The 51381-nt window shown below is 68.6% G+C and carries 48 protein-coding genes and 2 pseudogenes; 32 read left to right on the top strand and 18 right to left on the bottom strand.

The window, feature by feature from the left end; translation table 11 throughout:
• Window positions 1-329: 329 nt before the first annotated feature.
• Window positions 330-1193: a DMT family transporter gene (locus tag FOZ70_RS34840; protein WP_219707727.1), complete on the top strand. Its 864-nt coding sequence runs from the start codon at window positions 330-332 to the stop codon at window positions 1191-1193.
• Window positions 1194-1219: 26 nt separating this feature from the next.
• Here the strand turns inward: FOZ70_RS34840 and FOZ70_RS34845 are convergent, their stop codons facing one another.
• Window positions 1220-1693: an Lrp/AsnC family transcriptional regulator gene (locus FOZ70_RS34845; RefSeq protein ID WP_021159174.1), complete on the bottom strand. Its 474-nt coding sequence runs from the start codon at window positions 1691-1693 to the stop codon at window positions 1220-1222.
• Between the two features lie 319 nt (window positions 1694-2012).
• Here FOZ70_RS34845 and FOZ70_RS34850 point away from each other — a divergent pair, with 319 nt between their 5' ends.
• The 6 genes from FOZ70_RS34850 (at window position 2013) to FOZ70_RS34875 (ending at window position 6420) form a co-directional block, all read left to right on the top strand.
• Entirely contained in the window at window positions 2013-3398 is a 1386-nt protein-coding gene (locus FOZ70_RS34850; RefSeq protein ID WP_021159173.1) for an amino acid permease, read from the top strand.
• A gap of 45 nt (window positions 3399-3443) precedes the next feature.
• Window positions 3444-4646, top strand: coding sequence for an amino acid aminotransferase (locus tag FOZ70_RS34855; protein ID WP_021159172.1), 1203 nt, complete (start codon window positions 3444-3446; stop codon window positions 4644-4646).
• A 164-nt stretch (window positions 4647-4810) separates the two neighbouring features.
• Window positions 4811-5209, top strand: a complete 399-nt coding sequence (locus FOZ70_RS34860) for a DUF488 family protein (RefSeq protein WP_021159171.1) — start codon at window positions 4811-4813, stop codon at window positions 5207-5209.
• A 158-nt stretch (window positions 5210-5367) separates the two neighbouring features.
• On the top strand, window positions 5368-5652 hold the full coding sequence (locus tag FOZ70_RS34865) for a DUF1488 domain-containing protein (RefSeq protein ID WP_042974849.1): 285 nt from the start codon (window positions 5368-5370) through the stop codon (window positions 5650-5652).
• Between the two features lie 22 nt (window positions 5653-5674).
• Entirely contained in the window at window positions 5675-5914 is a 240-nt protein-coding gene (locus FOZ70_RS34870; protein ID WP_059484949.1) for a hypothetical protein, read from the top strand.
• Window positions 5915-6069: 155 nt separating this feature from the next.
• Window positions 6070-6420, top strand: a complete 351-nt coding sequence (locus tag FOZ70_RS34875; RefSeq protein ID WP_021159168.1) for a hypothetical protein — start codon at window positions 6070-6072, stop codon at window positions 6418-6420.
• A 48-nt stretch (window positions 6421-6468) separates the two neighbouring features.
• Here FOZ70_RS34875 and FOZ70_RS34880 read toward each other — a convergent pair whose 3' ends face one another.
• The 3 genes from FOZ70_RS34880 to lhpI all read right to left on the bottom strand — a co-directional run bounded on the left by FOZ70_RS34880 (window position 6469) and on the right by lhpI (window position 8772).
• Window positions 6469-7248, bottom strand: coding sequence for a helix-turn-helix domain-containing protein (locus tag FOZ70_RS34880; RefSeq protein WP_021159167.1), 780 nt, complete (start codon window positions 7246-7248; stop codon window positions 6469-6471).
• 16 nt (window positions 7249-7264) lie between these two features.
• Complete coding sequence (locus FOZ70_RS34885; RefSeq protein ID WP_021159166.1) at window positions 7265-7669, bottom strand: response regulator transcription factor; 405 nt, start codon at window positions 7667-7669, stop codon at window positions 7265-7267.
• A 167-nt stretch (window positions 7670-7836) separates the two neighbouring features.
• Window positions 7837-8772 carry a bifunctional Delta(1)-pyrroline-2-carboxylate/Delta(1)-piperideine-2-carboxylate reductase gene (lhpI, locus tag FOZ70_RS34890; protein WP_219707728.1) on the bottom strand — a complete coding sequence of 312 codons (936 nt, stop codon included), beginning with the start codon at window positions 8770-8772 and terminating at the stop codon, window positions 7837-7839.
• Window positions 8773-9035: 263 nt separating this feature from the next.
• Here lhpI and FOZ70_RS34895 point away from each other — a divergent pair, with 263 nt between their 5' ends.
• The 6 genes from FOZ70_RS34895 to FOZ70_RS34920 all read left to right on the top strand — a co-directional run bounded on the left by FOZ70_RS34895 (window position 9036) and on the right by FOZ70_RS34920 (window position 16374).
• Window positions 9036-9773, top strand: a complete 738-nt coding sequence (locus tag FOZ70_RS34895; protein WP_021159164.1) for a GntR family transcriptional regulator — start codon at window positions 9036-9038, stop codon at window positions 9771-9773.
• Window positions 9774-9894: 121 nt separating this feature from the next.
• The gene (locus tag FOZ70_RS34900) at window positions 9895-11016 is read left to right on the top strand and encodes a branched-chain amino acid ABC transporter substrate-binding protein (protein WP_021159163.1); all 1122 of its coding nucleotides are present in this window, start codon (window positions 9895-9897) and stop codon (window positions 11014-11016) included.
• A gap of 89 nt (window positions 11017-11105) precedes the next feature.
• Window positions 11106-12113 (top strand): trans-3-hydroxy-L-proline dehydratase, encoded by a 1008-nt coding sequence (gene lhpH, locus FOZ70_RS34905; RefSeq protein ID WP_059591166.1) that lies wholly within the window; start codon window positions 11106-11108, stop codon window positions 12111-12113.
• Window positions 12114-12286: 173 nt separating this feature from the next.
• Window positions 12287-14875: a transglycosylase domain-containing protein gene (locus tag FOZ70_RS34910; protein ID WP_219707729.1), complete on the top strand. Its 2589-nt coding sequence runs from the start codon at window positions 12287-12289 to the stop codon at window positions 14873-14875.
• Between the two features lie 79 nt (window positions 14876-14954).
• Window positions 14955-15824, top strand: a complete 870-nt coding sequence (locus FOZ70_RS34915) for a PilZ domain-containing protein (RefSeq protein ID WP_219707730.1) — start codon at window positions 14955-14957, stop codon at window positions 15822-15824.
• A 223-nt stretch (window positions 15825-16047) separates the two neighbouring features.
• Window positions 16048-16374, top strand: coding sequence for a DUF4148 domain-containing protein (locus tag FOZ70_RS34920; RefSeq protein ID WP_059666887.1), 327 nt, complete (start codon window positions 16048-16050; stop codon window positions 16372-16374).
• 135 nt (window positions 16375-16509) lie between these two features.
• On the opposite strand, the gene FOZ70_RS34925 is transcribed toward FOZ70_RS34920, so the two are convergent.
• Genes FOZ70_RS34925 through FOZ70_RS34935 form a run of 3 tightly spaced genes read right to left on the bottom strand, consistent with a single transcriptional unit; the run spans window position 16510 to window position 18826 of the window.
• Entirely contained in the window at window positions 16510-17403 is an 894-nt protein-coding gene (locus FOZ70_RS34925; protein ID WP_219707731.1) for a DMT family transporter, read from the bottom strand.
• Window positions 17404-17411: 8 nt separating this feature from the next.
• Window positions 17412-18200, bottom strand: coding sequence for a DUF2182 domain-containing protein (locus FOZ70_RS34930; RefSeq protein ID WP_059623025.1), 789 nt, complete (start codon window positions 18198-18200; stop codon window positions 17412-17414).
• 23 nt (window positions 18201-18223) lie between these two features.
• Window positions 18224-18826: a DUF1326 domain-containing protein gene (locus FOZ70_RS34935; RefSeq protein WP_060226188.1), complete on the bottom strand. Its 603-nt coding sequence runs from the start codon at window positions 18824-18826 to the stop codon at window positions 18224-18226.
• 348 nt (window positions 18827-19174) lie between these two features.
• On the opposite strand from FOZ70_RS34935, the gene FOZ70_RS34940 reads away from it, so the two are divergent.
• Complete coding sequence (locus FOZ70_RS34940; RefSeq protein WP_021159155.1) at window positions 19175-19579, top strand: lysozyme inhibitor LprI family protein; 405 nt, start codon at window positions 19175-19177, stop codon at window positions 19577-19579.
• Between the two features lie 73 nt (window positions 19580-19652).
• Here FOZ70_RS34940 and FOZ70_RS34945 read toward each other — a convergent pair whose 3' ends face one another.
• Both FOZ70_RS34945 and FOZ70_RS34950 read right to left on the bottom strand, forming a co-directional pair.
• Entirely contained in the window at window positions 19653-20300 is a 648-nt protein-coding gene (locus FOZ70_RS34945; RefSeq protein ID WP_219707732.1) for a response regulator transcription factor, read from the bottom strand.
• Window positions 20297-22405: a PAS domain-containing sensor histidine kinase gene (locus tag FOZ70_RS34950; RefSeq protein WP_124474718.1), complete on the bottom strand. Its 2109-nt coding sequence runs from the start codon at window positions 22403-22405 to the stop codon at window positions 20297-20299. The genes FOZ70_RS34945 and FOZ70_RS34950 overlap by 4 nt, the downstream gene beginning before the upstream one ends.
• Window positions 22406-22727: 322 nt before the next feature.
• Between FOZ70_RS34950 and FOZ70_RS34955 the strand changes: the two genes are divergently transcribed.
• The 5 genes from FOZ70_RS34955 to FOZ70_RS34975 all read left to right on the top strand — a co-directional run bounded on the left by FOZ70_RS34955 (window position 22728) and on the right by FOZ70_RS34975 (window position 28257).
• Window positions 22728-23198 carry a universal stress protein gene (locus FOZ70_RS34955; protein WP_021159153.1) on the top strand — a complete coding sequence of 157 codons (471 nt, stop codon included), beginning with the start codon at window positions 22728-22730 and terminating at the stop codon, window positions 23196-23198.
• Between the two features lie 370 nt (window positions 23199-23568).
• Complete coding sequence (locus FOZ70_RS34960) at window positions 23569-24075, top strand: cupin domain-containing protein (RefSeq protein ID WP_021159152.1); 507 nt, start codon at window positions 23569-23571, stop codon at window positions 24073-24075.
• 185 nt (window positions 24076-24260) lie between these two features.
• Window positions 24261-25286 (top strand): DedA family protein/thiosulfate sulfurtransferase GlpE, encoded by a 1026-nt coding sequence (locus FOZ70_RS34965; RefSeq protein WP_021159151.1) that lies wholly within the window; start codon window positions 24261-24263, stop codon window positions 25284-25286.
• A 443-nt stretch (window positions 25287-25729) separates the two neighbouring features.
• Entirely contained in the window at window positions 25730-27112 is a 1383-nt protein-coding gene (locus tag FOZ70_RS34970; RefSeq protein WP_219707733.1) for an amino acid permease, read from the top strand.
• A 209-nt stretch (window positions 27113-27321) separates the two neighbouring features.
• Window positions 27322-28257: a universal stress protein gene (locus FOZ70_RS34975; RefSeq protein ID WP_059484939.1), complete on the top strand. Its 936-nt coding sequence runs from the start codon at window positions 27322-27324 to the stop codon at window positions 28255-28257.
• A 550-nt stretch (window positions 28258-28807) separates the two neighbouring features.
• Here FOZ70_RS34975 and FOZ70_RS34980 read toward each other — a convergent pair.
• Entirely contained in the window at window positions 28808-29296 is a 489-nt protein-coding gene (locus FOZ70_RS34980) for a hypothetical protein (protein ID WP_059623016.1), read from the bottom strand.
• 553 nt (window positions 29297-29849) lie between these two features.
• On the opposite strand from FOZ70_RS34980, the gene FOZ70_RS34985 reads away from it, so the two are divergent.
• Together FOZ70_RS34985 and FOZ70_RS34990 are read left to right on the top strand one after the other, a co-directional pair.
• Window positions 29850-30104 (top strand): DUF3562 domain-containing protein, encoded by a 255-nt coding sequence (locus FOZ70_RS34985; RefSeq protein WP_048023016.1) that lies wholly within the window; start codon window positions 29850-29852, stop codon window positions 30102-30104.
• A 355-nt stretch (window positions 30105-30459) separates the two neighbouring features.
• Window positions 30460-32259, top strand: coding sequence for a methyl-accepting chemotaxis protein (locus FOZ70_RS34990; protein ID WP_021162001.1), 1800 nt, complete (start codon window positions 30460-30462; stop codon window positions 32257-32259).
• Between the two features lie 58 nt (window positions 32260-32317).
• On the opposite strand, the gene FOZ70_RS34995 is transcribed toward FOZ70_RS34990, so the two are convergent.
• A complete protein-coding gene (locus tag FOZ70_RS34995; RefSeq protein WP_048023164.1) occupies window positions 32318-33355 on the bottom strand; it encodes a sigma-54 dependent transcriptional regulator in 1038 nt (345 codons plus the stop codon).
• Window positions 33356-33736: 381 nt separating this feature from the next.
• On the opposite strand from FOZ70_RS34995, the gene FOZ70_RS35000 reads away from it, so the two are divergent.
• The 3 genes and pseudogenes from FOZ70_RS35000 (at window position 33737) to FOZ70_RS35005 (ending at window position 36726) form a co-directional block, all read left to right on the top strand.
• The gene (locus FOZ70_RS35000) at window positions 33737-35728 is read left to right on the top strand and encodes an ATP-binding protein (protein WP_219707734.1); all 1992 of its coding nucleotides are present in this window, start codon (window positions 33737-33739) and stop codon (window positions 35726-35728) included.
• A 15-nt stretch (window positions 35729-35743) separates the two neighbouring features.
• Window positions 35744-35896: pseudogene (locus FOZ70_RS38565) on the top strand (transporter); the annotation flags it as partial.
• A 218-nt stretch (window positions 35897-36114) separates the two neighbouring features.
• Window positions 36115-36726: a DUF4142 domain-containing protein gene (locus FOZ70_RS35005; protein WP_219707735.1), complete on the top strand. Its 612-nt coding sequence runs from the start codon at window positions 36115-36117 to the stop codon at window positions 36724-36726.
• Window positions 36727-36747: 21 nt separating this feature from the next.
• On the opposite strand, the gene FOZ70_RS35010 is transcribed toward FOZ70_RS35005, so the two are convergent.
• The 3 genes from FOZ70_RS35010 to FOZ70_RS35020 all read right to left on the bottom strand — a co-directional run bounded on the left by FOZ70_RS35010 (window position 36748) and on the right by FOZ70_RS35020 (window position 38354).
• Window positions 36748-37254 (bottom strand): PRC-barrel domain-containing protein, encoded by a 507-nt coding sequence (locus tag FOZ70_RS35010; protein ID WP_219707736.1) that lies wholly within the window; start codon window positions 37252-37254, stop codon window positions 36748-36750.
• Between the two features lie 57 nt (window positions 37255-37311).
• Window positions 37312-37743: a CBS domain-containing protein gene (locus FOZ70_RS35015; RefSeq protein ID WP_021162006.1), complete on the bottom strand. Its 432-nt coding sequence runs from the start codon at window positions 37741-37743 to the stop codon at window positions 37312-37314.
• A 362-nt stretch (window positions 37744-38105) separates the two neighbouring features.
• Window positions 38106-38354, bottom strand: a complete 249-nt coding sequence (locus tag FOZ70_RS35020) for a hypothetical protein (RefSeq protein ID WP_060052662.1) — start codon at window positions 38352-38354, stop codon at window positions 38106-38108.
• 141 nt (window positions 38355-38495) lie between these two features.
• Between FOZ70_RS35020 and FOZ70_RS35025 the strand changes: the two genes are divergently transcribed.
• The 5 genes from FOZ70_RS35025 (at window position 38496) to FOZ70_RS35045 (ending at window position 44584) form a co-directional block, all read left to right on the top strand.
• Complete coding sequence (locus tag FOZ70_RS35025) at window positions 38496-38795, top strand: hypothetical protein (RefSeq protein ID WP_059650711.1); 300 nt, start codon at window positions 38496-38498, stop codon at window positions 38793-38795.
• 306 nt (window positions 38796-39101) lie between these two features.
• On the top strand, window positions 39102-39413 hold the full coding sequence (locus tag FOZ70_RS35030; protein WP_042977308.1) for a hypothetical protein: 312 nt from the start codon (window positions 39102-39104) through the stop codon (window positions 39411-39413).
• Window positions 39414-39614: 201 nt separating this feature from the next.
• The gene (locus tag FOZ70_RS35035) at window positions 39615-40496 is read left to right on the top strand and encodes a MipA/OmpV family protein (protein ID WP_060052661.1); all 882 of its coding nucleotides are present in this window, start codon (window positions 39615-39617) and stop codon (window positions 40494-40496) included.
• A gap of 96 nt (window positions 40497-40592) precedes the next feature.
• Complete coding sequence (locus tag FOZ70_RS35040) at window positions 40593-42287, top strand: VRR-NUC domain-containing protein (protein ID WP_060376100.1); 1695 nt, start codon at window positions 40593-40595, stop codon at window positions 42285-42287.
• Window positions 42284-44584 (top strand): ATP-dependent DNA helicase, encoded by a 2301-nt coding sequence (locus FOZ70_RS35045; RefSeq protein WP_219707737.1) that lies wholly within the window; start codon window positions 42284-42286, stop codon window positions 44582-44584. Before FOZ70_RS35040 ends, FOZ70_RS35045 begins: the two co-directional genes overlap by 4 nt.
• 54 nt (window positions 44585-44638) lie before the next feature.
• Here the strand turns inward: FOZ70_RS35045 and FOZ70_RS35050 are convergent, their stop codons facing one another.
• Complete coding sequence (locus FOZ70_RS35050; protein WP_060372116.1) at window positions 44639-45409, bottom strand: IclR family transcriptional regulator C-terminal domain-containing protein; 771 nt, start codon at window positions 45407-45409, stop codon at window positions 44639-44641.
• Between FOZ70_RS35050 and FOZ70_RS35055 the strand changes: the two genes are divergently transcribed.
• Window positions 45323-45679, top strand: a complete 357-nt coding sequence (locus tag FOZ70_RS35055) for a hypothetical protein (RefSeq protein ID WP_219707739.1) — start codon at window positions 45323-45325, stop codon at window positions 45677-45679. The two genes, FOZ70_RS35050 and FOZ70_RS35055, sit on opposite strands and share 87 nt — an antisense overlap.
• Window positions 45680-45795: 116 nt before the next feature.
• Complete coding sequence (locus tag FOZ70_RS35060; protein ID WP_059591136.1) at window positions 45796-46407, top strand: hypothetical protein; 612 nt, start codon at window positions 45796-45798, stop codon at window positions 46405-46407.
• A 110-nt stretch (window positions 46408-46517) separates the two neighbouring features.
• Here FOZ70_RS35060 and FOZ70_RS35065 read toward each other — a convergent pair whose 3' ends face one another.
• Window positions 46518-47819, bottom strand: coding sequence for a UDP-N-acetylglucosamine 1-carboxyvinyltransferase (locus FOZ70_RS35065; RefSeq protein ID WP_059591134.1), 1302 nt, complete (start codon window positions 47817-47819; stop codon window positions 46518-46520).
• 205 nt (window positions 47820-48024) lie between these two features.
• A complete protein-coding gene (gene shiA, locus FOZ70_RS35070) occupies window positions 48025-49332 on the bottom strand; it encodes a shikimate transporter (protein ID WP_219707738.1) in 1308 nt (435 codons plus the stop codon).
• A gap of 355 nt (window positions 49333-49687) precedes the next feature.
• On the opposite strand from shiA, the gene FOZ70_RS35075 reads away from it, so the two are divergent.
• Complete coding sequence (locus FOZ70_RS35075) at window positions 49688-50815, top strand: VOC family protein (protein ID WP_059861260.1); 1128 nt, start codon at window positions 49688-49690, stop codon at window positions 50813-50815.
• A gap of 46 nt (window positions 50816-50861) precedes the next feature.
• Here the strand turns inward: FOZ70_RS35075 and FOZ70_RS38330 are convergent.
• Window positions 50862-51381 (bottom strand): annotated as a pseudogene (locus FOZ70_RS38330) (NADH:flavin oxidoreductase); the annotation flags it as partial.

Raw genomic sequence — 51381 nt, forward strand, 5'->3', positions numbered from 1 at the left:
GTGGAGAGCGGCTTCGTCACCGTGTCGGTTCGGCGCGGAGCTCGTGAGAGAGCACGCGCATTGGAACAGCCGCGTATGAAGATATGGGGACGGAGTGGTTTCGCGCCGATTGCGCTACGGTATCGATTTCATTACGCCGGGACGCAAGGCGAAAGAGAACGGAAAGGGGCAGACCGCCTGCCACCTTTGCGTCACATTCCGCGGCGGGCGGGGCGATTGCCGCGGATGCCCCACGGGGTGGGCGGGACAGGCGAAACGGCATGGCGGCGCGGGGGCACGGGACGCTGCGCAGCGCAGGTTTTTTGACAATCGGATGACGTATTCATACGATGAACGCCCTGCGGCGACGATTTCGCGTGGCCGACCGTCAGCGAGTACTCGTCGTGCCGATCCCCGTCCTGTTTGCCGTTCTGTGTGCCGCATTCCTGCATGCGTCATGGAACGCGCTCGTGCGCAGCAGCGGCGACCGGCTGCGGTCGGCCACCGTGCTGCAGATCGCGATCGGGCTGTTTGCGCTGCTGTTCCTGCCGGCAGCGGCGCCGATCACGCCCGTGAGCTGGCTCTGCGTCGTCGCATCGGCGGTGATCCACGTCGTCTATACGCTGCTGCTGGTGCGTGCGTACGAGCACGGCGACCTGACCGTCGCGTATCCGGTCGCGCGCGGCACCGCGCCGCTGCTCGTCACGCTCGGCGCGGCGGCGTTTGCGGGCGAGCACCTGAATGCCGGCGCGCAATGCGGGCTCGTGCTGATCTGCGCGGGCATCCTGGCGATCGGCCTGGAGCGCGGGCGCGACGCGAAGCACCGGATGATGCAGGTCCTGCCGACCGCGTTCGCGACCGGAGTGTCGATCGCGGCGTACAGCGTGGTCGACGGAATCGGCGTGCGGGAAAGCGGCAACACGGTCGGCTATACCGCGTGGATGTTCGTGCTGACGGGCGCGATGATGGCCGCGTACTACCGGCTGCGGGCGGGGCCGTTACGGCTGACGCAGGATGTCGGCGAGACGGCGAAGGCCGCGTGCGGCGGCGTGTTCGCGGCNNCGGTGTCGGCGCTGCGGGAAACGAGCGTGGTGTTCGCGGCGCTGATCGCGCGCGTGTATCTCGGCGAGCGGCTGACGCCGCGCCGGACGGCCGGCTGCCTGGTGATCGCGGCGGGGGCGTTGCTGATCAGTGCGTTCGAGGCGGTGAGGTAAGCGGGCCGCGCGTGCGGCCCGGTGCGTCAGCCTTCCACCGGCATCGCGCTCGTGCACTTGATCTCGTCGAGGCACACGCTCGAATGCACGCCGCTCACGCCGGGAATGCGCATCAGCGTCTCGAGCAGGAACGTGGACAGCCCCTTCAGGTCGCGCGCGACGACCTTCAGCACGTAGTCGATATCGCCCGTCACCGAAAAACACTCCTGGATCTGCGCGAGATCCGACACCAGTTTCTGGAACTTCGACAGGTCGCGGATATGCCCGCGCTCCATCGTCACGTGCACGAAGGCGGTGACGCCAAAACCGAGCGTGTCGGGGCACAGCCGGGTTTCGTAGCGGCGGATCGCGCCGATTTCCTCCAGCCGCCGGTGGCGGCGCAGTGTCTGCGCGGGCGACAGGCCGACCGCCTTCGCCAGATCGAGGTTCGACGCGCGGCCGTTCTCCTGCAGGATCGCAAGCAAGTGCCGATCGAGGCGATCCAGAACCGGTTCATGCATTTTTATTTCCTCATCCGTCTCCTGGATGCAATCTTATCTCATAATGTAGGGTTTGCATGAACGGGTTACGAAACCCGATTTCGCCGTCGCGACGCTAAACTGACGCCGGATTTTCGTGTGCGATCGCAGCAAGGCGGGCGCGGCGACGGTCGGCGGCCGGTGTGGCGGGGACGCCGACGCAAATCGGGCGCCGCCACGCGAAGATTGCAGTCCCCAACCCGGCGGCTCCACGAACGGCCCCGGCACAGCAAAACAGCGCCCGGCACACCGAGGCGCACCGCACCCCGCTTCAGGCGGAGGCGGACAGAGTGGAGAAGACATGGTTTCTGGAAACGAGAGCGACGGCCTGAAGCGCGGGCTGAAGAACCGGCACATCCAGCTGATTGCGCTCGGCGGCGCGCTCGGCACGGGGCTGTTCCTCGGCATCGCGCAGACGATCAAGATGGCCGGCCCGTCCGTGCTGCTCGGCTACGCGGTGGCCGGCATCGTCGCGTTCTTCATCATGCGCCAGCTCGGCGAGATGGTCGTCGACGAGCCCGTCGCCGGCTCGTTCAGCTACTTCGCCAACAAGTACGTCGGCCACTTCACCGGCTTCCTGTCGGGCTGGAACTACTGGGTGCTGTACATCCTCGTCAGCATGGCCGAGCTGTCGGCCGTCGGGATCTACGTGCAGTACTGGTGGCCCGGTGTGCCGACCTGGGTGTCGGCGCTGGTGTTCTTCGTCGCGATCAACCTGCTCAACCTGGCGAGCGTGAAGTCGTACGGCGAGACGGAATTCTGGTTCTCGATCATCAAGGTCGCCGCGATCGTCGGCATGATCGGCTTCGGCGGCTGGCTGCTCGCGAGCGGGCATGCAGGCCCGGAGGCGAGCGTCCGGAACCTGTGGCAGCACGGCGGCTTCTTCCCGAACGGCGTGTCGGGGCTCGTGATGTCGATGGCCGCGATCATGTTCTCGTTCGGCGGGCTGGAGCTGATCGGCATCACCGCGGCCGAGGCCGACGATCCGAAGCGCAGCATTCCGCGCGCGACCAACCAGGTGATCTACCGGATCCTGATTTTCTACATCGGCGCGCTCGCCGTGCTGCTGTCGCTGTATCCGTGGGAAAAGGTCGTCACCGGCGGCAGCCCGTTCGTGCTGATCTTCCATGCGCTGAGCAGCAACCTGGTGGCCAACGTGCTGAACGTGGTCGTGCTGACGGCCGCGCTGTCGGTCTACAACAGCGGCGTGTACAGCAACAGCCGGATGCTGTTCGGCCTCGCGCAGCAGGGCAATGCGCCGAAGGTGCTGTGCTCGGTGAACAAGCGCGGCATTCCGCTCGCCGCGCTCGGCGCGTCGGCGCTCGCGACCGGCGTGTGCGTGCTGGTCAACTATTTCATGCCGGGCAAGGCGTTCGAGGTGCTGATGGGCCTCGTCGTGTCGGCGCTGATCATCAACTGGGCGATGATCACGCTGATCCACCTGAAGTTCCGCCAGGCGAAGCGTGCGGCCCGGGAGGAGACTTCCTTCCGCAGTCTGGGCTATCCTTTCACGAATTACCTGTGCCTGGCATTCATGGCCGGCATTCTCGTCGTGATGTACCTGACGCCGGATCTCCGCCTGTCGGTGTACCTGATCCCGGTATGGCTCGCGGTGCTCGCGGTCGGGTATCGCTTCCGTCAGAAGAATGCAGGCTATGCGGTGCACGACGGCGCATCCGCACGCTGACGCAGGCCGGCCCGATCATTCTTCCAAACGAGACAGACTCAAGCCATGTTCGAACACATCGACGCGTACCCGGGCGACCCGATCCTGACGCTCAACGAGAACTTCCAGAAAGATCCGCGTGACCAGAAGGTCAACCTGAGCATCGGCATCTACTTCGACGCCGAAGGCCGGATTCCGGTCATGGGCGCCGTGCGCGAAGCCGAAACCGCGCTGCAGCGCGACCTCGGCGCGAAGCCGTACCTGCCGATGGTCGGCCTCGCCGCGTATCGCGACGCCGTGCAGGCGCTCGTGTTCGGCGCCGATCACCCGGCCCGCGCGGCCGGCCGCATCGCGACGCTGCAGACGCTCGGCGGCTCCGGCGCACTGAAGGTGGGCGCCGATTTCCTGAAGCGCTATTTCCCGGATTCGCAGGTGTGGCTCAGCGATCCGAGCTGGGAAAACCACCGCTTCATCTTCGAGCGCGCCGGCTTCACGGTGAACACGTATCCGTACTACGACGAGGCGACGGGCGGCCTGAAGTTCGACGCGATGCTCGCGGCGATCGACGCGCTGCCGGCGCGCAGCATCGTGCTGCTGCACGCGTGCTGCCATAACCCGACCGGCGTCGACCTCGACGAAGGCCAGTGGGAGAAGTTGATCGACGTGATCGAGGCGCGCGGGCTGCTGCCGTTCGTCGACATGGCCTACCAGGGCTTCGGCGCGGGCCTCGACGCGGACGCGTTCGCGGTGCGCGAACTCGCCCGCCGCGGCGTGCCGGCGCTGGTCGCGAACTCGTTCTCGAAGAACTTCTCGCTGTACGGCGAGCGCGTGGGCGGCCTGAGCGTCGTCTGCGAGGATGCCGCGGCGGCCGACCGCGTGCTCGGCCAGCTGGCCGGCGCCGTGCGCTCGAACTACAGCAACCCGCAGACCTACGGTGCGAAGGTCGTGGCCGCCGTGCTCGGCACGCCGGCGCTGCGCAAGCAGTGGGAAGAGGAACTGGCGGCGATGTGCCGCCGCATCGCGCGGATGCGCCAGTCGATCCATGACGGCCTGCGCGACCATGTCAGCGGCGAGGCACTGACGCGCTACGTGAAGCAGCGCGGGATGTTCACGTATACGGGCCTGACCGAATCGCAGGTCGACGCGCTGCGCGAAGTGCACGGCGTGTACATCCTGCGTTCGGGCCGGATGTGCGTCGCGGGCCTGAACGACTCGAACGTCGCCATCGTGGCCGATGCGATCGGCAAGGTGCTGAAGAGCGGCGTCTGATCGCCGCGCGCCCCGGCGCGCCGTGCGGCTGGCCGAACCGGCTGTCTCCCGCAAGGGGGCAGCCGGTTTTTCTTTGTGCGGCCGCAATGTCCGCCACCCGGCTGACGCGGGCGCAGGCGTGGCGGTACGATCACGCAATCGGACGCAACACGAACAGGAGCGACATGGGCATCCGGATCATCCAGCTCGGCACGCCGCGCGCGGCCGGCGAGGGCCTGCGGATCGGCACGGTGCGGCGGCCGCCGCGCGGCGTGCCGAAGGCGGAATTCGCGTCGCGCAACTACTATGATGTATGGCTGCCGACGTTGTCGCCGAGCCCGGAACTCGTCGCGCAGGCGCAGGCCGCCGAAACGGACGCCGAGTGGAACGCGTTCCGGCGTCACTTCCGCGCGGAGATGGCGCATGGCGATGCGCCGAAGGTGCTCGACCTGCTGGCGGCGCTGTCGGCGACCACCGCGTTCTCGATCGGCTGCTATTGCGACGACGAACGCCATTGCCACCGGAGCGTGCTGCGCGAACTGCTCGCGGAACGCGGCGCGACGATCGAGCCCGACGCGGGTTGAGCGTCGGTTGAAGGCGGGTTGAAAGCGAGCGAGCGTGTCGTCGCCAGTCGCGGCGGCACGCTGCCGCCGTCCATCGTGCGGCGCAGCGAACCCGTTGACGTGGGTCAAGCGTGGAGGCGCGCGCGCCACTATGCTCTTGTCATGGAGCGATCACGACGATGACAGGCGGACAGATGCAGATTGCCTTCCCGCCGGAACCGCCCGAATATTGCGCACGCGACCTGGTCGTGGCGTTTTCGGCGCTGGTCGACGGACGTTGCGTGCAGTGCGCGGTCACGGCCGAGGCGCTGGAAGATCATTTCGGCGCGCCGTCGCTGCTCGAACGCGACCTGCTGGCCGCATTCGACGCGCACCGGTCGGCGATCGAGGCGATGGCGCGACGCATGCTCGAGGAAATCGGCGGCCGGCCGGTGCTGCTGCACAGCGGCCACTTCCGGCTCTGAGACGGATACAGCAGGAGGGTGCATGACACTGCAGGGCAATATTCACGAACGCGACTGGTCCGTCGAAGTCGAGACGCGCCCGTGCGAATCGGGCGAATTCCGCTGCCGCGTGTCGGTCGAGCATGGCGCCGGCGCCACGCGCTTTCACCATACGTTCGAGCACAGCCATGCGTATCCGACCGAACGGGAGGCGATGATCGAAGGGCTGCGGGCAGGCATGACGTGGATCGAGATGAAGGCGTCACAGACCTTCAACGTATGAACGATCCCGCGCCGACCAAGGCGCGGGCAGACTATCGGCCGGGCCGCGATCGAAGAAATCGCGCCGTGCCACGGGCAACACCTGCCGCCGCATTTCGATGCGGGCGGCATATGCAAGGCGGTCGACGAGCGGGCGGCCCCGTCAGGAGACAAGACATGGGCGTGGGCATGCAGATCGCCTGCCATGGATTCGCGGGTACCGCCGCGATCGAAGCCGAAGCCGGCGCGCTGCTGGTGCGGCTCGAGCGCTTCCGCGCGCTGATCGGCGGCTGTCACCTCGCCATCGAATCGCGTGCCGCGGCCGATGGCGCGCGCCGGTTCGACGTGCGGCTCGACCTCGTGATGCACGACACGTCGCGCTGGCTGCTGCCGGCGTGTGTCGGCGACGATTTGGACGACACGCTTCGCCGCGCGTTCAAGCAGGCCGAACAGGCGCTGATCGCATGCCAGGCGGGCGGTGCGAGGGTGGGGCTGCGCGATGCGGCGGCAGGCAGCCCGGCGCAATGAGGCATCGCACGCGATGCTGCGCCGGCGGCCGGGCGTCGGCGCGCCCGGTCAGACCCGGGCGAGCGCTTGCGAGTCGATGATGCGCACGCGCTTGCCGCGCGTTTCGACCAGCGCTTCGCGATGGAACCGCGAAAACATCCGGCTGACGGTTTCGAGCTTCATCCCGAGATAGCAGCCGATTTCCTCGCGCGTCATCCGCAGGTTGAATTCCGTCGCCGAATAGCCGCGTGCCTCGAAGCGCGACGACAGGTTCAGCAGGAATTGCGCGACCCGCTGTTCGGCCGACATCGTGCCGAGCAGCAGCATCTGGCTCGATTCGCGGACGATCTCGCTGCTCAGCATCTGATAGAGGAAGTGCTGCATCGGCTTGATCTCGCGGCACGCCGCTTCGAGCGCGCCGAACGGGATGATGCACACGACGCTGTCTTCGAGCGCGATCGCGTCGCAGCAGTGCTGGCCGCTGCCGATGCCGTCCATCCCGAGCGTTTCACCGGCAATCTGGAAGCCCGTCACGTGCTCGCGGCCGTCGCGATGCATCATCACCGTCTTGAACGAACCCGCGCGCACCGCGTAGATGCTCTGGAACGGATCGTCGGTGCGGAACAGCGCGTCGCCCTGGCGCACCTGCCGGGTCGTGCAGATGATCGCGTCGAGGCGGCCGTATTCGGCGGCCGTCAGTTGCGGCGGCAGGCACATCGAGCGCATCGCGCACGCCGAGCAGCGCGCGGCGGGATGCTTGGCGGCGTCGGCACGCGTGACCGCGCGAAGCGGAATCGTCGGCCGAGGCGTGATGGATACGTCGGCGGCGCAGGCGGTGGCTGTGGACATGAGTCACTCCGGCTCGTCAGGGGTGGTGCACGCGAGCGTGCACCAGGGATTCGATGACGCGGCATGCGGCGTCGAATTCGACGGTCTTGTCGAAGAAATAGTCGGCTCCGGCCGACGCGCATGCCTCTCTGAATGCCGGCGCCGAGTGATTCGTCAGCACGATCGTGACAATGCGCGGCGCGGCTTTCGACAGCGTCCCGATCAGGTCGAGGCCGCTGCCGTCCGCCAGCCGCAGGTCGACGATCACGACATCCGCCTGGCTGCTGCGGATGTGCGTCCACGCGTCCTGGCCGTCTTCCGCCTCGCCCACGACGGCGACACCGCGGATCGCGCCGACGAGCAGCGCGATCCGCTGTCGGACGGCGACGGCGTGATCGACGAGAAACACCCGGAGCGCGGCGGGCAACTGGCTGGCATTCATGCCGGCAGTATCGTGTTGCGCCGCCGAAAATGAAATCGGCCGAATTGGAAGTTGATGTAGGCCGCGGCGACGCGTTGTAGGGCGATTCCTACAACGCGTACGGGAAATCGCCGGAGCGGCCCCGGTGTGACGTGCCGCGTGCGGGGCGGGCGGGTCGTGCTGCCGGATCAGCCGGCCCGGCGCGCGTCCAGCGCATCGCGCGCGGTTCGGCACGCGGCCAGATCCCACGCCGCACAGCCGACGCTCTTGAACAGCAGCGGCCCGGTACGGTCGAATGCGCCGCCCAGCACGTCGGCGAGCGACGCGACCTGCTGCCAGTCGACCTGCGCGACGATCAGGTCGCCGGCCTCGTGGCGGGCGCCGGCCGGATCGTCGACGACCAGCCGGCTGGCGCGCACGGTGTTCGCGTCGATTTCCGCGGCGTCCGCGGTGAACGCGCCGACGCCGACCACGAGCCGGCCTTCGCGCGCGGCTTCGCGGTAGACGGGCGTGCGGCTCGTCGTCAGCGTCACGACGACGTCGATCGCATCGGGAACCGCGTCGCCGTCGAGCGGTGTGAGATGCGGCGCGTGCGCGCGGTGCGCGGCGCAGAATGCCGCCGCGCTGTCGGCGCGATTGCCGCGCACGTGCAGGCGCGCGTCGGGAAAGATCGCCGCGAGCGCTTCCGCGTGATTGGCCGCCTGCTTGCCGGTGCCGATCAACAGGATGTCGCGCGGCGCGGCGCCGTGCAGCGCCTGGATGCCGAGTGCGGTGATGGCCGCCGTGCGGCGTCCGGTGACCGTCGGGCCGTCGAGCGCGAAGCGCATCTCGCCGGTGGTCGCGTCGTACGCGGTCACCTGGCCGAGGATCGTCGGCAGCCCGCGCGCGCCGTTGCACGGGCACACGTTCACGAGCTTGTGGGTCGCGAGGTCACGCGCGCTCGACGGCATCGACAGCATCACGCCGCCGGCCTGCAGCGGCACGACCAGGCGCTCGGGGCTGACGATCTCGCCCGCCGCATAATCGGCGACGGCCTGCCTGAGCGTGGCGAGCAGCGCCGGGTAGTCGAGCAGCGCGGCCGTGTCGGCCGCATCGAAAACGGGAATCGGGGAAAGCGCGGTCATCGTGTACGTCGCATGCGTCGGTGAGCGTGGACGACGGGCGCATGCCGCGCCCGCCACAAAGCTGCCGGATACCGTGGCACTGGGCAGTGTGGATCGAATCTATACCACTTTCTGGACTGCCCGCAACCCAGAAAATAAAGCGCCTCGCCGTTTTTGGTTCTAATATCTGTCCAGAAGGGCCGCCTTGGCCTCGATGCCGGCGCGCTCCGGTATAGTGCGAACCCATTCCAGATTCACGCCCGCGACCGGGCAGGAGCTACACGATGATGTCCGCGCGTCCCGACTCACTCGAAGGCGGATTCAAGCCGCTGCAGATCTACGAGCAGGTGGCCGAGAAGATCCGCGACGAGATCCGCGCGGGACGCTACGCCGCCGAGTCGCGGCTGCCCTCCGAGCGCGAGCTCGCGGGGCTGTTCCAGGTCGGCCGGCCGGCCGTGCGCGAAGCGCTCGGCGCGCTGCAGAACGAAGGGCTCGTGTTCACGAAGCGCAATTCGGGCACCTACGTCGTCGCGGCGCCGCTCGACGTGCTCGCGCAGCGCGGCGACACGCACGAGGCGTCCGAAGCCGATTTCAGCCCGACGTCGACGCTCGACGTGCGGTTGATCCTCGAGCCGGCGATCGCGCGCCTCGCGGCCGCGCATGGCCGGGCCGACGCCGGCGCCGAACGCTACCTGGCCCAGATGGAAACCATTACCGACGTCGACGATCCGCATCAGCGGGCGCTGTGGAACGAGAGCGACCGTTTGTTCCACCGGCAACTCGCGTTGATGACCGGCGACCCGCTGATCGTGAAGATCGCGGACGAAGTCGCGAAGACGATGGACCAGCCGCTGTGGAAGCGGCTGAAGGACGACGGCATCTACGACGCGGGCCGGATCCGGCTCTACGTGTCCGAGCATCGGCTGATCTACGAGGCGATCGTGTCGGGCGACGCAGATGCGGCGGCGTTTTATGTCGAACAGCACATCCGCCGCGTGCGGCGCGACATCGCGCCGAAGTGACCGCGTCGAAATCGTTCTGGTCTGAAAAATGACCAGAATCGAACACTTTATTTTGAAATTGCTTGCGCGGTGACCACGCGTGTCCTACATTGGTTTCACACAAAACCAATCAGGAGACATCGTGCGACACCTCGTTACCGCGCTTTCGGTGGCCATCGCCGCCGGCGCGCTGACTTCCGCGCACGCGCAGGAAGTCGTGATGATCGGCCATTCGGCGCCGCTGACCGGCCCGCAGGCCGCGAACGGCAAGGACAATGAAAACGGCGCGCGTCTGGCCGTCGACGAACTCAACAAGGCCGGCATCAAGGTCGCCGGCAAGAGCGTCACGTTCAAACTGGTTTCCGACGACGACCAGGCCGACCCGAAAGCGGGCGTGCAGGTGGCGCAGAACCTCGTCGACAAGGGCGTCGTCGCGGTGCTCGGCCCGTACAACTCGGGCGTCGCGATTCCCGCATCGCGCGTGTACTCGAATGCCGGCGTGCCGATGCTGCCGGTTGCATCGAACCCGGCGCTGACCAAACAGGGCTTCAAGAACATCTTCCGGATCGGCGCGAGCGACGAGCAGCTCGGCGGCACGATGGCCACGTTCGCCGCGAAGACGCTGAACGCGAAAACCGCCGCCGTGATCGACGATCGCACCGCGTACGGGCAGGGCGTCGCCGAACAGTTCATGAACGTCGCGAAGGCGAACGGGATCAGGATCGTCGACCAGGAATACACGAACTCGTCGGCCACCGATTTCCTCGGCATCCTCACCAAGATCAAGGCCAGCAACCCCGACGTGATCTTCCTCGGCGGCTATGCGGCGCAAGGTGCGCCGATGGCCAAGCAGATGAAGCAGCGCGGCCTGCGCGCGAAGCTGCTCGGCGGCGACGGCATCTGCTCGGCCGACATGGGCAAGGTCGCGGGCGACGCGGCATCGATCGTCTACTGCGCGCAGGGCGGCGTCGCGCTCGAGAAGACGGCGGCCGGCCGCGAATTCCTGAAGAAGTACCACGACACGTATCACACCGATACGCAGGTCTACGGCGTGAACTACTACGACGGGATGAAGCTGCTCGCCGACGCGATGGTCAAGGCCGGTACGACCACCGACAAGGCGAAGCTGATCGCGCAGCTCGCGAAGTCGAACTACGCGGGCGTCGCGGGCACCTATTCGTTCGACGCGAACGGCGACCTGAAGGGCGCGCCGACGACCGTCTACGTGATCCGCAACGGCCTGCCGGAGCCGTACGCGAAGTAAGCGACCCAGCGACGCACCAGGCGCCGCACAAGCCTGTCACCGGACGGCGGCGCGACCGCCGTCCTTCGTTTCCACGCATCCGATCGACCATGAAAATATCCCGATCCCTTTCCACCGTCGAAGTGCATACGGGCGGCGAAGCGTTCCGCATCGTCACGAGCGGGCTGCCGAGACTGCCGGGCGACACGATCGTCCAGCGCCGCGCGTGGCTCAAGGAGAACGCCGACGAGATCCGCCGCGCGCTGATGTTCGAACCGCGCGGCCACGCCGACATGTACGGCGGCTACCTCACCGAGCCGGTGTCGCCGAATGCCGATTTCGGCGTGATCTTCGTGCACAACGAAGGCTACAGCGACCATTGCGGGCACGGCGTGATCGCGCTGTCGACCGCCGCCGTCGAGCTCGGCTGGGTGCAGCGCACGGTGCCGGAAACGCGGGTCGGCATCGACGCGCCGTGCGGCTTCATCGAGGCGTTCGTGAAGTGGGACGGCGAGCATGCGGGGCCGGTGCGCTTCGTCAACGTGCCGTCGTTCATCTGGCAACGCGACGTGTCGGTCGAGACGCCGTCGTTCGGCACCGTGACCGGCGACATCGCGTACGGCGGCGCGTTCTATTTCTACGTCGACGGCGCGCCGTTCGACCTGCCGGTGCGCGAAGCGGCAGTGGAAAGGCTGATCCGCTTCGGCGCGGAAGTGAAGGCCGCCGCGAACGCGAAATACCCGGTCGTGCATCCGCAGATTCCGGAAATCAACCACATCTACGGCACGATCATCGCGAACGCGCCGCGCCATCCGGGCTCGACGCAGGCGAACTGCTGCGTGTTCGCGGATCGCGAGGTCGACCGCTCGCCGACGGGCTCCGGCACCGGCGGCCGGGTCGCGCAGCTCTACCAGCGCGGGCTGCTCGCGGCCGGCGACACGCTCGTCAACGAATCGATCGTCGGCACGGTCTTCAAGGGGCGTGTGCTGCGCGAAACGACGGTCGGCGGGATGCCGGCCGTGATTCCGGAAGTGGAAGGCAGCGCGCATATCTGCGGGTTCGCGAACTGGATCGTCGACGAGCGCGATCCGCTGACCTACGGTTTTCTCGTGCGCTGAGTCGCCGCGCCGATCGGCCGCGCGTTGCGCGGCTTCCCGTTTGTCGTACCAGGCTTGGCGCGTCGTTCCCGTCAGGGAGCGCGCGCCTTTTTTGCGTGTGAACCGGCACCCGGCCGCCCGCGCAGGCGGGCGCGACGCCGTCGCGGTTCGGCCGGCCGCGCGAGTTTGGTACGATGCACCCTTTTCAGCCGAGCTCCACCCGCGTGAATCGCCGAAACGTGTCGTCAGTGCGTGACTTCTGTGCCAGATGGGTCGCGCGCGCCCAACCCGTCGCGGCTGCCGCCGTCGCGAGGGTCAAGCCTCTCGCCGCAGTTGCGTGGCACCACCTGCGTCATCCTACGCGCCGCGGCGTGCTGCTCGCGGGCGCCGCCGTGCCGGCGCTGTTCGTGGCGTACGTGGTCGTGCTCATCCCGTTTACGCCGGGCATCGGCGACATCCGCAAGGCGCGTGTCGACCAGCCCGCGCAGGTGCTGTCCGCCGACGGCAAGCTGCTGGCCGAATTCAAGCCGTCGAACCGGGAATGGGTGCCGCTCAGGCAGATCTCGCCGCACATGGTCGATGCGCTGATCGCGACCGAGGATCACCGCTTCTACGAGCACCACGGCCTCGACTGGAAGCGCACGGCATCGGCCGCGCTCCATACGTTCTCGGGCAGCCGCCAGGGCGGCTCGACGATCACGCAGCAGCTCGCGCGCAACCTGTATCCGGACGAAATCGGCCGCGCGCCGACGCTCACGCGCAAGGTGAAGGAGGCGATCACCGCGCTGAAGATCGAGGCCGTCTACAGCAAGGACCAGATCCTCGAGACCTACCTGAACACGGTGCCGTTCCTGTACAACGCGTACGGCGTCGAGATGGCCGCGCGCACCTATTTCGACAAGTCCGCCGACGAGCTGGACGTGCTCGACAGCGCGACGCTCGTCGGGATGCTGAAGGGCAACAGCTACTACAACCCGGTGCTGAACCCCGAGCGCGCGCTGCAGCGGCGCAATACGGTGCTCGGCCAGATGGTGAAGTACGGCAAGCTGTCGCCCGCGCAGTTCGCGCAATTGCAGCGCCGGCCGTTGCGGATCGATTTCGAGCGCCAGAAAGAGCCGCCCGGGCCGGCGCCGCATTTCGCGCAGCAACTCCGCAAATGGCTGATCGCGTGGGCCGACCGCAACGACTACAACATCTACTCGGACGGGCTGATCGTGCGCACGACGATCGACTCGCGGTTGCAGCAGATGGCGACGCAGGCGCTCACGCTGCAGGGCAACCAGTTGCAGGGCATCGCGAACAACGCGTGGAGCGGCCGCGACGGCTGCGGCACCGACAACGAGGTCTTCCGCACCTTCATGCGCGAGTCGCCCGAGTACAAGGCCGCGCAGGACGCCGGCAAGGACGACGCGGCCGCGATGAAGCTGCTCGCGGCTGACCGCGGGTTCATGCGTGCGCTGTGCAAGACCAAGACCGACGTGCAGGCCGGCTTCCTCGCGATCGACCCGCGCAACGGGCAGATCCGCGCGTGGGTCGGCAGCCGCGACTTCACCAGCGAGCCGTTCGACCACGTCGCGCAGGCGCGGCGCCAGCCGGGCTCGACGTTCAAGCCGTTCGTCTATGGCGTCGCGTTCGCGAACGGGATGAAGCCGGACGACACGTTCATCGACCAGCCGGTCGAGATCCCGCTGAAGGGCGGCGAGATCTGGCGGCCGAACGACGACGTGCCGCCGACGGGCAAGCCGATGACGCTGCGCGACGCGGTCGCGCTGTCGCGCAACCGGATCACCGCGCAGGTGATGGAGAAGGTCGGGCCGGCCTCCGTCGCCAGGCTCGCGCGCGACATGGGCGTGCGGGAAAGCCCGCTCGAACGCGTGCCGTCGCTCGCGCTCGGCACGAGCCCGGTCACGCTGAAGGAGATGGTCGCGTCGTACGCGACGGTCGCGAACGGCGGGCTGTATGTCGAGCCGCAGATGGTGACGCGCATCGAGAACCGCCAGGGCGACGTGCTCGCCGAATACGCGCCGGCGCCGCCCGAGCGCGCGCTCGACGCCGAAACCGACAAGACGCTGCTCAGCGTGATGCGCGACGTCGTGACGCGGGGCACGGGCGGCAGCATCCGCACGCGCTTCGGGATTCGCGGCGACGTGGCCGGCAAGACGGGCACGACGCAGGACAACGCGGACGGCTGGTTCATCCTGATGCAGCCCGGCCTCGTTGCCGGCGCGTGGGTCGGTTTCGACGACGGCCGCGTGACGTTGCGCAGCGATTACTGGGGGCAGGGTGCGCATAGCGCGCTGCCGATCGTCGGCGATTTCTTCCAGCGTGCGCAGCGCGCCCGGATCGTCGACACGAAGGCGAAATTCGATACCGAGCCGTCGCCGGGCTGGTTCGCGTCGCTGCGCGAGCGCGTGACGGATCTGTTCGACACATGGTTCCCGCCCAAGCCTGAGAAGGCGCCCGCGCCGGCCAGGACACAGCGGGTGGAGCGCGCGCCCGAGGCTGACACCGGCACGGAATCGACCGCCTCGGCCGCCTCCGCGCCGGAGGCGGCATCGGGTGGCATCGTCGAGGAATGGGTACCGGCGTCGGAAGTGGCCGCGTCGGCTGCCGCGCTGTCGGCCGGCGCGTCGCAACCGCAGCCTGCTCAGCCGCCAGCGGGGGCGAGCACGCCAGGCGGGGGCAGCTCGGGCTTCGGTACCGCACCGGCCGCCGCCCCTTCGGCTGCACCGGCCCAGCCGCCCGTGCCGGCCGCTCCCGACGCGAGCGGCGCTTCGCAGTAACGGAGCCGTTCAGATTTCGCGCGCGGCTGCCGTAATCATGGTGTCACGACAGCTCGCGCGGTCGCTCCGCGCCTCTCAGATGAGGCTATTTTCCGACTACGTCGCGCTCGCGCGCGACGACCTCGCCGCCGGTGTCCCGCTCGCCTTCGATCTCTACAATGCCGACGGCGCCGCGCTGCTGCCGGCGGGCACGACGCTGCGCGATGCCGCTCAGCATGCATTCCTGTTCGACCATTTCCGGCCGGTACGTCGGCGCGACGACACCGAAGCCGAAACCGCGCCGCGCGTGCCTGACGGGGTGCCGCACGCCACGCGAATGGGGTTGTCGGCGGGCGCCGCGATCGGCATCCGCCGCCGGGTCGGCACGACCCGCGGGCTGCAGCGCTACCGGCTGATCGGCATTGCCGCATCGGGTGCGCTGTTCGTCGAGCCGCAGCCGGCGGCCGCGTTCGACTTCACGAGTGGCGACGACATCGAGGCGGTGGCCATCGGCCGTGCCGCGGTGTCGCGTTTCGGTGCGACGGTGGAGTCGGTGCAGGGGGCGGGCGGCGCGCGGTTCCTGGTCCTGTCGCCCCCGGGTTTCGTCGACCGCCTGCGCACACGCGCGGAGCCGCGCGTGCCGGTGCGGATCGCCGCCTGCTGCGCAGGCGGAGCGGAGGGCGCGGAAGGCATCGGGATGGTGCACGACATCAGCGTGAGCGGGCTGTCGATTGCCGTCGACCGGCCGATTGCCGCCATCGGCGAGCCCTTGCGCGTACTGCTGCCGTACGCGACGGGCGGCCGGGTCGAGCTGCTGGCGCTCGACGGCACGGTGCGGGCCGTCCATGCCGACCCGGCGGCGCCCGCGCTGACGCTGCATCATGCGGCGTTCGGCGAGATCGGCGCCGACGACCTGATTCGCCTCAAGGCGCTGCTGTTCGACCGGCTGATGGCGTCGTCGGGGCGCTGATGCCCGGCGGGGCGCGCCGGGCACCGTATCGCAGCATTCGGTGCGCGAACGCCGATAATCGTCTGACGATTCAGTGAATTCCGTGACGATTGTATGTTTTCCGTCAACAGTGAATTCGCGATTTAAGTATTTACCCTGATAGAGCCGCCTCCTAGACTTCTACTCATGCGCAACGACCCCGAGTCCGAAGCGCCTGACAAAACAATCCTGGAGGTAACGCATCATGAAATCGCTGATCAAGGCAGTTGCACTGGCCGCCCTGGTGGCCGCACCGGTCGTTTCGTTCGCCCAGAGCCAGCAGCCGCTGACGCGCGCGCAAGTGCGCGCCGAGCTGGTCCAGCTCGAAAAGGCCGGCTACAACCCGAACGACTGGATCAACTACCCGGAAAACATCCAGGCCGCGCAGGCAAAGATCGCCGCCGCGCAGAACACTGGCGCGCAAGTCGACGCAACGGGCTACGGCTCGAACCCTGTCGGGACGTCGCAGTCGGGTCAGCGCGTGCTCGTGCCGGCCGCCACCGACCGTTCGTCGGTGTTCTTCGGCCACTAAGCCTGGCAGCGCCCGCAAGGGCGCCCGGCGCTTGCCGTCTCTTCCGAAACCCGTGCACGGTGTCCGTGTGCGGGTTTTGCATTTGGGCTGCCTGAATCGTCGGGGCGTGCGCGAGCGCGTTGCGCCCGATGCGCATCAGCGGCGGCTGCCCGCCTGGCGCGCGCGTGTCGCGAGGACGGCCGCGACACCGCCGAGGATCGCGACCGATGCGAGCGCGAGCCGCCAGGTCGGCTGTTCCGACAGGAACAGCACGGCGCCGCACGCGGCGATGGGGGGAACGGAGAGCTGAACTGCCGCGGCGCGCATCGCCGTGAGGTGTCGCAGCGCGGCATACCAGAGCACGTAGCCGAGGCCCGAGGTCAGCGCGCCGGAAAGCACGGCGAGTACGACGCCGGCCGGCGTGACGTGGAAGCGGGCGGCGAGCGCGACGCTCAGCGCGAGCGCCAGCGGCGCGGCGCGCAGGAAATTGCCGGCGGTCGCCGCGACCGGATCGACGGGCCGACGGCCGCGTATCGAATAGATTCCCCATGCGATGCCCGCGGCCGTCATCAGCGCGGCGCCGCGCGGCGTCGGCGCGGCGAGCCCCGGTGACACGAGATACACCAGTCCGCCGAGCGCCGCGCCGAACCCGGCCCAGCCGGTCGCGGCAAACCGTTCGCCGGCGTGCCATCCCGCCGCAAACATCGTCAGCTGCACCGCGCCGAACAGGATCAGCGCGCCGGTGGCCGCGCTGACGGTCAGGTACGCAAACGAGAAGCACGCGACGTACACGAACAGCATCGCCGCGGCGGGCCAGTCCGCGGGCGGGGCGGGCCGCCGCGCACCCGCGCGCGCGACGATCGCGAGAATCAGCGCGCCGGATACGAGACGCAGGCTGCCGAAGCTGGCCGCGTCGATCCGTCCGGCCTGCAGCGCGAGCCGGCACAGCAGCGAATTCGACGCGAACGCGAGCATCGCGATCGACGTCAGCGCGGCGACGCGCATGCCCGGGCGGACATGCAGCGCGAACGTGGAGGCAAGCGGTCGCATCGCGGGCCTCACGCGTGGCTGGCAACGATCAGCACGGCCGCGCCGAACAACGCGGTGCCAAGCGGCGCGGTGAGCGCCTGCCCCCACGCCGCATTCTTCTCGAGTGCCATCAACGCGGCGAGCGCCAGCATCCAGCCGAGACTGCCGGCGCCGACGACGAACATCAGCAGCATCAGCGCCCAGCAGCAGCCGACGCAGAAGAGCCCATGGCTGACGCCGAGCGCAAACGCGTGACGCATCGGCGTGCGGCCACGCCAGCGGCTGATCACGAAACTGAACGGCGTGCGGCAACGATCGAGGCAATGCGTCTTCAGTCCGCTGAACTGGAACGCGCCCGCGAGCGCGAAGACGGCCGCGCCGATCAGCCAGCCGCGCCACGCGAGCGCCGGCACGCGCGCGACACCTGCCAGCACCAGCCCGTGCAGGCCGTGCGCGACGAGGCCGAAACCGCTCCACGTGGCGACGTAGCCGATGCCGACGAGCGCGAGCAGGCGCGTCTGGTCGGGGCGGCTCGCGACGACGCGGGCGAACGCATCGAACAGCGACAACGTCGTCGGCAGCATCATCGCGAGGATCATCAGCGTCCAGCCGGCCGCGTCGAACGCGGCCGGCAGCCACAGCGTCCCGCCCGGCAGCGCGCGGCATAGTGCGCTGAACGGTGCGGACAATGCGCTGTCGCCGTGGTCGAGATACCGCCCGTACGGGCTGCGCGTCCATGCCCACAGCGTGAGCCACGCGAACGCGACGAGACTCGCGAGCACGAGCGGAAACAGGCGCCGATGCAGCGAAGCAGCCATGACCGTGGGCCTGCAATCGCGCTTCACGCGTCGAACAGGAACGTGCTCTGCAGCGCGTTGTGATTCTTCAGATCGACGTCGATGCCGATCGCCGCGTTCTTCGACCGATAGACCGGCGCCTTGCCGACGAACACGGGCGCGCCGGGTACCGTCGAGAACACGGTGTCGGTCAGCGTCGTCTGCGCGCCGCTCGGGCCGAGATACGGCTCGAGTTCCGCGTGGTAGTCGGTGCCGATCGACAGTGTGCCGCGTGCCCCTTCGACGTTGAACGCGATGGGGGCGCGTTCGATCGACACGACCGTGCCGATCAGTTTCGCGAGTTCGGCGATCGGGCCGCCGGCCTGGCCGGTGTAGACCTTCAGCAGCGCCTGCTCCTGCACGTCGGACGCCGTGTCGCTGACGTAGATCGCGGCCGTCCAGTTGCCTTGCAGGATGTTGCCCGGCACACGACACACGGCGGCGATCGTGTTGCCGCTCACGTCGACGCCGTCGACGGTGCCCTGGTCGACATGCCATGCGACGATCGTGTCGCAGACGCCGAAATCCGGGTCCTCGCCGATCCAGCACGGGCAGAGTACGCGACAGTTGCAGACCTCGAGCAGACGGCCTTCCAGGTGATAGCTCATGATTCCCTCCAGGGAGCGACGGCGAAAGCACGTTGGGCCGGGTGGAGGAACCTGACTGACGAGTCGCCACCCCGCTCGGCGATGCGAACGCGAAATGCGCTGAGGAATGCGCGGAAGCGGAGACGGGATGGATGCGATAGCGCGGGCCTGAAGCGGCGTATCGATTTTCCAGTGTAGGTGCGCGGGGACGATATGCAAGCCGTCGCGGGCGCTGCGATGCCGGCTGACAAGCCGGCGCGCGTGCGCTAGCATCGCGATCGGTATCGCCGCCGCACGGCGGCCGATGCGCGACAGCACGACAGGCCCGGCACCGGGTTCCACGACTTCAACGAACAACAAGGAGCATCCATGCGTGTCTTGACCGGCCTGCTGTGCGCACTGGCGCTGGCGGCGAACGTCGCCCATGCACAGGCGAATTGTGCCGACGCGACGGACCAGGCGGCGATGACGGCGTGCGCCGATCGCGCGTACAGGAAATCCGACGGGGAACTGAACCGGATCTACCAGGCCGTCACCGCGCGCCTGCGCGATGCGCGGCCGCTCGCCGACAAGCTCGTGAACGCGCAGCGTGCGTGGATCGCATACCGCGATGCCGAATGCAGCTTCTCCAGCGCGAACGCCGAGGGCGGCAGCGCGTATCCGATGGTCGTGTCGACCTGCCTCGACGATCTGACGAAAGCGCGCACCGAAACGTTGAAGGGTTATCTGTCGTGCGAGGAAGGTGATCTCGCGTGCCCGGTGCCCGCGAAGTAGGCATGGTGAGCCGCCCACGGTCGGGCGCACGGCGCGCGGCCGGGCGGCGCCCGCCATCCGCTGGCAGACGTCGCTAGACGCCGTCCGTTTCGTCGAGCAGCTTGTGCCGCATCGCGTAGCGCACCAGCGCCGCTTCGTGCGGCATCTGCATCTTTTCCAGGATCCGTGTCTTGTACGTGCTGACCGTCTTCGCGCTCACGCACAGCGCGTTGGCGATCTCGGTCAGCGTCTGGCCCGCCGCGATCCGCCGGAACACGTCGAATTCGCGATCGGACAGCCGCTGGTGCGGCAACGTCTCGGCCGGCTCGTTCAGGCTCTGCGCGAACTGCTCGGCCATCGCGAGGCTCACGTAGACGCCGCCCGACGCCACCTTCGTGACCGCGCCGACCAGCTCGGCGCTCGCGCTTTCCTTCGTCAGATACCCCGACGCGCCGGCGCGGAACGCGCGCACCGCGTACTGCTGCTCCGCGTGCATGGTCAGCACGAGCACACGCAGCGCGGGTTTCTCGTCCTTGATCTGCTTGATCAGCTCGACGCCGTTGCGGCCCGGCATCGACAGGTCGAGCACCAGCACCTGGGCGGGCGTGGCGCGCACGAGCGCGATCGTCGACGGGCCGTCGCAGGCTTCGCCGGCCACTTCGAACCCGGTGGCGTTCTGGAGGATGTGCCGCAGACCGTCGCGTACGAGCGTATGGTCGTCGGCGATGAGCACCTTGATCATGTGATGAGCGTTTCCTGTTGTACGGTGCTGAGCGGGAGTGCGACGGTGATCGAGAAACCGCGCGCGAGCGCGGTGTCGATCGTCACGGTGCCGCCCAGCATGTGGGCGCGTTCGCGAATGCCGATCAGGCCGAACGATTTGTCTTCGTGGGCCGGGCCGCCGGGTGCCGAGCCGCGGCCGTTGTCCGCGACGCGCAACACGCAGTAGCCTTCCTCCACGTCGAGCCGCAGCGCGACGCGCGTCGCATCCGCATGGCGCGCGACGTTCGTCAGCGCTTCCTGGACGATCCGGAACAACGTGGTCGCGCCCGTGCTGGTGAACGTGAGGCCGCCCGTTTCGATGTGCCGCTCGACGTCGATCCCGTAGCGGTTCGTGAAATCGTTCGCGAGCCATTCGATTGCCGGCACGAGGCCGAGATCGTCGAGCATCACGGGCCGCAGGTCGGCCGCGATGCGCCGCACCGATGCGACCGTCGCGTCGATCAGCCGCCGCATGCCCTGCAGGTGCGACAGCACGCCCTCGTCGGGCAGCGCGCGGCCGGGCACGCGCAGTTGCTGTTCGACCACCGACAGATCCATCTTCAGCGCGGTGAGCTGCTGGCCGAGGTCGTCATGCAGTTCGCGCGCGATGCGGGTCTTTTCCTCTTCGCGCACGTTCTGCAGGTTCGCCGACAGTTCGCGCAATTCCTCGCGCGACAGCTTCAGCGCATTCTCCGCGCGCTGCCGCTCGGTGATGTCGCGCAGCATCACCGTGTAGAGCTTGCCGGACGCGTCGCGGATCTGCGAGATCGACGCCTCGATCGGGAACTCCTCGCCGTTGGCGCGCAGCCCGAACAGCACCCGCTGGCGGCCCATCTGACGTTCGGACACGCCCGTCACGCCGAACTGGTCGACGTGCTTCGCGTGCGCGGCGCGAAACCGTTCGGGGATAAAACGCGACAGCGGCGCGCCGATCGCTTCCATTGCGGACACGCCGAACACCTGCTCGGCCATCGGATTGAAGATCACGACCGTCTGCTTCTCGTCGATCGTGATGATCGCTTCCATCGACGAACGGATGATGCCCATCATCCGCGCCTCGTTGAGGATGCCGCGGCTGCTCGCACCGGAATCGGCGGCACCGGTGCGGCGCAGCAGCGCATGGACGAGCATCGCGAACGCGATCGACGCGATCAGCCCGGCGGCGAGCACGGTGCCGGCCGCGCGTTGCGCGCCGGTTGCGCTCGGGCGGCCGTCCGCGGAATAGGCGAGCGTCAGCACGGTGCCGCCGAAGCTCAGCTCGTCGGTGCGCCGCATCAGGTCGGGCGATGCCGACGCCTCGTCGGTCGTCGTTTCGACGCTGACGATCGCACGCCGGTCGCCGCCGGCGGTCATCGACACGTCGATTCCGCGTTCCGCGTCGAGCGCGCGCTCGATCAGGCGACGCGGGCTCAACGCCGCGAACAGCACGCCGTCGGCGGCGGTGTCGCGCGTGCCGGACGGCGGGGCGGCCGCGTGCGGCGACGCGGCGACCGGCACGAACAGCGTGAAGGTGCGGGCGTCGCGGGATGTGTCGTCGTCGGCAGGGTGGACGCCGAGCGCGATGTCGCCGGTCTGCAGCGCGCGCGCGAGCGGTGCCGCGTCGGATGCGCCGAAGCGCACGACGGGCGAATTCGACGCGGGCGCGCTGAGCACCGCGGTCGCGAGCGTGCCGGCCGGCATCGGGTTCGTGCCGGCGAGCGCGGTGCGGATCGCGGGCGGCAGCGGCGCATAGCCGATCTGGCGAACCGGCGAGCGGCCGCTGTCGAGGTCGAGCGTGTCCGCGTACCGGCGCCACTGCTCGGGCGTCATGTCCGGGACGAGGCTGAACGCGCCGCGCGCGCCTTCGAGCACGGCGACGCCGGACTGCAGCTCGTGGCGGAGCATGGCCGTCACGTGCGACGTGCGGCGTTCGAAACGCGTATGGACGGCGCCTTGCCACTGCTCGCGCACGAGCAGCGCAACGCCGAGCGACAGCGCCGCGCCGGCGCACAGCGCAACGACGCCGGCCGCGAGCGGCTGGCGTAACATGATCTGGAGGCGCGTGGGCCCTCGGGCGTCACGCGTCGGGGTTCCACTGGCGGTCATTCGATGGCCATTCTGTTGTCGGGGGCCGCCCCGTGGCACGAGGGCAGCGCAGCAAAACCGGGCAAAACTCGCACCGGGTGCACGCAACGTCTATTTTCAAGATGAAATTGTGCGCGATTTACACGTTTTTTGTAATGGGGTCACTAGAATTTGCGGCAACCGGCGTGAAGCAGCGGGCGCGCCGGCCGCACTTGACGCGCATCAACGGGCGCGTCGGCACGTGGGGCAGACTGTTCGGCAGGCCACCCGGCACCGGGCCGGGTGGCGATAACGGGCCGCTGTCGCGCAACGCGCGAGGCGTGCCCGGTCGGAGGGACGGACCATGTACAAGCGGATTTTCGTCGGGCTCGACGGCAGCCCGAGCGCGCGTCTCGCGCTGAACGAGGCGATCCGGATCGCGGCAGCGTCAGGCGGCGAAGTCACCTGCGCGTATGTCGTCGAGCACCGGCCGCAGCTCGTCGACGTCGATGCGGGTTTCGCGGCCGAGCGCGATGGCGATGCGGCCGCGACCGATGCCGCGACGCCGGTGCTCGACGCTGCGAAAGCGGTGCTCGCCCAGGAGCATGTGCCGGGCACCGTGCGCGCGCTCGACGCCTACGGCGAGGATGTCGCCACCGTGCTGATGCGCACGGCGGCCGAAACCGATGCCGACCTGATCGTGATGGGCACGAGCGGGCGGCACGGCCTGCGCAGGCTGCTGCTCGGCAGCGTTGCCGAATCGCTGCTGCGCGCGGCCGACCGGCCCGTGCTGCTGGTGCGGCACAGCGAGCCCGGCGCGCCGTCGGCTGCGTGACGTCCGCGGACGCGCTGACGCATGGGCGGCGGCGGTCGCGCGGATTCGCCGGATGACGGCCTGACGAAACGGAAATGCACGACGCGCCGGCCGACGCTCGGCGTGTGAACGCGGCTGCCGTTTCTGTCGCACCGGCCACCGGCCGGGCGAGGGCGCTACACCCGATGGGCTCCATGGGCGCAATCGCGTGGGCATGGTTGCATCCCGATACGCAGTTCTGGCAGCATCGGCCGGTGTCCGCTTGTTCGCCGCGCGCATGGCCGCGGCGTTCGACCCAGCGGCATCCGGCGGCATGCGGTCGCGTTCGCGACGGGCGAAGCGATCCGGCGCGCCGGGTGTCCGGTTCCTTACCTAACCGACGTCATCCGCCATGCCGATTTCCGCTACCGACCTGATTCGCCAGTTCGACCTGCAGCCGCACCCCGAGGGCGGCTATTTCCGCGAAACCTACCGTGCGACCGATTCGGTCGTGCGACCTGCCGACGGCGCGCCGCGTGCCGCGTCGACGGCGATCTACTACCTGTTGTGCGACGGCGCTTACTCGTCGTGGCATCGGATCCGTTCCGACGAAGTCTGGCATTTCTATGCGGGCGATCCGATCGAGGTATGGGTGCTCGACGAACGCGACGGCTTGACGATCCACCGGCTGGGCAACCCGCTCACGCATCCGGGCACCGTGTTCCAGGCGGTCGTGCGGGCCGGGAGCTGGTTCGGCGCGCGCTGCGCGGCGCCGGAGCACGTCGCGCTCGTCGGCTGCACGGTGGCGCCGGGTTTCGAGTTCGCGGAATTCGAACTGGCCGACGCAGCCGCGCTGGCCGCCGCGTTTCCCGACTACGCGGAACACGTCGCGCAGCTTGCGCAGCGCCCGGACGCGTGAGCGCGACGGCGGTGCCGGCAACCTCCCGAAGCCCGCGCCGAAGGCGCGGGTTCCGCGCGATCGCGGCCAAACCCGTTTAGAATGCCCGTCATGCACTGGTTGGCTGCGGACGTGCCGCGGCGGCCGCTGCCCAGCCGGTCCGACGGCCCTCGTCGCGCGGCCGCATGTCTTCCAGGAGCGCCGCCGTGTGGCACTTTCCCATCGCTATTCCATCGTCGCTCGGCCCGTGGGCCGTGTTTGCGAGCGTGTTGATCACGCAGCTCGGCGTGCCGGTGCCGGCCGTGCCGATGCTGATTCTCGGCGGCACGATGGCGGCAATGGGGCAGGCATCCTGGGTCAGCATGTTCGCGGCGGCGATCGGCGCGACGATGCTGGCCGATTCGCTGTGGTTCTTCATGGGCCGCACGCGCGGCCGGCGCCTGCTGAACGGCCTCGTGCGCTTCTCGCTGTCGCTCGACACCACGCTGCGTTTCGCGCGTAACGTATTCGAAAGATACGGCGCGCCGCTGCTCGTGCTGTCCAAGTTCCTGCCGGGCCTCGGCCTCGTGTCGGCGCCGCTGCTCGGCACGACCGCGATCGGTGTCGGCGTGTTCCTGTTCTGGGATCTGGCCGGCGCGTCGCTGTGGGCCGCGTTCTGGCTGGTCGGCGGGGCGGCCATTCACGACCAGATCGTCCAGTTCGTGCTGTGGGTGCGCGCGAGCGGCGGCACGATCCTCGACGCGTTCCTCGCGATCTTCATCACGTTCCTGCTGTACCGCTGGGTGCGTCGCGTGCAGTTCCGCCGTTATCTCGCGCAGGTGCGCATCTCGCCGCCGCAGCTCGTCGAGATGATGACGTCGGACGAGCCGCCGCTGATTTTCGACGCGCGGCCGAAAGCGATTCGCGAGCGCGAACCGTACCGGATCGCCGGCGCGGTGCCGGTCGATCTCGATTCGCCGGACTTGCTCGACCCCGAATTGCTGAAACGGCCGATCGTCGTCTATTGCGTGTGTCCGAACGAAGCCACCGCGAAGCGCCTGATCGCGAAGATGCAGCGCAAGAAGATGATCCACAACATCCGGGCGCTGAAGGGCGGCCTCGATGCGTGGGAAAAGCACGGCTACCCGGTCGAGCCGATGCCGGCCGATCTCGACGCGTCGCGTTATTTCGTGCGGCCGGAACACGGTGCGCTCGAAGGCGAATATACGGTGCGCGCGACGCTGTCCAAATAAATCCATGCGCGAGATACGCGCGCATTCGAATTCCACCGCCGATTTCACCCGCCACGATTTCCACGAAAATCGACTGGCGTGAAACCACTGATCCTCCATATAATCGCGCCTGCATATTGCGTGCGCATGATCGCGCACATTCGACGCGTATTCGTTCGCGCCAAAAGCGATTGATCCCGGTGCCGTCCGTTACGCGCTCAACCGCGTCACACGGGCCGCACGGGCGTATTCCGTGAAAGGCCCGATCCGTTTTCCGGATTGTTCCGGAAGATACGGATAATCCGCGGCGATTCCCATCGGATTGACGCAGCATTCGTGTCGTTTCTTGTTCGGAAAACGACGGCGGAGATTATTTCGTTTTCGGCATGCCAGGTTCGGCATGAACGGTCGCGCATTGATATCGACAATGACGGCGGCCCGTTCACGGCTGCCAGGAGACGGACTTGAAACAACCAGAAGACCAGTTGCACCGCGGGCTGGAAGAGCGGCACATCAACCTGATGGCGCTCGGCGCGACGATCGGCGTCGGCCTGTTCCTCGGCTCGGCCACCGCGATCCGCGTCGCCGGCCCGGCCATCCTGCTGACCTACCTGCTGGGCGGCATCGCGATTTTCCTGATCATGCGCGCACTCGGCGAGATGGCGATCGCCAATCCCGTCGCCGGCGCGTTCAGCCGCTACGCGCGCGACTACCTCGGGCCGCTGGCCGGCTACCTGACCGGCTGGACCTACTGGTTCGTGTGGATCGTCACCTGCATGGCGGAAATCACCGCGGTCGGCGTCTACATGCACATGTGGTTCCCCTCCGTGCCGAACTGGATCTGGGCGCTCGCGGCGCTCGTGGCGATGGGCTCGGTGAACTTCATCGCGGTCAAGCTGTACGGTGAATTCGAGTTCTGGTTCGCGCTGATCAAGATCGTCACGATCGTGCTGATGATCATCGGCGGCGGGTTGATGATCGCGTTCGGCATCGGCAACGGCGGTGTCGCGATCGGCCTGTCGAACCTGTGGGCGCACGGCGGTTTCATGCCGAACGGCATCAACGGCGTGATCGCCGCGCTGCCGATCGTGATGTTCGCGTATCTGGGCGTCGAGATGCTCGGTCTCACGGCAGGCGAGGCGCGCAACCCGGAGAAGTCGCTGACGAAGGCCGTGAACTCGGTGTTCTGGCGCGTGCTGATTTTCTACATCGGCGCGCTGTTCGTGATCATGTCGCTCTATCCGTGGGACCAGATCGGCACGCAGGGCAGCCCGTTCGTGATGACGTTCTCGCGGCTCGGCATCCCGGCTGCCGCCGGCATCATCAACTTCGTCGTGCTGACCGCGGCGCTGTCGTCGTGCAACAGCGGCCTGTTCAGCACCGCGCGGATGCTCTACAACCTCGCGCAGCAAGGCCAGGCACCGGGCAAGCTCGGCAAGGTCAACCGCAACGGCGTGCCGGTGTACGGCGTGATCGTCTCGGTCGCGCTGCTGCTGATCGGCGTGCTGCTCAACTATCTCGCGCCGCAGCACGTGTTCACGTGGCTCACGTCGGTGTCGACGTTCGGCGCGATCTGGACGTGGTGCGTGATCCTGATCGCACAGATGCGCTTTCGCCGCACGCTGTCGGCCGACAGGATCGCGCGCCTGCCGATCCGCGTGCCGTTCTATCCGCTCGGTTCGTTCGTCGCACTGGGTTTTCTCGTGCTGGTCGTCGTGCTGATGGCGTTCACGCCCGACACGCGCGTCGCGCTCGTGATCGGGCCGGTCTGGATCGTGCTGCTCGGCATCGCGTATGCGCTGTTCTACGCGAAGCGTCCGGTGGCATCGGTGCCGACGAAGTCGTAAGCGGCGCGGGCAGGGGCCCGCGCGACCCTTGATCGCGATCATGCGCGCGCGGGCCGGACGTTCTATGCTGAACGCATCGCTTGTCCGCGCTTCGCGTGGCACCCCGCCGATCCCCGCGACCGTGGCGACCATCCGGCCGCCGCGCGCCGCTTCCGCGCGAAGCTCCCGTCGTCGTTCCGCGACGACGCGCACGCACGGAGGCCTTCGCCATGCAGCCTGCCCAGCCCATCCCGACGCTTGCGCGGATCGCGCTGGCCGTCGATCCGACGCCCGAATCGCTGTCCGCCGCACGCTATGCGCGCACGTTGCTGCGTCCCGGCATGCGATTGCGCATCGTCTGCGCAATCGACAACCCCCGCCTCGTATTGCCCGACATCCCGCGCATCGACGCGCTGCTGACGTCCGCGCGCGAGGACATGATGCGCGAAGCGCAAGCCGTCAACGAGCGGATCGCCGCGCTGTTCGCCGATAGCGGGATCGAGGTCGAGCAGGCCATCGTCGATACGTCGGTGACGGGCGGCTCGGTGGCCGATGCACTGGTGAACGACACATCGGAATGGCGCGCGGACGTGCTGATAGTCGGCGCGAATCCGCATCACGGGCTGCTGCGGCTCGTCGAAGGCGCGATGTCGGACACGCTGACGACACGCGCGCGCTGCGCGCTGCTGATCGTGCCGGCCACCTATGCGCTGCCGTCGAATGGCGGCCTGCAGCGACTGATGTTCGCGGTCGACGGCAGCGAGCCGTCGCTGCACGCGGTGCGCGTCGGGCTCGGCTTCGCGACGCCGACAACGTTGCTGTACGCGGCATACGTGATCGATCGCGCGGTTCGTCTGACGGATATCGTGCCGGTGCGCGCGCTCGAGGATGCCTATCGCGCGGAGGGCGAGGATGCACTCGCGAAGATCGGCCCGCTGTTCCATGCGACCGGGAACCCGACCAAGCGCAGTATCGTCGAAACCCGCCCGACCAGCGACGACGTGGCCCACGCACTGATGCGCGACGCCGTGCACTGGCGTGCCGAACTGCTGGTGGTCGGCACGCACGGCCGGCGCGGCATCGCCGCCTGGCTGATCGGCAGCGTCGCGCGTCGCGTGGCGCATCTCGCCCAGGTGCCCGTGCTGCTCGTGCGCGGTACCGAGTAAATCGCGCGGCGTCGAGACCGAAACCGGCCTGGTTTGATCTGCATCAGAAATGGCGCAAGTATCGCGTGAGACATTGACGGAACAACCGGCCACGCGGCCGGTCTGTCGTGCATGTACCGCGCAGCCGCGCGAGCGGCGAAGGTCGTGATCGACGGTGCGTTCACAGGCGTCACATCATTTTCCGGAGCCGCGACGTGCGATGCACGGCGCGTCATCCGGCCGAGAACTCTCTGGCACGAGGGTAGGCAGCCGTCGGCTGCCTTGGAGGACGGGCGGGGTGCATGTCACCCCGTCCGCTTTCCGCATTGGTGTTGTCGTTGGCCCCGTCTGAAGTGCATTCCCCGCAGGAATCGTTGTCATTGCGACCGTGTGGAACGGCGCGTGGTGATGCGTGACGGCGCGCGGTGGCGCCGATGCGGATCGGCAAGGTCGCGGCAGGCTCACCGGCGCCGCGCCGTCGTCGTAAAGGCACGGCGTGCGGCAGGCGCTGCCGACGTTGCGCGGTGAGCAGCCATTGCACGGCTCCGTGCCGTGCCGGCCGCTTGCCCGCTCAGCCGGTGCGAAGCATCGACCGCAAGTCGTGTCGCCGGCCTGCGCCGCGGCGTACCCGCGGGCGCTGGCGCGCAATGTGCAGCGGCGCGCATATGCCGCATGTACGGTTGCGCAGGCGGTTTGCATGGGGCCAGCCGGGGCGCGCCTTGCGGCGTGCCTCGACCGCGGCCGGCGCGTCGGGTGCGGCCCGTGCGCACAGTGCCGCGGCGAACCGTTGCAGCGCGAGAACCGAGCCCGCGACGCTCTGGTACTTCTCTCGGCCGATCTGCCCGTCGAGCGTGACGAGCAACCCGGCTTCGCGAGCAAGCGCAAGCAAGGTGTCGATATCGTCCGACGGACGGTTGCCGGCCGGCACGGCCTGGGCGGGCAGGGCGCGTGTGTTGCTCGACGGACGGTTGCCGGTCGGCACGGCCCGGGCGGCCTGGGCGCGCGTGTTGCCCGACGCGCGCCGTTGGCCGTCCCGGCCCGGTAAGTTGCGATGTGCCATGGTTGGTCTCCTGCGCCAGGCCCCGCATGCCGGCTCGACGGCCGGCTGAGCGATGACCTGTATGAACGTTTCGTCCATGTCACCAGTATCGTGGGGCGCCAGTACCCTGCCAAGCAGCGTGCGCTGAAGTCGCTGTCAGGGATTGCGCGACGCGTATCGGAATCCGCTGACACGCGGGGCGCCGGATCGGCCGTCCAGGCGACGATCCGGCCCGTTCGTTCCGACGAATGGCAGGTGCGTGGCGGAGCGCGCTTGACGCATGATTTCGGCCGGTCTAAGTTCGCCAATGCATCGGCGTGGAGCAGCGTCCCATCGTTCGCCCGCCGCCGGTGCCGCGCCCCGGGGTGGCGTGGCAGGTTTCCAGTTTCGTTCGCGGGCCGCTTGCGCCGCGAATCTTGCGCGGCCGGTTCGGGGACGAATCGGCACGGCGGCACGCAACGTGCCGTTGATCGCGCGCAAACACGTGCCGGCGCATCGCACGCCGCGCGGCCGTTCAGTCTTTAAGCTTCCAGTACCTTCCTCTTTTCGTTCCTCGACTGTCAGGAGTCCGTCGATGTCCAAGGACAATTTGCTCGATTCACTCAAGGAAGCCGCCAGGCAGCGCGCGATCGGCGCGGATCAGTTGCGTGCGATGCTCGACGACGAAGTGCGCGCATTGTCGTCCGACGCGCGGGTGCACGATTACATCCACGTGTTCGCGATCCGGCACCTGCGCGAACGGATGCGCAGGCAGGACGAACTCGCCAACGACACGCGGGCCGACGGGCCGCCCGCGGAAGCCGACCCACGTCCGGGCCACCGCCTGTAACGGACGCGCGCCGCGACTGGTGGCGCGGGCGCGGCGCGATCCGTCGCCGCGCCACGGCCGGGCTCCAATCGACACGCATGCATCCGTCGACCGAGCACCGGCCTGTCTCGACCTCCTTTTCGACGCCTTCTGCCCGCGCTCGCAGGTGCCGTCGTTGCGTCCCGGCGGCGTGCGCGCGCGGCGCAGGACGGCGCACTCATCCTGACGATTCGCCGACGATCCGCTGACGATCGGCATTGCGTTTCATCAGACGTTTCACGGAATTGTCACAGCAGCCTCAAGTAAGCGGCGCGATTGCCGTTTACCCGGTGAATTCGTCCACCGGGCGTTCGCGCTCCCTTACCGAGTCGTTGCCATGTTCTCGTCCATCCGCGCCCGCATCCTCGCCGCGTGCGTCGCCATCGTCGTATTCGCGCTCGTCGCCACCACGCTCATCAACTACTTCATCGCGCGCTCGTACAACGACGACGCGATCGACCGCAACCTGACCTCCGTCGCAAGCGGACACGTGGTCGGGATCGCCGACTGGGTCGCCACCCGAAGCCGGATGATCGCGTCGCTGCAGGATGCTGCGCTGACGCCCGATCCGCTGCCGGTGTTCAAGCAGATGGCCACGGCCGGCGGCTTCACGAACGTCTATGCGGGCTACGCGGACAAGGCGTTCCACTTCTCCGACCCGACCGGCATCCCGCCCGACTACGATCCGACCGGCCGCCCGTGGTACAAGCAGGCCGCGCAGGCCGGCAAGCCGGTCGTCACGCCGCCTTACGTCGATGCCGGCACGGGCAACCTCGTCGTCACGTTCGCGGTGCCGATCCTGCGCGACGGTACGCTGAAGGGCGTCGTCGCCGCCGACGTCGCGATGGACACCGTGATCGCGAACGTCAAGTCGATCCACCCGACGCCCGCGAGCTTCGGGATGTTGATCGACAGCAGCGGCCACGTGGTCGCGCACCCGGACCCGAAGCTCACGCTGAAGCCGGTCGCCGACGTGTCGCCCGAACTCGGCGCGACGAACGGCGCGACGATCGCGGCCGCGACGGCGCCGGTCGAGGTGAGCGTCGGCGGCGACGCGAAGCTGGTGCGCGCGCGCCCCGTGCCGGGTACCGACTGGTACGCGCTGGTGCTGCTCGACAAGAACGAGGCGACGGCCGGGATGCGCTCGCTGCTGACCGCTTCGCTGATCACGCTGCTCGTGATCGTCGGCGTCGCGTCGCTGATCATCGGCGCGATCACCGCGACCGCGTTCCGCCGCCTGTCGCAAGTGCGCCAGGCGATGGCCGCGATCGGCTCGGGCGCCGGCGACCTGACGCAGCGCCTGCCGGCCGACGGCCGTGACGAAGTAGCCGACATCGCACGCTCGTTCAACAGCTTCGTCGACAAGCTGAACGACGTGATGCGCGAGATCCGCGATGCGAGCGAATCGGTGCGCACGGCCGCGAACGAGATCGCGGCGGGCAACCAGGACCTGTCGTCGCGCACGGAATCGGCGGCGGCGAGCCTCGAGGAAACGGCCGCGTCGATGGAAGAGATCACCGCGACCGTCGGCCAGTCGGCGGCGGCCGCCGGCCAGGCCGACGAACGCGCGGCAGCCGCATCGCGGATCGCGTCGCACGGCGGTGTGGTGGTGTCGGACGTCGTCGCGACGATGGAGAAGATCGAGGAAGCGTCGGGCCGGATCGGCGACATCATCGGCGTGATCGACGGGATCGCGTTCCAGACCAACATCCTCGCGCTGAACGCGGCCGTCGAAGCGGCACGCGCGGGCGAGCAGGGCCGTGGCTTCGCGGTGGTCGCCCAGGAAGTGCGCAGCCTCGCGCAGCGCAGCGCGCAGGCCGCACGCGAAGTGAAGGTGCTGGTCGAATCGACGGTCGCGAGCGTGTCGGCCGGGTCCGGGCAGGTGCGTCAGGCCGGCGATACGATGCGCGAGATCGTCTCCAACGTGGCGAACGTGACGACGATCATCTCCGAGATCACGCACGCGGCGAACGAGCAGACGCGCGGCATCCAGGAAGTGAATCGCGCCGTGACGCAGCTCGACGAAATGGTGCAGCAGAACGCGGCGCTCGTCGAACAGTCGACCGCCGCCGCGACCGCGCTGCAGTCGCAGGCGAACGCGCTCGCGACCACGGTCGGGCGGTTCAAGGTCGCGTAATCATGTTGCGCCACGCGCAGCCGCGGCATGCGGTGCGCGGGCGATACGGCCGCGCCGCTCAGGAGCGGCCGTTGTCGCGCATCAGCGCGAGCCGGTTGTAGAGCGTTTTCAGGCTGATGCCGAGTGCTTTCGCGGCGCGCGGCTTGTTGCCGTCGAAGTGGCGCAGCGTCGCTGCGATGAAGCGCTGCTGCGCATGGTGCAGCGTCGCGCCGAGCGGCAGCGCCATCGTGTCCTCCGACAGACGCTCGGGCGGCACCGCCGGCTTCGGCAGCGTGACGTCGATGCCTTCGTCCGACAGGATGTACGCGCGCTCGATCGTGTTGTGCAGCTCGCGCACGTTGCCGGGCCACGAATACGCGCGCAGTGCCGCGATCGCTGCGTCGGTCAGCCGCTTGTGCGCGTGGTGCCGTGCGTTGAGCGTGTCGACGAACTCCAGCGCGATCGTCTCGACGTCGCTGTCGCGCTGGCGCAGCGGCGGCACGTACAGCGCGAACGCGGCGAGGCGATAGAACAGGTCCTCGCGCAGCCGGCCGTCGCGCACGGCTTCGGCCGGGTTGTGGCGCGTGGCCGACACGATGCGCACGTCGAGCGGAATCGGCTCGGTGCCGCCCACCCGGACGATCGCATTCGATTCGAGCGCCCGCAGCAGCTTCACCTGCAGCGACGCGGGCATTTCCGCGATCTCGTCGAGCAGCAGCGTGCCGCCGCGCGCGGCTTCGAAGAAACCCTCCCGCTGCGCGATCGCGCCGGTAAAGCTGCCCTTTTCGTGCCCGAACAATTGCGATTCCGCGATATCGGGCGGAATCGCGCCGCAGTTCACGGGCACGAACGGGCCGTCCCGCCGGGCACTGAGATCGTGCAGCCGGCGCGCGACGATATCCTTGCCGACCCCGCTTTCGCCGGCAATCATCACGCTGGCGCGGGTCGGCGCAATTTTTTCGATGCGGCCGAGCAGCGTGCGCATCGCGGACGAGCGGCCCGACAAACGGCGGCCGTCTGCACGCTGCTTCGAACGGTTTGCGGTATCTCCCATCGGCATTAGCGGGTCGTTTTGAAAATCGGCATCACCCGTTCCGTTGATTGCAATATTTATCATCGACAGCGAAACGACCACGAAGGTGCCACGGAATAGAAATTTCCAATGTGTGTAGCGGCGGCGGAAGAAACAGGCCATCGATTCGCGGCACGAATCGCGGTACTTCCGGGATCCAGGGGCACATCGGTGCTTTTTTACAGGGCTCCGATGAAAAAGACGGTCGCCACGCCGTGTGTCGATGCGTACCCCGATACCGGCCGGCGCCCGCCCGGCCGCGGCCTTCGGAGCAGCCCGGCCGGCTCGCGCCGGCCGGGCGCCTGAAACACGCATCGGGCATGTCGCTTGCGGGTGCCATCAGGCTCGCCCGGCACGCTCGACGGCAGGTCGGTCGACAAGCGGCATGACGCCGTGCGACGGGAGCCGGCGCGAGGCAAGGATGCAATGAGGACCCTGACCCGTGAGCTGTTACGGCAGGGTGCATGGGTCGTGCTGGCCGTCGGGCTGGCGTCCGCGCTGCAGGCGTGGACGGTTCGCGTCGTCGGCGAGCACGCGCCATTTGCGCCGCTGCCTTTTTATGCAGGCGTTGCGGCCGTCGCATGGCTGGCGTCGTTCGGCGGCGGCCTGGTCGCGGCCGCCGCGAGTGTGGCCGTGATCTGCGCGCTCTGGTGGCGCAATGCGCCGCTGGCCACGCTGCTCGAGCAAGCCGGCGCGTTCGTCGCGATCAGCTTCGTCGAGTGCGTGCTCGTGATGGCCGTGAAGCCGCTGCTCGCGAGCGATCGTCTCCGCGAAATCCATGACGATGGCGACGCCGGTGCCCGCGAGCCGCATGGCGAGCCTTCGCCGGCCGCGCGCGTGCCCGTACCCGACGACGTCCTGCTGCGCCGGGTGGTCGACGCGTCGCCCGACGCGATCGTCGGCGTCGATACCGCACACCGGATCACGAGCTGGAACCCGGCCGCGCGACAGATCTTCGGCATCGATGCGGCGCAGGCCATCGGGCTCGACGTCGCCGAACTGATCGCGCCGCGCTGGTTGCGGCGGCATCCGCTGCCCGGATCGTTCGCGACGCTGCGTGCGCCGGTCGGTCCGCTCGACGTGCTGTGCGTGCGACGCGACGGCGGCCGCTTTCGCGCGACTTTCGCCGCGTCGCCGATCGTCGATGCGCGGGGCGACTGCACGGGGCTGTCGATGACGCTGCGCGACGCGCACGAACGGCGTCGCGGCGAGCGACGCAACATGCGCTCGCTGCGCGGCGCACGCGACGCACGCGCACAGGCGGACGCGTCGAACCGGCTGAAGGACGAACTGCTCGCCACGGTGTCGCACGAACTGCGCACGCCGCTGAACGTGATCTACGGCTGGGTCGAGGTCCTGCGCAACGTCGACGGCGAAGGGCTCGCGCAACAGGCGGTCGACGCGATCGACCGCAGCGCGCGATCGCTGTCGCACATGGTGGCCGACCTGCTCGACGCGTCGTCGCTGGCGACGGGCCGATTGCGCCTCGAGCGCGTGCCGGTCGATCTCGTGCTGATCGTGCGCGATGCCATGCGGGAACTCGACGCGACGGCGCAGGCGAACGGGCTCGACCTGTCGACGAAATACGAAATGGCGACCTGCGTGATTCCGGCGGATCGCGAGCGCGTGCGCCAGATCCTGTCGAACCTGCTGTCGAACGCGATCAAGTTCACGCCGTCCGGCGGCCGCGTCGTCGTGTCGCTGACCCGGGCCGGCGAGCGCGTGCGGCTGTCGGTCGCCGACACGGGCCAGGGCATTGCGCCGGAATACCTGCCACACCTGTTCGAGACGTTCAGCCGGCCCGAACGCGCATTCGCATCGCCGAGGCGCGGCCTCGGGCTCGGCCTGTCGATCGTGCGCAACATCGCGCAACTGCACGGCGGCGAGGTCGTCGCGACGAGTGCGGGCACCGGGCGCGGGACGACCGTCACGGTCACGCTGCCGGCCCGGTGGGATGCCGACGATCCTGCCGAGGACCTGCTGCACGCGGCCGGCACGCCGGATACGGTGGCGCTCGACGGCCGGCGCGTGCTCGTCGTCGACGACGACGCGACCTCGCGCGCGAGCCTCGCCGCGGCACTCGAAACGATGGGCGCGCAGGTGTCGACCGCGCAATCGGGGCACGACGCACTCGAAGTGGTGGAACAGGATGCGCCGAACGTCGTGCTGTCGGATCTCGCGATGGCGGACGGCGACGGTTTCTGGCTGCTCGACCGCATCCGTCATTTGCCGGGTGGCAGCGGGCGTCTGCCCGTCGTCGCGGTCACGGCGCACGCCGGCAATGCCGACCGGCACCGCGTGATGGCCGCCGGTTTCGACGCGTATCTGTGCAAGCCGGTGGACATGCCGACGCTGGCGAGCGTGATCGCCGATGTCGCGCCGGATGCCGGGCACGATCGGAACCCGCGTGACCGGTAGCGGCAGGTAGCCGGGGCATCCGGCGCTATCGACGTGCAGGTTCGCCATCGTGTGGCCGAACTGACGGGCAGCGTATCCGACGAACGGCGGCGCGCGATCGCGGTCTGCGTCGTGCACGACGTCGGCGGCGTGAGCGGCGTACTCGACAGGCGGCAGATCCGCCGGAAGCAACGTGACGCACCGGCAAAGCACCGGGCCGGTCGCGCGCCGCGTGCGCGCGGCCCGACCCGACCCGGTACTTTGCCGGGCAGGAGGGATCGACATGGACACCATCATTGCCGGCCGTTTTTCGACGCTCGGGTTGGCGCAACACTGCGCGGAGCGGCGCCCGGCGTGACGGGAACCCGCGTGACCGGCGCGTTCCGTCGAGACACACGGAGGTCGCGATGAAAGCGAACCGAACCCGCCGGCCGGCGGCGACCGTGCTGGCCGCGGCCGCCGGCCTGCTGGCCGCCGCGTTCCCGCCGGCCCAGGCGTCGCCCGCTTCGTCGGCGCAGGTCGGGCCCGGCGTGATCCGCCCTGGCACGACGGCCGACGAGGTCGGCATGACGCAGCGGCCGACCGGTATCGATGCCGAGTTCGTCGACAAGGCCGGCATGATCGGCAAGGTGGAGCGGCAGGCCAGCCAGCTCGCGCTCGACCGCTCGTCGAACCCGGACGTGAAGGCGTTCGCGCGCCGGATGGTCGACGATCACCGACGCATCGCCGGCGAATTGCAGCAACTCGGGGCGGCCAAGGGCCTGCCGGTGCAGTCGCGGATGCTCGTCGATCCGGCCGTCACGGCATTGAGAACCAGGGAAGGGCGCGCGTTCGACACGGCCTATGTCGCGCTGGCGGGCCCGCGCGCGCATGAAGCGGCGATCCGTCTCTACGAAGCGGAGGCACGGAACGGCCGCGATCCGCAGCTTCGCGCGTTCGCGGCCAACACGCTGCCGATGCTCAACGCGCATCTGGCGGCCGCCCGGCAACTCGAACGGACGGTGGCGGCCGCGCACTGACCGGCGTGACCGACGATCGCGTTACCGCTTGCCGCCTTTCGTACCTTCCGGACCTTCCGGCGACGCCTCGTACGGCGGCGAGTCGAGCGCCGTTTCGCCTTCCTCGAGGAGCCAGTACGGCGAACTGCCGTAGTATGCGTGCAGCGCCTCGGCCCAGTCCGGATCGGCCATTGCCGGCCAGCGATTCCTGTCGAAGCCGGGGGCTTCGCGCACCCGTTCGGTGGCCACGGGCAGCACGAAGCATTGGCGCTCGACGTCGAGCACGAGTACGTTCCACGGCACCGCGAGCAGCTTGTCGCCGATTCCCGGCTGGCTGCGTGACGAAACGACCGCATACGCGATGCGGCCGGAACGCACGTCGAGCATGATGTCGTCGATCTGGCCGATGTCGTCGCCGTCCATCGTCAGCACGCGATCGCCTTCGAGCGTGCGGGCGGCCATCACGTCGGGCCCCGGCCCGCCGCCGGCCGTGCGGCGGTCGTTGCCGACGATGCGCGTGTCGTCGCGCGACGGTCTGTCGGTTGTCATCGAACACCTCCTGGTCGAAGCGGCACCCGGGCGGGTCGCCGATATGAACGGCGCCGGTCAGCGCCGGCGCGGCAGCGACACGTCCTCGAGCGTATTGGCCAGTTCGTCGCGCTCGGGGCCGCCCGCGCGCGTCGCGATGTCGCCGAGCGACACCATGCCGACCAGCCGCCGGTGACGGTCGAGTACCGGCAATCGATGCAGCTGCACGTCGGCCATCCGCTGCTGGACGTCGCCGACACCGTCGTCCTCGACGCACCATTGCACGGGCATGGACGCAACCGCCTGCACCGGCGTATCGAACGAATGGCCGTGCGACAGCCCGCGCACCGCAAGGTCGCGGTCGGTCACGATCGCGACGAGTTCGTCGCCGTCGCAAACGGGCAGTACGCCGATATCGAAGCGCCGCATCAGCTCGGCCGCGTGGCGAATCGTGTCGGTCGGCGCGACGCACACCACGTCGCGCGACATGATCTCGGTGACGCGATACATGAAGCCTCCTTCGTGAGCGGGACGATGTGCAAGCAGATGGCGTGCCGCGCGCGTAACTCACATGCCGGGGCACACGCCGGGACACACTCCGGGCCTCGACGGCCCTGCGACGGAGAAATTTGCCAGCCCGCTTGTACATCTTCCACGGCGCAAGCCGCGAACGGGCCGTACAGGTGTCAGTGGCCGATGCCCGTCATCGCGACGATCGCGAGCACCACTGCGCTTTCGATTGCCGCCAGCGCCGCGACGCCGGCGGCGCCGCTGATTTCATGCCATCTGCGTTCAAGGCGTTTCATCAGATCAACTCCGGATTGCTCCGGCGCGCCGCTGCGCCGCCGCGCAGTGCGAGCCGGGTGCCGCCGTCAGCCGTGATCGCGGGGCGGGGAAGGAACGTGCGGCGCGCGGCGTTCGTGCTCGCCGGACGGCCTGGCAGGATCGATACGGGTCGCGCCGCCAACGGCGGGCGGGTCGCTGGCCGGAAACGTCTCCTCGAGTCCCTCGTCGATGCGCTCCTCCGTCTTGTCTTTCGACGGCGGGCGCGACGTGGCGAGCCAGAGCAGTCCGGCAGCCAGTGGCACGGCGTGGTGGCGGCCGGGGGCGTGAACGGTCATGGTCGAACCTCCTTGATGACGATTGAAGGCGCAAGCGCCGTGCCCGTCGTGCATCGGCGGTACGGCGCTTGCGCGCCGGGGGCGGCGGACGGGGTGCGGCCACGCGGCACGCGCCGTCGGCAGGAACGAGAGGACAACGTGATGGATGCATCCAGGGAAAGGATACGTTACGACGCGAACGTATGCGGCGGCGATTTCGGTCACGTGCGCGAGCGCTTCGACACGTGGAAACGCGAATCGCTGGTCTACCGGCCCGAGCGGCGCATGTTCGACGGCAAGGACGAGGTGCGCGAACTGAACCGTACCGTCTACGACGGCCCGGCGCGCGCGCAGCGGGCGCTCGTCGGGCAATGCGCGCCGTCCGACCCGTACGCGCTCGCGGTGCGGCTGACCGCGGAAGGACGCACGATGTGGCTGGTGATGGCGGCCTACGACGACTGAGCGAAGCCGCCGACGGGCGCGGCGCGACAGCAGGCATGCTGCTTGCGCGCTCGCCGCGCCATCGAAATGCGCACGCCGCCGCGCAGGAGCGACATGAAGACACCATCCATTCTGCACCGCCCCGAGCCGACGACTCCCGACGTCGACCCGGACCCGCCGCCGCCCGGACACGACGATCCGGTCGACCCGCCGGTGCCTGACGGGCTGCCGCAGGGCGACCCGCCGTCGAACCCGCCGCCGATGCGGATGCCGGGCGGAAGCGGTGCGCCGCGACCGGCCGCGCGAACCTTGAAAAGGAGGACCGTCATGGACATTCACGTGCAATCGCCAGACAAGCGCGCGATCGCTCAGGTGCTGGGCCGCTATTTCGAATCGCGTTCGCTGCGCTATCACATCGAGGAACTGCCGGGCGGCGTGCTGCAGATCGGCTTTCGCGCCAGCGGGCGCCCGGTTGCCGTCACCGTGTCGTTCGACGATGCCGCGTACGACACCTATACGCACTGGGATGCGAGCCAGAAGCAGCTGGCGCTCGGTCGGCTCGCCGACGGCTTCTCGCGGATGATGTCGTCACGCAGCCCGGCCGCGCTGGCGGGCGACTATCACGTCGAACGATTCTGATCCATCCCTGCTTCGCCGCTATCCCCGCGCGGGGCAAAGTGCCCGCGTGCAGCGGGCGCTTTGCGTCTGCGTGCGCGTCGCGTAGGATGTCCGTTAATTCAGCACACGCTACGTTCGCGCCGCAGCCTGGCAGCCGCTGCGGCCGAAGAGGCGCGATGCGCTTTCCCTCAGGTTCGTTTCACGCAACCGACGGAGACCACCTTGGCCACAGTTGCTCGCCTGTTGCTGTCACCCGGCGCACGCCGGTTCGTTTCCGGCCTGTCGGCATGTGCGGCGCTTGCCGCGGCCGGCACCCGCGATGCGTCGGCCCAGACGCCTTCGCCGCTCGGCGAGTGGCAATACTCGGCGGGTGTGCCGCTCGAAAAACTGTTCGAGCCGAACATTTCCACGTGGAATATCAGCGTGGGCGCCGCGATGACGCTGCAGCCGCGCTATGCGGGCTCCGACCGCTATCGCGTGATGGGCGGCCCGAACCTCGACATCCGCTATCGCGACCTGTTCTTCCTGTCGACGGGCGAGGGGCTCGGCGCGAACGTGCTGCGCGGGCCGAACTGGCGCGTGAGCCTGTCCGTCGGTTACGACCTCGGGCGCCGTTCGGCCGACGATATCCAGCACCTGAACGGCCTCGACAACATCAACGCGGCGCCGGTGATGAAACTGGCGGCCGATTACGTGATCTCGAAGGAGTTTCCGCTCGTGCTGCGCGCGGATATCCGGCGCAGCATCGGCGGCTCGAACGGCTGGGTCGGCGATTTCTCCGCGTACATGCCGCTGCCGGGCAGCAACGAGCATTTCTTCTGGTTCGCGGGGCCGACCGTGTCGTTCGCCGATTCGCGCTACATGAACAGCTGGTTCGGCGTGAACCAGGGAGCCGCCGCGCGTTCGGGGCTGCCGGCGTATTCGTCGGGGGCCGGGATCAAGTCGTACGGTGCGGGCGTGACCATGGCCTGGTTCGTGAACAAGCACTGGTTCATCACGATCGACGGCGCGATCGAGCAGCTCGTCGGCCGCGCCGCGCGCAGCCCGATCACGCAGCAGTCGACCAACGGCGTGTTCGACATGTCGGTGAACTACCAGTTCTGAGCACGGCCGGGCAGCAGAGAGGCGATCGGGGCAGCGGCATTTCCCGTCACATTTGATATGATTCCGACCTGTACAAATGTACAGTGATCGATCCCCGTGACGCCTGCTTCGCCGACGCCCCCGGCGTTTTACTACCTGACCAATTTCGAACGCGCGCTGGCCTGGCTCGGCGCGCGTTACGACGACCTGTTCGATGCGCACGAGCACGCGTTCGTCCGGCAGTTCGCCGCGCTGCCGCAGGCGTCGCGCGCGCTGCTCGTCCGGATGCTGATGCGCAACGGGTCCGATTTCCGCGCGAGCAAGCTCGTGTACGACGAAATCGGCTGCGCGCTCGACGCGGCCGCACCGCTCGTCGAACTCGGCTGGGTCGATCCGGCCCCCGCGCTGACGCTCGACGAACTGTTCGCGCTGTCGACCAAGGCCGATCTGCTGCGTATCTTCCCGGCACTCGCCACGCATGCGGGCGAGCGCAAGCCCGAGTGGCTCGAACGGCTGCGGCCCGCGCACGACGTTGCGCAACCGCTCGAAGCGTGGTGCGCGCAGGCCGATGACCGCGTGCTGCGCGTGACGGTCGGCGCGCTGTGCGACCGGCTGCGCCTGATGTTCTTCGGCAATCTCCACCAGGACTGGAGCGAATTCGTGCTCGCCGATCTCGGCGTGTTCCAGTACGAAAGCGTACCGATCGCGCCGTCGTCGCGCGCGTTCCAGCAGCGCGGCGACGTCGACGCGTATCTCGCGCTGCAGACGTGCCGCGATGCGCTCGACGCTTGGCCCGACGATCTGCCGTTCGACGACCTGGTGCGCGCGATCGATGCGGTCGGCTGCGCGCAGCCCTGGCTCGCGACGCGTCGCGCGAAGCTGCTGTTCGCCCTCGGGCAGACGTGCGAGCGCCGGGCGGACTGGGCCGGCGCGCTCGACGCGTATGTGCGCAGCGCCTGGCCGGGCAGCCGCCATCGGCGCATCCGCGTGCTCGAACGCTGCGGGCGTGACGACGATGCGCTCGCGCTGGCGCTCGAGGCGCGCGGCGGTTTCGAGAGCGACGAGGAGCGCCAGCGTGTCGAGCGCATGCTGCCGCGCCTGCAGCGCCGGCTCGGCCAGCGCGTCGAACGGGCGGCCCCGGCGGCGGACGTGCCGCGCGAAACGCTCGTGCTCGCGCGCCCCGATGCGTTCGTCAGTGTCGAATTCGCGGTGCGCGACCATCTGGCGCTACCGGCTTCGCCGGTTCATTACGTCGAAAACACGCTGATCAATTCGCTGTTCGGGCTGCTTTGCTGGGAACCCGTGTTCGCCGCGGTACCCGGCGCGTTCTTCCATCCGTTCCAGCGCGGCCCGGCCGACCTGCACGCGCCCGATTTCGCCGCGCGCCGCGCGGATGCATTCGCCGCGTGCTTCGCGCAACTCGATTCGGGCGCTTATCGAGAGACGATTCGCCGGCACTTCGTGACGAAGGCGGGGCTGCAATCCCCGTTCGTGTTCTGGGGCGTGCTGAGCGACGCACTGCTCGACGAGGCGCTTGCGTGCCTGCCGCCGGAACACCTGCGATTGTGGTTCACGCGCCTGCTCGCGGATATCCGCAGCAACCGTTCGGGGCTGCCCGATCTCGTCCGCTTCTGGCCCGGCGAGCGCCGCTACGAACTCGTCGAGGTGAAGGGCCCCGGCGACCGCCTGCAGGACAACCAGACGCGCTGGCTCGCATACTGCGTCGCGCACGGCATTCCGGTGCGCGTGATCGATGTCGAATGGGCCGGCGCGGACGTCGCGCCCGTCGAGGCGGCGGGCCTGTCCGCATGAGCTACGTCGTCGCGGTGCGGGCGATGTGCGAGTTCACCGCGCGGCGCGGCGATCTCGACCTGCGCTTCACGCCAGCGCCCACCGCGCTCGAAGGCATCGCCGGCCACGGCGCGGTCACGTCGAACCGCGGCGCGCGCTACGAAACCGAGATCGCGCTGACGGGCACGTGGGGCACGCTCACCGTGCGCGGCCGCGCGGACGGTTACGATCCGGTGGCGAACCGCCTCGAGGAAATCAAGACCTTCCGCGGCAGCCTCGACGCGATGCCGGCCAACCACCGCGCACTGCACTGGGCGCAGGCGAAGGTCTACGCGCACCTGATGTGCGACGCGCGCGACCTCCCGGAAATCGACGTCGCGCTCGTCTATTTCGACATCGTGTCCGAGCGCGAGACGGTGCTGACGCAAACGCTGGGGGCGGCAGAGCTCGCGGCGTTCTTCGCCGAGCAGTGCGCCTGCTTCGTCGGCTGGGCCGAACGCGAGACGGCGCACCGCGCGGCGCGTGACGCGGCGCTGCGCTCGCTCGCGTTTCCGCACGGGCAGTTCCGCAGCGGCCAGCGCGAGCTGGCAGTGGCCGTCTATCGCGCGGCCCGCGACGATCGTTGCCTGATGGCGCAGGCGCCGACCGGCATCGGCAAGACGCTCGGCACCGTGTTTCCGCTGCTGAAGGCCTGCGGCGAGGGCGAGCTCGACCACGTGTACTTCCTGACCGCGAAAACGCCCGGCCGCGCGCTCGCGCTCGAAGCGGCGGCGACGCTCGGCGCCGGCACGCCCGCGCTGCCGCTGCGCGTGCTGGAACTCGTTGCGCGCGACAAGGCGTGCGAGCATCCCGACAGTGCGTGCCACGGCGAGTCGTGCCCGCTCGCGAAGGGTTTCTACGACCGGCTGCCGGCCGCGCGCGACGCGGCGATCGAGGCCGGGCTGCTCGACCGCGACACCGTGCGCGCGGCCGCGCTCGCGCACGACGTCTGCCCGTATTACCTGTCGCAGGAACTCGCGCGCTGGTCCGACATGGTGATCGGCGACTACAACTACTACTACGACGGCAGCGCGATGCTGCACACGCTCGCGCAGCAGAACCAGTGGCGCGTCGGCGTGCTCGTCGACGAAGCGCACAACCTGCTCGATCGTGCGCGCAAGATGTACAGCGCATCGCTCGATCCGTTCGCATTCGCGGCCGCGCGCGAGGCCGCACCCGCCGCGCTGCGCAAGGCCTTCGACCGGCTTGCCCGCGCGTGGGGCACGGTCAATCGCGCGCAGGCCGAGCGTTATGCCGCGTATCCGGAGATACCGGGCCCGATCGTGTCGGCGTTGCAGAACCTCGTCGCGGCGGTCGGCGAGCACCTGGCCGACGCGCCGCGCGCGAACGGCGACGCGCTGCTGCGGTTTCATTTCGAGGCGATCCAGTTCGGCGTGCTTGCCGAAGCGTTCGACAGCGCGTCGATCTTCGACGCGACGCTGCACGGCGAACCGATGCCGCGCCAGCCGGCGCTCGACGGCGTTGCGTCGGCCGGCCGCCGGCGCCGCGTCCAGTCGACGCTCTGCGTGCGCAACGTGATTCCGGCCGGCTTTCTCGCGCCGCGCTACGAAGCCGCGTGCGCGACCGTCCTTTTCTCGGGCACGCTGAGTCCGTTTCATTTCTACCGCGACACGCTCGGGTTGCCCGGCGACACGGGCTGGCTCGACGTCGACGGGCCGTTCCGCGCCGAGCAGCTGACGGTGCGCGTCGCGAGCCACGTGTCGACCCGCTGGCGCGACCGCGACCGGTCGCTCGAACCGATCGTGGACCTGATCGCCGCGCAATACGCGACGCGGCCCGGCAACTACCTCGGGTTCCTGAGCAGCTTCGACTATCTGGGGCGCGTGGTCGCGCTGATGCAGGCACGGCACCCGGACGTGCCCGTCTGGGCGCAGGCGCCCGGCATGACGGAAGGCGAGCGCGACGCGTTTCTCGCGCGCTTCGACGCGGGCGGGCGCGGCGTCGGCTTCGCGGTGCTGGGCGGGGCGTTCTCGGAAGGCGTGGACCTGGTCGGTGAGCGGCTGATCGGCGCGTTCATCGCGACGCTCGGGCTGCCGCAGGTCAACGACGTCAACGAGCAGATGCGGCGTGCGATGGACGCGCGCTTCGGCAACGGCTACGACTACATGTACCTGTATCCGGGCTTGCAGAAGGTCGTGCAGGCGGCCGGGCGCGTGATCCGCACCGAGCACGACGAAGGCGTCGTGCATCTGATCGACGACCGCTACCGGCGGCGGGAGGTGCGCGATCTGCTGCCGCGGTGGTGGCGGATCAAGTGACGGGGGCGCGACGTTGCGTGCGCCGGCGCGCGGCTTTTCCGTGCCGGCACGTCGCTACAGCACGTTGAGCATCGCGAGCGCGGTTTCCTGCAGATGCGGCAGCACGCGCCGCACGGCCGCGTCGGTCGTCTCCGCGCCGATCGGCATGTTCGTGCTCAGCGCGGCGACCACTTCGCCGTGACGGTTCTTCAGCGGCACCGCGATCCCGCGCACGCCGACCTGCAATTGCTGTTCGATCGCCGCGAAACCGGCGTCGCGTGCCTGGTCGACCTGTTCGAGCAGGCGCGCCTTGTTGGTGACCGTGTGCGGCGTGAACGGCGGCAGTTCGGTGTCGTCGAGCCATGCGCGCACGGCTTCGCGATCGGGATGGTGGGCGAGCAGCACGACGCCCGGCGACGTGAGCGGTGCCGGCACGCGCGCGCCGAGCACGAAGCCGGTCGTCATCACGCGCGACACGCCGTTGCGCGCGATGAACACGAGTTCCCATCCGTCGAGCACGCTCACATACGCCGATTCGTTCAGCGACGCGCTCAGTTGCTGCAGATAGGGCTGGACGGTGCGCGGCAGGCGCGCCGAATCGAAGTACGACCAGCCGACCCGCAGCACGCGCGGGGTGAGGCCGTACAGCTTGCCGTCGGTGTACACGTAGCCGAGCGATTCGAGCGTCAGCAGATAGCGCCGCGCGGCCGTGCGCGTGAGACCGGTGCGCGCGGCGGCCTGGGTGGGCGTCATGCGCGCGTGCTGGCTGTCGAAAGCCTCGAGGATCGCCAGGCCTTTTTCGAGGCCGGCAATCCAGTCGCGTCGGTCGAGTTCGGGCTTTTTCATCGTCGGAAGGTGGCGTCTCGGTGCGCGGTAATCGCGCGTGAGTGGGCGATTATCGCGCGAAATTCACCGGAGGCGATCGCCAACCTGAAGGCGTCGATCGAGTCGACGATTTCGATTTTGGCCGTGATCGAGCGCGTGACGCCGATCGACCTCGGCGGTGGCGTGAAGGGGCAGGAAACCGCGTATTCGCCGAAGATCGGCCCCGATCATGAGCGCGTACAGGCTGTACATGGCGCTCGGCGATACGCAGAGCTACCGGATCGGCGCTGACATGCGCGACCTGTGTGGAAGACATGCCGCGGGCCTTGCCGCTGCTCCGCGGCATTGCCGGGACGATCTCGCTGGCGAAGGCGCGCTAGAATCGCCGGCTCAACTGGACCACAACAATGAAAATTCGCGAATCCGTGTTGGCCGTGCTCGTCGCGGCCGTGCCGCTGCTTGCCGCGGCGAATCCCTCGTCCGGCACGCTCCTCCCGAAGCCGTCCGTCGACGTGCGTGCGTGGCCGCGCATGACGTCGCCGAAATTCGGCTGTTACGTCGAAACAACCTTCGGCTACCGTGACAAGCGCTTCAATTGCGCGCTGAAGAAGTACCGGAATACCGGCGATGCGTGCGGAAACACGAAGGCCTACTACGAAGGCCCGGTGTTCCCCGACCGGCTCGCGGCCAGCGTGCATCCGCTCGCGACGAAGGTCGAACTGGACTGGGAGCACGGCGATCTGCAGATGGTCACCGTCACGCTCAAGGGAACCTGGAACGAAGCGGACGTGCGCAAGGCGTTCGGGCTGCCGCGCGCGGAAGCGCGCCAGCTGACCGACGCGGAGTTGCGCTCGGCGCCGGGCAACCTGATGGACACGAGTGTCCAGTATCCGTCGTCCCCGCTCGACGAAAGCCTGGCGAAGCGCCCGAGCAACCCGGCGCGCGGGACGACGGCCGTGATGCTCTACGGGTTCGACCACATGGGCGCCGGCGATGCCGATTGCGGGGGCGGCGAGTAACGGGGGAGCGGGCGGCGGGAGAGAGACGGGAGAAGGCGGCTGACACAGCCGCCAACCGGGTGCGGGTGGCGGTACGGCGCTCGTGTGGCGTACGCCGTACCTTCAGCGTCTTACTCGCTGCTCGTCCATTCGACGTTCGCGCCGACCGAGCGCAGGTTCTCGACGAAATGCGGATGCGCGCGGCGAATCGGCAGCGCATTCATGATTTCCGAGCGGCCTTCGATGCTCGCGGCCACCATCAGCAGCGCGATCGCGACGCGGATGATGTACGGGCTCTCGACGCGGGCCGGCGTCAGTTGCAACCCGCCGAACGTGATCAGCCGGTGCGGATCGGACAGCAGCACGTGCGCGCCGAACTTCGACAGTTCGCCGGACCAGCCGAGCGCACCGTCGTAGACCTTGTTCCAGAACATCGCGCTGCCTTCCGCGCGCACGCCGAGTGCGATGAAGATCGGCAGCAGGTCGACCGGCAGGTACGGCCACGGCGCGGCTTCGACCTTGGTGAGGATGTTCTGCGTGAACGGCCGGCGCACGCGCAGCGGGCCGTCGCGTTCCGCGCGGGACCAGCCGTCGCGGTGCGTGACGTTGACGCCGAACTTCGCGAACGTGCGGTCGATCAGCGGGAAGTGTTCGGGCGACGAGTTGCGTACCGTGATGTCGCCGCCGGTGATCGCGCCGAGCGCGAGGAACGTCGCGATTTCGTGGAAATCCTCGGCGAAGCGGAACTCGCCGCCGCCGAGCTTGCCGCCGCCCGTCACGCAGAGCCGCGATGTGCCGATCCCCTCGATCGCGACGCCGATCATCGCGAGGAACTGGCAGAACTCCTGCACGTGCGGCTCGGACGCGGCGTTCATCAGCGTGGACGTGCCGTTCGCGGTCGTCGCGCACAGCGCGAAGTTTTCGGTGGTCGTCACCGACGCGTAGTCGAGCCAGTGATCGTTGGCCGTCAGCGGGCCATCGGTACGGACGATCAGCGAATCGGGCGTGCGCTCGATGTGCGCGCCGAAACGTTCGAACACCTCGACGTGCGGATCGATCTCGCGCACGCCGAGCGTGCAGCCCTTCACGTCGTTCTCGAGGCGCGCGACGCCGAAGCGCGCGAGCAGCGGCGGAATCAGCATGATCGACGAACGCATCGCTTCCGGCAGCCGATGGACGGCCGGATCGAATTTCGTGTCGCGATGGTGGAGTTCGAGCAGGCCCGTCGTGAAGTCGACCGACACGTCGCTGCCGAGCGTGCGGAAGATGTCGAGGATCTTGCGCACGTCGGTGATGTCCGGCACGCCGACGAGGCGCAACGGCTGGTCGGTCAACAGGGTGGCGCACAGAATCGGCAGGACGGCGTTCTTGTTCGCGGACGGCTTGATGTCCCCGCGCAGCGGAGTGCCGCCGTGGACGATGAGATTCGACATGATATGGGGGCGTATCGGTGACTGACGTAGGCCCATATGATGCCATTGGTCGGCGGGCGGCGTGGAATGTTCAGAGGGGAAAAGGGGGAATCAGGGCGTATAACTGACAGTGTTTGACGTCGCGCGCACGACGAGCGACGCCGTTGGCGGCCGCCATCGAGCGATGCGTGATGGCCGGCCACGTTGGGGGCCGGCCATCGGGTCGTTACTGCGCTGCCCGCATCCGCGCGGCGACGATCAGCGAAATCAGGCAGCCCACCGCGAGATAACCGGCGACGAGGTGCCACGAGCCGCCTGCCACGCTGACGAGGCCGACCGCGATGAACGGCGTGAACCCGCCGCCGACCACGCTCGCGAACTGGTAGCCGACGCCCGCGCCGCTATAGCGGTATTCGGCGCCGAACAGCTCGGTGAACAGCGGCTGCTGGACGCTCACGACCATGTCGTGCGCGGCGTTCGCGAGCAGGATCGAGAAGATCACGATCCACGCGATCGACCGCGCCTCCAGCGCGAGGAAGAACGGCACCGCGGACGCGACACCGATCAGCGCGCCGATCAGGTAGATGCGGCGCAGGCCGTAGCGGTCGGCCAACCACGCGAAACACGGGATCGTCACGCAGCTCACCGCCCCCACCAGCAGGCCGATGTTCAGGAACAGGTCGCGCGACATGCCGAGGTTCGTCGTCGAATAGCTGAGCGCGAACGCGGTGACGATGTACATCGTGAACAGCTCGGCGAGCCGCAGCGCAATGATCAGCAGGAACGCCTTCGGATGGCGCGTCAGCGCCTCCAGCACCGGCAGGCGCAGCTTGCGGTTGCCGTGTTCGACCTTCTCGACGAACTCCTGCGATTCGTCCATGTTCTTGCGCACCCACAGCCCGATCAGCACGAGCACGATGCTGAACACGAACGGCAGGCGCCAGCCCCACGACTTGAACGCGGCCTCGCCGAGCGTATGGCTCAGGATCGACACGATGCCCGTGGCCAGCACGAGGCCGACGCCGTAGCCGACCTGCACGCCGCTGCTGTAGAACGCCTTCTTTTGCTTCGGCGCGCTTTCGACGGCCATCAGCGCCGCGCCGCCCCATTCGCCGCCGACCGCGAAACCCTGGATCGCGCGCATCAGCACCAGCAGCACGGGTGCCCACCAGCCGATCGTCGAGAATGCCGGCAGCAGGCCGATCGCGACCGTCGACAGCCCCATCAGCATCACCGTCAGGACCAGCATCCGCTTGCGGCCGAGCCGGTCGCCGTAGTGGCCGAACACGACACCGCCGAGCGGCCGGAACAGGAAACCGACGCCGAAGGTTGCGAACGCCGCGAGCGTGCCCATCGTCGGGCTGACTTTCGGGAAGAACTCGGAATTGAATACCAGCGCGGCGACGATCCCGTACAGCAGGAAGTCGTACCAGTCGACAACGGCGCCGACGAAGCTGCCGATCGCGGCCTTGCGGGCCTGGCTGCGGACGCGGGCGCCGGCGGCGGCGTCGAGGGTGTCGAAGGTTGGGGTCATGGCGGTGTCTCCTGGCACGGCGCATCGTGGAATCGTGGCGGCGCCGCGTCCGATGCTGCATTGAAGTCGATGAGTGAACGGAGAATAGGGCGCGCGCCGTACGGCGGCAATTGGCCAATCGGACAAGATGCGCGATTATCGTACAAGTCCGTCCGATTATCGAACGCTTTTCGGGTTTGCACTAGGCGGTGCGACGATATCCCGTTTGGCCAGGGTGTGCCGCCGTGAACGATCTGGTTAAAATCTGCAGCATTGAGAACTTGCCCGTTCGGAGCGGATGCGGTCGCCACGTTGGCCGCGCTTGCCGCCAGCGACGGGCGCCATCCCCATCGAACGCATGCCCCCGGAGACTGGAATGCCCGGCAATTCCCACCCCCTGTCCAGCGATACGCCGCCCGTTGCCGATCCGGCTGCCAATCCGCTCGGGATGGCCGGCCTCGAATTCGTCGAATTCGCGGCGCCCGTGCCCGAGGCGCTCGCTCAGCGCTTCGAGCAGCTCGGGTTCAAGGCGATCGCGCGGCATGTCAGCAAGAACGTCACGCTCTACCGGCAAGGTCAGATGCATTTCCTGATCAACGCCGAGCCCGATTCGTTCGCCGCGCGCTACGCGGAGGAATACGGGATGGGTGTCTGCGCGATCGGGCTGCGCGTGGCCAGTGCCCGGCGCGCGTTCGAGCGGGCGATCGAGCTCGGTGCGTGGGCGTTCGAAGGCGAGAAGGTCGGGGTCGGCGAGCTGAAGATCCCCGCGATCCAGGGCATCGGCGATTCGCACCTCTATTTCGTCGACCGCTGGCGCGGGCGCGACGGCCAGCGGGGCGGCGTCGGCGACATCTCGATCTTCGACATCGATTTCCGGCCGATCGACATCGCGACCGCGCATACCGATCTCGACTGCGTGGGCGTCGGGCTGCAGCAGGTCGATCATTTCACGCAGACCGTCGGCGCGGGGCGCATGCGGGAGTGGCTGGATTTCTACCACGACCTGCTGCATTTTCGCGAGATCCACGAAATCGACGCGCACTGGCATGTGTCGGAGGAATCGCGTGTGATGGTGTCGCCGTGCGGCGCGGTGCGGATTCCGGTCTACGAGGAAGGCACGCGGCGCACCGAGCTGATGCACGCGTATCTGCCCGACCATCCGGGCGAGGGCGTGCAGCACGTCGCGCTGGCGACCGACGACATCCTGTCCTGCGTCGATGCGCTGCGGGCGAACGGCGTCGAATTCATCGAGCCGCCGGCCCGCTATTACGATGACGTCGACGCGCGGCTACCGGGGCACGGTGTCGATCTCGACGCGCTGCGCCGTCGCGCGGTGCTGGTCGACGGTGAGATCGGCGGCGACGGCGTGCCGAAGCTGTTCTTCCAGACTTTCGTCAAGCGCCGGCCCGGCGAGATCTTCTTCGAAATCGTGCAGCGCAAGGGGCACCACGGGTTCGGCGAAGGCAATCTCGCGGCGCTCGCCCGCGCGCGCGACGCCGGCTGAGCAGCGCCGGCGCCCGCATCGGGCGTCCCGCGTCCCGCGTCGCGCCTCACGTGCCGGCGGCCGGCACCCGGTTCGGCGCGGGGTCGTTCGGCTCGTGCAGCACGCACGCGGTGCCGCCCGGCGTGTACATCGACACGACACAACGGTTGCACGACGTGCAGCCCGACTGCGCGAGCCGGCCGTCGCGCAGTCCGTTGACGAAATCCGGCTCGAACACGAGCGCGCGGGCGAGCGCGACCGCATCGAACCCTTCGCGCATCGCCAGCTCGACGTTCCCGCGCGAACGTACGCCGCCGAGGTAAGCGAGCGGCATCCGGACGGACGCGCGCACCTTCCTCGAGTGCTCGAGGAAATACATCTCGCGAAACGCGCCCATCTTCGGCTCGGTGAGTTTCTGCAGCGCCATCGCCGCGCGCACGATTGCGTTGTCGGCGTTCGCGCGCGCGTCGCCGGGCAACGGGCTGCCGAACAGCTGCCACACCGATTCGACGTTCATCCCGCCGCTGAGCACGAGCAGGTGCGCGCCTTCGGCTTCGAGCCGCCGCGCGATCTCGCATGCGTCGTCG

The organism is Burkholderia sp. COPS, assembly GCF_019425585.1.
GTDB lineage: Bacteria > Pseudomonadota > Gammaproteobacteria > Burkholderiales > Burkholderiaceae > Burkholderia > Burkholderia cepacia.

Coding starts and splice junctions, on each gene's coding strand:
- FOZ70_RS35020 (WP_060052662.1), bottom strand. CDS start 38,354: ATGACCGTTCACGCCCCCGGCCGCCACCACGCCGTGCCACTGGCTGCC.
- FOZ70_RS34855 (WP_021159172.1), top strand. CDS start 3,444: ATGTTCGAACACATCGACGCGTACCCGGGCGACCCGATCCTGACGCTC.
- FOZ70_RS34845 (WP_021159174.1), bottom strand. CDS start 1,693: ATGCATGAACCGGTTCTGGATCGCCTCGATCGGCACTTGCTTGCGATC.
- FOZ70_RS34865 (WP_042974849.1), top strand. CDS start 5,368: ATGACAGGCGGACAGATGCAGATTGCCTTCCCGCCGGAACCGCCCGAA.
- FOZ70_RS34870 (WP_059484949.1), top strand. CDS start 5,675: ATGACACTGCAGGGCAATATTCACGAACGCGACTGGTCCGTCGAAGTC.
- FOZ70_RS35010 (WP_219707736.1), bottom strand. CDS start 37,254: ATGACAACCGACAGACCGTCGCGCGACGACACGCGCATCGTCGGCAAC.
- FOZ70_RS34955 (WP_021159153.1), top strand. CDS start 22,728: ATGTACAAGCGGATTTTCGTCGGGCTCGACGGCAGCCCGAGCGCGCGT.
- FOZ70_RS34895 (WP_021159164.1), top strand. CDS start 9,036: ATGATGTCCGCGCGTCCCGACTCACTCGAAGGCGGATTCAAGCCGCTG.
- FOZ70_RS34945 (WP_219707732.1), bottom strand. CDS start 20,300: ATGATCAAGGTGCTCATCGCCGACGACCATACGCTCGTACGCGACGGT.
- FOZ70_RS35045 (WP_219707737.1), top strand. CDS start 42,284: ATGAGCTACGTCGTCGCGGTGCGGGCGATGTGCGAGTTCACCGCGCGG.
- FOZ70_RS35050 (WP_060372116.1), bottom strand. CDS start 45,409: ATGAAAAAGCCCGAACTCGACCGACGCGACTGGATTGCCGGCCTCGAA.
- FOZ70_RS34915 (WP_219707730.1), top strand. CDS start 14,955: ATGAGGCTATTTTCCGACTACGTCGCGCTCGCGCGCGACGACCTCGCC.
- lhpH (WP_059591166.1), top strand. CDS start 11,106: ATGAAAATATCCCGATCCCTTTCCACCGTCGAAGTGCATACGGGCGGC.
- FOZ70_RS34875 (WP_021159168.1), top strand. CDS start 6,070: ATGGGCGTGGGCATGCAGATCGCCTGCCATGGATTCGCGGGTACCGCC.
- FOZ70_RS35030 (WP_042977308.1), top strand. CDS start 39,102: ATGGACATTCACGTGCAATCGCCAGACAAGCGCGCGATCGCTCAGGTG.
- lhpI (WP_219707728.1), bottom strand. CDS start 8,772: ATGACCGCGCTTTCCCCGATTCCCGTTTTCGATGCGGCCGACACGGCC.
- FOZ70_RS35005 (WP_219707735.1), top strand. CDS start 36,115: ATGAAAGCGAACCGAACCCGCCGGCCGGCGGCGACCGTGCTGGCCGCG.
- shiA (WP_219707738.1), bottom strand. CDS start 49,332: ATGACCCCAACCTTCGACACCCTCGACGCCGCCGCCGGCGCCCGCGTC.
- FOZ70_RS34980 (WP_059623016.1), bottom strand. CDS start 29,296: ATGGCACATCGCAACTTACCGGGCCGGGACGGCCAACGGCGCGCGTCG.
- FOZ70_RS35025 (WP_059650711.1), top strand. CDS start 38,496: ATGGATGCATCCAGGGAAAGGATACGTTACGACGCGAACGTATGCGGC.
- FOZ70_RS35060 (WP_059591136.1), top strand. CDS start 45,796: ATGAAAATTCGCGAATCCGTGTTGGCCGTGCTCGTCGCGGCCGTGCCG.
- FOZ70_RS34930 (WP_059623025.1), bottom strand. CDS start 18,200: ATGGCTGCTTCGCTGCATCGGCGCCTGTTTCCGCTCGTGCTCGCGAGT.
- FOZ70_RS34990 (WP_021162001.1), top strand. CDS start 30,460: ATGTTCTCGTCCATCCGCGCCCGCATCCTCGCCGCGTGCGTCGCCATC.
- FOZ70_RS34920 (WP_059666887.1), top strand. CDS start 16,048: ATGAAATCGCTGATCAAGGCAGTTGCACTGGCCGCCCTGGTGGCCGCA.
- FOZ70_RS34910 (WP_219707729.1), top strand. CDS start 12,287: ATGCACCCTTTTCAGCCGAGCTCCACCCGCGTGAATCGCCGAAACGTG.
- FOZ70_RS34880 (WP_021159167.1), bottom strand. CDS start 7,248: ATGTCCACAGCCACCGCCTGCGCCGCCGACGTATCCATCACGCCTCGG.
- FOZ70_RS34960 (WP_021159152.1), top strand. CDS start 23,569: ATGCCGATTTCCGCTACCGACCTGATTCGCCAGTTCGACCTGCAGCCG.
- FOZ70_RS34885 (WP_021159166.1), bottom strand. CDS start 7,669: ATGAATGCCAGCCAGTTGCCCGCCGCGCTCCGGGTGTTTCTCGTCGAT.
- FOZ70_RS35000 (WP_219707734.1), top strand. CDS start 33,737: ATGAGGACCCTGACCCGTGAGCTGTTACGGCAGGGTGCATGGGTCGTG.
- FOZ70_RS34995 (WP_048023164.1), bottom strand. CDS start 33,355: ATGATAAATATTGCAATCAACGGAACGGGTGATGCCGATTTTCAAAAC.
- FOZ70_RS34925 (WP_219707731.1), bottom strand. CDS start 17,403: ATGCGACCGCTTGCCTCCACGTTCGCGCTGCATGTCCGCCCGGGCATG.
- FOZ70_RS34850 (WP_021159173.1), top strand. CDS start 2,013: ATGGTTTCTGGAAACGAGAGCGACGGCCTGAAGCGCGGGCTGAAGAAC.
- FOZ70_RS34935 (WP_060226188.1), bottom strand. CDS start 18,826: ATGAGCTATCACCTGGAAGGCCGTCTGCTCGAGGTCTGCAACTGTCGC.
- FOZ70_RS35065 (WP_059591134.1), bottom strand. CDS start 47,819: ATGTCGAATCTCATCGTCCACGGCGGCACTCCGCTGCGCGGGGACATC.
- FOZ70_RS34985 (WP_048023016.1), top strand. CDS start 29,850: ATGTCCAAGGACAATTTGCTCGATTCACTCAAGGAAGCCGCCAGGCAG.
- FOZ70_RS34860 (WP_021159171.1), top strand. CDS start 4,811: ATGGGCATCCGGATCATCCAGCTCGGCACGCCGCGCGCGGCCGGCGAG.
- FOZ70_RS34975 (WP_059484939.1), top strand. CDS start 27,322: ATGCAGCCTGCCCAGCCCATCCCGACGCTTGCGCGGATCGCGCTGGCC.
- FOZ70_RS34950 (WP_124474718.1), bottom strand. CDS start 22,405: ATGACCGCCAGTGGAACCCCGACGCGTGACGCCCGAGGGCCCACGCGC.
- FOZ70_RS35075 (WP_059861260.1), top strand. CDS start 49,688: ATGCCCGGCAATTCCCACCCCCTGTCCAGCGATACGCCGCCCGTTGCC.
- FOZ70_RS34940 (WP_021159155.1), top strand. CDS start 19,175: ATGCGTGTCTTGACCGGCCTGCTGTGCGCACTGGCGCTGGCGGCGAAC.
- FOZ70_RS35015 (WP_021162006.1), bottom strand. CDS start 37,743: ATGTATCGCGTCACCGAGATCATGTCGCGCGACGTGGTGTGCGTCGCG.